Origin of the sequence: Paracidobacterium acidisoli (assembly GCF_003428625.2) — a bacterium.
Taxonomy (GTDB): Bacteria; Acidobacteriota; Terriglobia; order Terriglobales; family Acidobacteriaceae; genus Paracidobacterium; species Paracidobacterium acidisoli.
Genome location: NZ_QVQT02000004.1, coordinates 343,404 through 401,074, shown reverse-complemented (window position 1 = coordinate 401,074; position 57,671 = coordinate 343,404). Strand labels below are relative to the sequence as shown.

The window sequence follows — 57,671 nt, the reverse complement described above, 5'->3', positions numbered from 1 at the left end:
GTCGCTCGATCTGGCGGCGGATCTGCCCAAAGGCGCGGTGCACGTAGCGGAGAGCGGCATTCATACTGCCGACCACCTGAACCGGCTGCGCGCCGCTGGATTCCACGCTTTCCTGATCGGCGAGTCGTTCATGAGACAGCCCGATCCGGGCGCAGCGCTGACTTCGCTGCTGCAGTCGGCTGCGGAAGCGGTTCCGCAACAGGCGTGAGGAGCGGCTATGTGGATCAAGCTTTGCGGCAACACCAGTCTTGACGATGCGCAGCTCGCCGCTCACGCCGGGGCGCATGCGATTGGGTTTATCTTTGCGGCCAGCCGGAGGCAGGTGACAGCGGAGCAGGTATGCCGCATTGTGCCGCACCTGCCGGAAAGTCTTGAAAAAATCGGTGTCTTTGTCGATGCGGGCTTCGAGGAGATGGTTCACACCATGGTCGAGTGCGGGCTGACCGGCGTGCAGCTTCACCAGAACGGCGACCCGGCTCTGGCGGTGCGCCTGCGCGATCATCTGACGGCGCGAGGGATACAACCGCGGATTCTGCAGGTGCTGCACTACGGCGACGATCTTGCAGAGCAGATTCAGGCAGTGCAGACGAATCCGGCGATCGATGCGGTTCTGGTCGATTCGCGCACGGCGACGGCGGTGGGCGGGACCGGCATTGCCTTTGACTGGCAGGCGGCGCGAAGCGCATTTGCCGGGGCTTCCAAACATCTGGTGGCTGCGGGCGGGCTGAATCCGCAGAACGTGGCCGAGGCGATTCGCACGCTGCGTCCCTGGGGGGTGGATGTGGTGACGGGGGTCGAGTCCGCGCCGGGAAAGAAAGATCCGGAGAAGGTGAAAGCCTTTGTGGCCGCTGCCCGTGGGGCTTTCGCAAAAATACAGGTCCTTCCTGAACCGGCCCACACATATACCGGGGGTTGCCATTCCCCGCGAAATCGCTGACCCTTAAAAACAGAGGCATTTATGGCCACTACAGTTCCTGGTACATCCACAGGTCGCTTCGGCATCTACGGCGGACGCTATGTTCCCGAAACGCTGGTTGCGGCGCTCGATGAGCTGGAGCACGCTTACGCCGAGGCGCAGGCCGATCCGGACTTTCACGCGAAGCTCGATGGGCTGCTGCGCGACTATGTTGGCCGTCCCACGCCGCTGTACTTTGCCTCGCGCCTGACCGAGCAGCTGGGCGGCGCAAAGATTTATCTCAAGCGCGAAGACCTGCTGCACACCGGCGCGCACAAAATCAACAACTGCATCGGTCAGGGGCTGCTGGCGCTGCGCATGGGCAAGAAGCGCATCATCGCCGAGACGGGCGCGGGGCAGCACGGCGTGGCGACGGCGACGGTCTGCGCGTTGTTTGGGCTGGAATGCGTGGTCTACATGGGCGAAGAGGACATGCGGCGGCAGGAGCTGAATGTCTACCGCATGCGGCTGCTCGGTGCGGAGGTGCGCGGCGTCGATTCGGGCTCGAAGACGCTCAAGGACGCGATCAACGAAGCGATGCGGGACTGGGTCACGAACGTCCGGACCACGCATTATCTTCTGGGCAGCGTGCTCGGGGCGCATCCCTATCCGGCGATGGTGCGCGACTTTCATCGCGTGATCAGCCGCGAGGCGCGGGAGCAGTTTCTTGAAAAAGAAGGACGACTGCCGAACGCGGTGATCGCCTGCGTGGGCGGCGGATCGAACGCCATCGGCGCGTTCTATGAATTTATTCCCGATAAGGACGTTCGGCTGATTGGCGTCGAAGCAGGTGGACGCGGCACAGTACTGGGAGAACATGCGGCGCGCTTTCAGGGCGGAGCGCCCGGCGTGCTGCAGGGGGCATTCTCTTACGTGCTGCAGGACGATGCGGGGCAGATTGCGCTGACGCATTCGGTTTCGGCGGGGCTGGATTATGCCTCGATCGGTCCGGAGCATGCGCAGCTGCACGATTCAGGACGCGCGGAATATGTATCGGCGACGGATACGCAAGCGCTGGAAGCAACCGTAACGCTGGCGCGCACCGAAGGGATTCTGCCCGCGCTCGAAAGCGCGCATGCTGTGGCAGAGTGCATCCGGCTTGCGCCGACCCTCTCGCGGCGTGACATACTGATGGTGAATATTTCAGGGCGCGGCGATAAGGATATGGGTATTCTGTCGCGCGAGCTGAACCTGAAGGGCGCATAAGATTTTCAGCAAAAGTTTTTAGAAAGACTGATGCCGATTCGCTTCACATCCCGACCCGGTCTCGTGGCCTATCTCACCGCGGGCGATCCCGATCTGGCAGCCTCGCGCGAAATTGCACTGGCAGCGATCGATGCGGGAGCCGATGTGATCGAGCTGGGCGTGCCCTTCAGCGATCCGCTGGCGGATGGTCCGGTGATTCAGCGGGCGAGCGAGCGTGCCGTAAAGAACGGGACGACGCTCGGCAATGTGCTGGCGCTGGCCGGTGAGCTGCGCCGCGAGCGTCCGGATGCCGGGCTGATCATCTTTTCTTATTACAATCCAATTCTGCGCTACGGACTGGAGCGCTTCTGCACAGCCGCCGAGGAGGCAGGCGTGGACGGCGTGCTGGCCACCGACATGATCGTCGACGAAGCGGGTGAGTATCTGAAATACCTGCACCAGCATCATCTTGCGCCGGTCTTTCTGGCTGCGCCGACGAGTCCCGATGAGCGGCTGGAGAAGATCGCCGCGGCGTCGCAGGGCTTTGTCTATGCCATTTCGCGTGTGGGCATTACGGGCACGCAGAAGGCGCTGGCGTCGGACGCGGAAAATCTGGTGAAGCGGCTGCGCCGTTATACCGATCTGCCTATTGCCGTCGGTTTTGGCGTCTCGAATGCCGAGCACTTTGCCGCAGTGGGCGAGTTTGCCGATGCGGCTGTTGTCGGCAGCGCGCTGGTGGCCACGATCGAGCAGGCGGGACGCGAGGAAGCACCCAGCTCCATTGCGCGATTTATCAGGGGCCTGCGCCAGCCCGAGCTGCAGGCCCGCTAAAATCCTCTTTTTCGTATACGGTGAATTGTTTAAGAACCTGTCGGCGCACCCGCGTGCGCTTTGAGGAATGAATATGGACATTGCAGAGTGGCGACTGAAGATCGACGAGCTGGACCGGCAGATCGTGGCCCTGATCAGCGAGCGCGCAGCGGCGGCGCAACAGATCGGCAGGTTGAAGCGGACCACGTCACTGCCCGTATACGAACCGAACCGCGAGCGCCTGGTTTTCGAGAATGTGAGAGCCTTCAATCCCGGGCCATTGCCCGATATCGAACTGGTGCACATCTACGAACGCATCATCGACGTAATGCGGGCGCTGCAGCGGAATGAACTGGCGTCACAGAAGAACGGCGCGGAGGAACCGCGCGAGGAACGGGAAAAATGATCGTAGCGATGCAGGACCGAGCGACGGAAGAAGAGATTCAGGCCGTTGTGGAACGAATGATCGAAGTGGGATTCAACGTGCACCGCACCACGGGAACGGTGCAGACGATTCTTGCAGGGGTGGGAACGCCGGGACCGTTCGATCATAAAGATTTTGAGGTCTTTTCCGGTGTGGCGGAAGTGATCCGCATCTCGTCGCCCTACAAGCTGGCAGGACGCAGCTTTCGCCCGGAAGGCACGATTGTGCGTTTTCCGAATGGCGTAACCGTCGGAGGAAATGAAGTTGCGGTGATGGCTGGGCCATGTTCAGTCGAAAGCCGCGAACAGATCTTTGCCGCTGCCCATTTCGTTAAAGCGGGTGGCGCGAAATTTCTGCGCGGGGGAGCGTTCAAACCGCGCAGCTCGCCGTACTCGTTCCAGGGCATGGGGCTGGCCGGGCTGGAGCTGCTGCGCGAAGTGGGCGACGCGACCGGGCTGCTGATCATCAGCGAAGTGATGGAGATTTCGCAGATCGAGCTGATGATGCCGTACGTCGATGTCTTTCAGGTCGGCGCACGCAACATGCAGAACTTCAACCTGCTGCGCGAGATCGGGCAGGTGCGCAAACCGGTGCTGCTGAAGCGCGGCATCGCAGCCACCATCGAAGAACTTCTGCTGTCGGCGGAGTACATTCTCTCTGGCGGCAACTATGACGTGATGCTTTGCGAGCGCGGCATCCGCACCTTTGAGACCTATACCCGTAACACGATGGACATCTCGGCGATCCCGGTCGTGAAGAAGTTGTCGCACCTGCCGATTCTCGGCGATCCATCCCACGGTGTGGGCCTGCGCGATAAGGTTCCGGCGATGGCGCGGGCCACGGTGGCTGCCGGCGGCGACGGGCTGCTGATGGAGGTGCATCCTAACCCGGACAAGGCGCTCTCCGACGGTGCGCAGTCGCTCTTTCCGGAGCAGTTTGCAAAGCTGATGGATGAGCTGCGCGTGATTGCTTCAGCCGTGGGCCGCAGCATCCGTTAGCCGTAAGTAAGGACTGGGCAGAAGCCGTTCGGGGAAAGCGCACCCCGGGCGGCTTTGCCGCATTGAGCACTATTTTGGTCAGATTGCACCTATTTTATCACCAAATGGTGATAAAATAGGTGATTAGGTGAACCATGCGAGCTTCCGTAGCGCTTGACGATGATCTGGTACGCAGGGCCCAGGAGTTTACGGGGCTGACAGAAAGAACGGCTCTGCTGCGGGAGGCGCTGAAGGCGCTGATCCATGCAGAGGCGTCGCGCAGGCTGGCAGCCGCGGGGGGGACCGAGCCCGATCTGGAGGATATTCCGCGCAGAAAGGCTGACGGACTGTGATCCTGGCCGACACTTCCGTCTGGATCGATCATCTGCGCAATGCGAATCCGGAAATGCAGAAGCGGCTCAGCCGCGATCAGATCGTAATGCACCCGTTCATCGCTGCTGAGATTGCCCTGGGCTCGCTGCGAAATCGGCAGGCGAGACTCTATGAGCTTGATTCGCTGCGGCAGGTAACGGTCGCGCAGACCGGCGAAGTGCGGCACATGATCGAGACGCGCTCCCTTTACGCAAAAGGCATTGGTCTGATCGATGCGCATCTGATCCTGTCCTGCCTGCTGACACCAGGAACGCGGTTATGGACGCGTGATACCGCTCTGCGGGATAGCGCAAAAGCCGTGGGCGTGCTTGCCGATCTGTCCTGACCGCTCATCGGATACACCCTTGTCTGAAATGCTTTAAGCTCGAAACCATGCCCATCGAGCGCATCGCCATTCTCGGCACGGGGCTCATCGGAGCCTCCGTGGGACTTGCGCTGCGCTCGCATGGCTTTCACGGCACGATTTTTGGTTGGGACCCGAACCCTTCGCAGTCGGCTGCCGCACTGAGCATCGGCGCCGTTACCGTTACGGTCGAAGAGCCGTTCACGGCAGCCGAGCAAAGCGATGTGATCCTTCTGGCCGGTCCGGTTTTTACCATTCTTGAGTGGCTGGAAAAGCTGGCCCCGGTGCTTCGCGAGCATCAGCTTGTCACCGACGCAGGCAGCGTGAAAGGTGCGCTCTGCGAGCATGCCACGCAGCGCTATAACGGTCAGGGGCAGCCTGGATTTTTGCCGGGACATCCGATGGCGGGCAAAGAAGTGGGCGGTGCGCAAAACGCCGACGCGGCGCTCTTTCAGGATGCCGTCTGGCTATTTACGGAGTGCGCTCGTTCTGAGCAGATGAATCCGACCGCGCGACTCCTGGCCGACGAATGGCGTGCATGGATTGCAAAGATCGGCAGCCGCGTGATCGACATGGACGCGGCGCGTCACGATGTGCTGTGCGCATGGATCAGTCATCTGCCGCAGTTCGTCTCAACCGCGCTCAGCGCCCTTCTGGAAGACGAGTTCAGCGCTGACGATACGCTGCTCCCGATCGGTGGCCGGGCCCTGCGCGAGATGACACGCCTCGGCTCAAGCCCATTTTCCATGTGGCGTGACGTCGCCTATACCAATACCGAAGCCATCACCCACTCCCTGCTCGCACTCGAACAGCGCCTTGCACACATCCGCGAAAACCTGAAGACTCCGGAGCTGCGCAGCGAATTCGACCGCGCCAATCAGTTCCGCCTCTCCGAACGCTTTCGCAAGCCATAATCAGCGTCGGCCGTTTTCATCCTTCAATACTCTTTTATCCGGCAGCAGAGCATTCCGGTCATGTTCGCGTGATTCTCTTCACAAGACTCGGAGAATTTTTGAACCCAATAGAATGATCGTTCGATCTATTCGTATAGCTGGCTCGCATCTCTCCTGATGGGTAGATGAAAGTGCTGCGAACAGCAGAATCTCCCGACAATAACCCTCGATCGGAAAGGAATCAGAACTCATGAGTACAGGCAAATCACGCGTGTGGTTTATCACCGGGGCCTCCACCGGCTTTGGCCGCCGTCTTGCCGAGGCCGCGCTGGCCAAGGGCGACCGCGTTGTCGCGACCGCCCGCAAACCGGAGTCCGTCACGGACCTGCAACAGCAATATCCTGAGCACGCCCGCGCCGTGCGCCTCGACGTGACAGATCAGGCACAGGTGAAAGCTGCCGTGCAGGCTGCTGTTGACGCATTCGGGCGAATTGACGTGCTGGTTAACAACGCTGGTTACGGCCTTCTTGGCGCTCTTGAGGAAGTGAGCGACGCACAGATTCGTGACCAGTTCGAGACCAACCTCTTTGGCCTGCTTCATGTCACCCGGGCTGTGCTTCCTTTGCTGCGCGAGCAGAAATCGGGTCACATCCTCAACGTTACGTCTGTGGGCGGCCAGGTAAGCTTTCCTGGTTTCGGCCTGTATCACGGCACCAAATATGCCATTGAAGGCATCTCCGAAGCCCTGGCCAAAGAGGTCGCGGGGTTGGGCATTAAGGTCACCATCGTCGAACCAGGCGGATTCAAGACCGACTTTGCCACCCGCTCTCTGGCGAGCGCCGAACGGATCCCAGCCTATAGCCCCGTCTATGAGGCGCTGCTTAAGGCTTTTGAGAACGCCGTATTTGGCGATCCTGCCCGCGCCGCTGAGGCTATGATCCAGGCTGTGGATTCCGAAGAGCCACCGCTTCGCCTCGCCCTTGGAGCCGATGCGCTTCACCTCATCCGCGCCAAGTTCCAGTCCGAACTGGAGGAGTATCAACGCTGGGAGCCGGTGACCGTAGCCACCGCCTATGAAAACCCGTCCGAAGGCGCTATGGATTTTAAGTCCCTCCTCGGATAACCTGTCGCCCATCCTTTGCGCGCCACAAACGCAGAGGATGGGCCTGACGTGAATCGACAAGGCGATAAGAGCAGGCTTTGCCTTCGCCAGATACGGGTACCCCTGTCTCCCCACACAGTCTTTGGCTCCATTTAACGCTCATCGCATCTCCGAACTTCTCCCATGGCAATCCCCACAGGACCATGTACACTGACCAGCACATCTCTGCTTGCCAGTCTGGCTTTTCGGAGGCACTGTGAGCCGTCTCATTCGTACCGGCCTGTTCGCGTTGTTGCTCCTGCCCGTCGCCGCCATGGCCGAACCACTGCTTCTGCTCAACCCCTCGCTTAGCCGCGACCAGATCGCCTTTCGACATGCTGACGATATCTGGACGGTCTCCCGCAACGGGGGCGAAGCGGAGCGGCTGACCTCGAGCGCATCCGTCATTGCCGGACCATTCTTTTCGCCCGACGGCTACACGCTGGCATACTCGGCGCGCGTAAACGGCAATATCGATGTCTACACTATCCCTGCAAACGGCGGCGTGCCGCATCGCATTACATACCATCCCGGACCCGACATCATCGCCGGATGGACGCCTGACGGGAGGGAGCTTCTTTTCCTCAGCGGACGCACGAGCTGGAACGATTTCGACAAGCTCTACCATATCCGCGCAGACGGCAGCGGTCTGCCGACGGAGTACGCGCTCCCTTCCGCTGACAGCGGCTCGCTCTCGCCGGACGGCAAGCAGATCGCCTACACCCCCTTCAATCAGTGGCAGAAGGCGTGGAAGCGCTATCGCGGCGGGCAGACGGAGCCGGTGTGGATTGTCGATCTGGCCTCACTCGATCTGACGAAAGTGCCGCGCGAAAATTCCAATGACTCGAATCCCATGTGGATGGGCGACAAGGTATATTTCCTCTCCGATCGCAATGGCCCTGTCACTCTCTTTTCCTATGACACGAAGTCGAAGCAGGTACAGCAGCTGGTGGAGAACAAGGGCTTCGATCTGAAATCGGCCAGCGCCGGACCGGGCGGCATCGTGTATGAGCAATTCGGCAGCATTCATCTCTATGACATCGCAGCCAATGCCGAACACGTCGTAGACATCACACTCCGCGGCGAACTACCCGCACTCGAGCCGCATCTTGCCATCATCGATCCTCACGCCATCCTGAATGCGGAGATTTCGCCGACCGGCCAGCGTGCTGTCTTTGAAGCGCGTGGGGATATCTTCACCGTCCCCGCCGAAAAGGGCGATACACGTAATCTCACCAATACCTCGAATGCTGCCGAACGCGACCCCTCCTGGTCACCCGACGGTAAAACCATTGCTTATTTCAGCGATGCATCCGGCGAGTACCAGCTCTTTCTTCGCGCGCAGAACGGCCTCGCCGCGCCGAAGGTGATCGATCTCGGCCCGGGCGCGAGCTTCTTCTACTCGCCCCGCTGGTCACCTGACTCGAAGCGTCTTCTCTATGGCGACAAGAAACTCAACCTCTGGTATGTCGATATCGAAAGCGGGCATCCGGTCAAAATTGACACCGACAACTATGAAGGCTTTGGCAATGCAGCTAACGCTCACTGGTCACCCGACGGCAAATGGGTCGCCTACCTCAAAACGCTGCATAACTTCATGCATGCCATTTATCTTTATTCCCTCGACACGCAAAAAAGCACACAGATTACCGATGGCATGAGCGACGTCGGCGATCTCGCCTTTGACCGCAACGGCAAATACCTCTATTTCATCGCCAGCACCAATATCGGCCCTTCTGTTGATGGCTTCGATCTGTCCAGCCTCGATCGTGCCGCTACCAGCAGCGCTTACGTCGTTGTTCTTTCGAAGGATCTGCCTTCACCGATCCCGCCGGAGAGCGACGACGAAAACGCCAAAAAGGACGAAGCGAAGGATAAAGACAAGGACAAAGATAAAGACCAGAAGCCCGCAGCCGGCGATGAAGCGAAGAAACCCGACGAGAAGTCCGGCAGCAAGGACGAGGCAAAGAAGGAGGAGCCGAAGCTGCCCACGGTGAAGATCGACTTCGACGGCATCGATCAGCGCATTCTTGCTCTGCCCATTCCTCCGCGCAACTACATTGCCATCGCAACCGGCAAAGAGGGCGTGCTCTATCTTGCAGAAGGCTCACCGTTCGCCAATCCATCGCATGGAGACGGTGCGGGCATCCGCTCGCTGTGGCGCTTCAACCTGGAAAAACGCGACACGGACGAAGTGCTGCGCAACGTCGACGCTTTCACTGTTTCCTTCAACGGCGAAAAGCTTCTTTATAAAAAGGGAGAGGCGTGGCTCATCGCCGGGGCCGATGAGCTTAAACCTGGCGCGACAGATGCTTCGGCCGGCAAACCACTTAATCTCGGCGGGATGCAGGCCACCGAAGATCCCCGGGCGGAATGGCGCCAGATGTATCACGAAACCTGGCGCATCGAGCGCGACTTCTTCTACGACCCCGGCCACCACGGTCTCGACCTTGCCAAGGCGGAAGCGCGTTACCGGCCCTGGCTCGATGGCATTGGTTCGCGCGATGAGCTCGACTATCTTTTCGAAGAAATGCTGGGTGAGATCACCGTTGGGCACATGTTTGTGCGCGGCCCGAATGAACCTGACCACTCTCCGCACACCGGCCTGCTCGGCGCCGATTACTCCCTTGAAAACGGCCGCTATCGCTTCGCCCGTATCTACAACGGAGAGAACTGGAATCCCTCGCTGCACGCGCCGCTTACCCAGCCTGGCGTGAATGTAAAAGAGGGCGAATATCTTCTCGCCGTGAATGGACGGGATCTGCGCGCCACCGATAACCTTTACAGTTTCTTCGAAGGCACCGCCGGAAAACAGGTTGTTCTGCATGTTGGCCAGAATGCCGATGGCTCCGGTGGGCGCGACGTCACCGTTGTTACTGTCGAATCTGAACACGGGCTGCGCAATCTTGCCTTCATCGAAGCCAACCGCCGCAAAGTGGATGCGATGACCCACAGTCAGGTCGCTTATGTCTACATGCCCAATACGGGCGGCGGCGGTTTTATCAGCTTCAACCGCTATTTCTATGCCCAGGTCGATAAAAAAGCGGTCATTATCGATGAACGATACAACGAAGGCGGCCAGATCGCCGACTCTGTCATCGATACCCTTCGCCGCGTTCCGATGAGCAACTACGAGACCCGCGAAGGCGATCCGGTTACCGATCCGGCGGGAGCCATCTTTGGGCCCAAGGCCATGCTCATCAATCAGTCGGCCGGCTCAGGCGGAGATCTCATGCCGTGGTATTTCCGCAAAGCGGGGCTGGGGCCACTCATCGGCGAGCGCACCTGGGGCGGTCTGGTCGGCATCGGTGGCTATCCCGTTCTGCTCGATGGGGGACGTATTACGGCTCCACGCACTGCTCTTTACGGACTGACCGGCTCTTTTGAGGTTGAGAATCACGGCATCACGCCCGATATCGAGGTCGAATACGATCCCAAATCGGTAGCCGCCGGCCACGACCCGCAGCTGGACCGCGCCGTCGAGTACGTCACCGGGCAGCTCAAAGAGCATCCATTGCCCATTTATCCAAAGCCGCCTTATCCGGACTACCATCAGCACGATGGTCTCGGCACGCACTGAGTCTTGTTCGCACTGGAGGGCCCTGTCTGCATGGGGCCTTTTCTTTTTGACTCAGCTCAAACCGCAGATCCATCCTCGCAACCGCCTCCCCCTACCCAAACGAACTACGGCTCTATTTTCCACGCAGCCTTGCCTGGGTGGCGCATAATGTTCGCCGGGCTGGACCGGACCTACCTCCCGGGATCTTCAGGCCGCGATCCAGACCGAAAGTGAGGGCTGGTATGAAAAATCTGGTATTCACAGGATTGCTGCTGGGCTTGCTGATGCCCATTCCTGCAACAGCGCAGAGCGTGCTCGATGGAACATGGAAGATCGATCTGAGCAAAGTACAGATGCCGAAAAAGCCTGACGTCTTTCTGCTGCAGAATGGCCAATACGAATGTAAGACCTGCGCACCTCCGATTCGTGTTCAGGCAGATGGACAGGATCACGCGGTGACCGGTCATCCTTACTTCGACACCGTCGCTGTTGAGGTGATCGATGATCATACCGTTCAGGAGACTGATAAAAAAGCGGGAAAAGTTGTGGCTACGTCAAAAGTGATGGTAGCGCCTGACGGAAAGACAGCTACCTTCGAATTTACCGACAGCAGCAACACGAACAGCGATCCGGTGACCGGCAAAGGAACGGCAACGCTGTTAGCCAAAGGGCCATCCGGCTCGCATGCTATCTCGGGCTCCTGGCATACATCGAGCTTCGAAAATATGTCCGATAACGGCCTGCTCTTCACCTATAAGGTCGACGGCGAGAACCTGACTATGACCACTCCCACCGGACAAAACTATACGGCAAAGCTGGATGGCACAGAGGCACCCTACAAAGGTGATCCGGGAACAACCAGCGTTTCGGTTACGAAGAGGGGCGACCATTCCATCGAAGAGACGGACAGGCGCGATGGAAAGGTGATCAGTGTCTCACTCAATACCGTGCAGTCAGATGGGAACACCATGCACATTACTGTGCAGGACAAACTGCATGGAACGACAGTATCTTTTGTCGCAGTGAAGCAGTAGAAAACGACGAACACATTGCAGCGCAGAAGTGCATCGCACCAAACGTGCGATGCGCTTTCTGATTCTCTAGAACGGCTTCAGCGTCTGCAGATACGCGCGAACGCCAGTGGCGACGATCTGCACGCCGATGCAGAGCAGGATGAACGAAGACAGGCGCATCATAACCGTTGTTCCCGATGAACCCAGCAACCGCTCCGCCGCTGCTGCATATCGGTAGCAGATGTAGATAATCATGCAGACAAGCACGATGCCCACAACAGCAGAAATGAAAACAGCGGGAGAGAGGATCGAGTGTGCGCCCAGCTCTGTGGGAAGATGCGCACCGAGTGTCACTGCAACCGAAATGGACCCCGGACCAACTGTGATCGGCAGCGTATAGGGATAAAAGGCATTTGCCAGAATGTCTGCCTCTGTTGCCGGACGCGCGGAGGCTCCACTGCCACTCTGGTTGAGCAGCGCCCATCCTGTTGCCGTCACAATCAGACCGCCACCGATTTGCACGGCATAGAGTGATACACCGAAGAACAGGAGCACTTTTGCTCCGAAGAGCAACGATCCCAGCAGGAGCAGAAAGCTGAAACCTGCAATTTTTCGTGAGAGGACGCGCTGCGTCTGCGGGCTGATTCCGCCGACCATGTTGAGAAAAATCGCCGCGCTTCCCAGCGGATTGACGATCGGAAATAGTGCCGCAACAACCAGCACCACCGCCTTTGCAGCGGAGATAACCTCAGATCGAATGTCGATCATGCGCCCAGCCGCCCCAGGCCGATTCCGATTACATAAGTGACCACGCCTTCCACCGCGCCGACCAGTGTCATTTCCATACCGCTGGCCCACCACGAGCGTACTGTGATCAGTGACTTGGCAGCACCTACTGCGAAATGTGCCAGCAGCGAAACAACTGCTGAGGCGATCACTCCCGGATAGCCACTCAGGAAAAAGAAGGGAACGATCGGAATAAATGCTCCCACAGCTGTCGAAAGCGCGCCCGATAAGGCTGAGGTAAGCGGATCGCGCAGCGCCTCCTCGGTGGAGTTCAGCCGCTCTGTCGTCAGAGCGCGTAGAAATTGCTCCGGATCGCGCACCAGATGATCGACCACGCGATCGGCATCCTCGGCCGGGAGACCCTTGACCTGGTAGTAGAGCGACATCAGCTCCCGTGCCTCGGGCCCGTTCATCTGAATCGCGTTGCGTTCCCGGGCTACTTCTGCCTCGTAGATTTCACGCTCGCTCTTCGCCGCCAGGTATGCACCCGATCCCATCGACAATGCGCTGGCGATCATGCCTGCGATGCCGGCCAGCAGCACATAATGGCTGTTGCCCAGCGTAGCGCCCGAAACACCGGAGACAATGCCGAAGATCGCTCCCAGTCCGTCGTTCACTCCATAGATTGCGTCACCAATCCACCCAGCAGTCTGGCGTCCGGTGTCCTTCCGCTTAGCGAGCAGCTCCTCAAGCTGGGCCTTTGCCGCCAGAGGGGTCTCTGCAGCCACGGTCTTTGGATATCGGCGCCGGATCAGGTCGCTCAGCTCACAATAATGCTCTTTCTCCTCCTCGATCACTTTGCGGAGAATGGCCACGCTCGGCTCGTCGCCCAGCTCCTGCAGTTGCCTTCCGTAGTGAGCAATCGCGCGACTCTCATCGATCTCGAGCCTGCGCAACGCCATCTGCGAGCCGCCAATGCGGTTCACCATCGAATCTGCATCACCTGTCGGCCTGCCCCGATATTTTGGCGCCGTGCCGCCCAGCTCCGCAATCCGCTTTGCCCACAGCTCCGCGTGCTCCAGCTCGGCTTTTGCCAGATGGTGCAGGGTTTTACTCCTCAGCGGATCTGACTCACGCGAAGCGAGTGTGTTGTACGTGTAATAGCCGCTCATCTCCGCCTGCCAGTTTTCGGCAAGCGCAGCAAGCAGTTTGCGTTGTCGGGCAGACGTCTCTTTTTCTGCGGCCATTCTGTATCCCGAATTATTCTCCAGGCTGATAACTGAACGTGAATCGGCCAATCTGAATCACGGAGCGGTCCGCGGGCGGCCAGATGCGAAACGATTCTACACGGGTGATTGATGGATTCAGCGTTGCATCTACTTCGCCCAAAGGCTTGCCGGTGGCCGCTTCATAAAAGCGTACTTCCAGCACATCGCCACGGTGGTCATAACCAAGTACGTATTCACCCGGCTCAAGCTGAATTGATCCTACTTTCATCGGCGCCTGCACCAGAAAGAAGTGCGAGTACTTCCCATCAGCAGAATAGCCCGCCGTGATCATGACGACGCCCGCTATGTATTTGCCGTGACCATCCGTAATGCCGGATGCCGTGCGCATTTCCGTTTCAATCCGCTCCTGACGCACAGGGACGCGCGCCGGCAGAACCGATTTCAGCTCAACGTCTGTCGCTGTGCGCCACTCCGAAGCTTTTGCGTCGCGAGCCGCCGCCGCGCATGCGCTTCCGGCGAGCATCAGAAACAGAACTATCCATCTGCAGATCAGTACACGATCCATCGCCGGACGGCGCATCGGAAGCCCCTCTTCATGAATCAAGATGTACGATCCCCCGCTGCAGCGCCGTTGTCGCGGCCTGTGTGCGATCGGTTACGCCCAGCTTGCTCAGCAGACTATTGATGTGTGTCTTCACTGTGGCCTCTGAGATGAACAGTTCGCCTGCGATCTCCTTGTTGCTGCGTCCGCCTACAATCAGTCTCAGCACCTCAAGCTCGCGCGTTGTCAGCGCAGGACCGCTCATACGCTCCGCCAGCTTCTCTGCCACCACCGCCGGAATACGCGATTTTCCTGCATACACGGAGCGGATCGCCTCTGTCAGCTCATCGGTATCCATGCCTTTCAGCAGGTAGCCTTTCGCTCCCGCCTGCAAAGCGCGAAAGATATCCTCATCGCCGTCAAAGGTTGTAAGAACGATAATGCGCGCCCCGGGATTCTTTTCCCTGATCCGCGCAATCGCATCCACACCGCCCAGCTTCGGAAGACGCAGATCCATCAGAGTGACATCCGGGTGATGTTTTGCATACAGGTCCACTGCTTCTGCGCCGTCGGATGCTTCGGCCATCACTGTAAAGCCCGGAACGGTCTTCAACAGCGCCACAAGGCCCTGCCGGACGATGTGGTGATCATCGACTACCAAAATCGTAATTGTATCCATCTCTGTTACCATTTTCGATTCACCGCTCCTGCCCCATTCGTGTTGCCGATTGAAGCCGTCAGCCGCACTCTTGTCCCTTCACCCGGATGGCTATCCACTGTCAGCGTTCCACCGATCTTTTCCGCTCGCTCACGCATACCTGTCAGGCCGAAGTGGCCGCTGCCTCCATTCGGAGGAGGCCCGGCAAAACCTTTACCGTTGTCGCTGACCGACAGTTCCACCCTCTGCTCCTCAAATCGTAACCGAAGCTGTATCTCTGATGGCTCCGCATGTCGCACTGCGTTCACTACCGCCTCCTGAGCAATGCGCAGCAGCTCCGCTTCGACGGCGGGATCGAGCGCACGATATGTCCCGCTCACCTGCATCTGCGTACGAATCGATGCCGGCTGCGTCACCTGCTGCAGCATCTTCTTCATCCGCGCTGCCAGATCTTCCTGCGCGGCGCCCTGCGACCGCAGCTCCCAGATCGAGGTGCGTGCATCTTCCAGACTGCTGCGCACCAGAGAACGCGCACTCTCCAGATGCGCCTTCGCAGTCTCCGCAGAGGACTGAAGCAGTCGCGAAACGATCTCGAGCTGCACCGAGACGGCGACAAATCCCTGCGCCAGCGTGTCATGAATCTCTCGCGCGATGCGGGTGCGCTCGCGCAGCACGGCCTGAAACTCCGACTCTACCCGCCGGATGCGCCAGCGCCAGGCCTCATAGCCCAGCACGATGCACCCCAGCGCGGCCAACAGCTCAAACCATAACGTCTGATAGAAGTGCGGCTCAATTGTGAATGCAACGGCCGCCGCCTGTTCGCTCCACACACCATCGTTATTGCGTGCCATCACGCGAAACACATACTGCCCATGTGGAAGATTGGTGTAATACGCCGCGCGCCGTCCATTCGCATCCACCCATCCGTGATCGAAGCCGTCGAGTCTATAACGGTAACGGACCTTCTGCGGTGAGACGAAGCTTAGCCCCGCATAGCGAAACTCATAGCGAATATGCCCGGGCGCTATCCTGAGCGCCTCGTCTGCAGTATTCACCGGGGCATCATCCACGCTTACCTGCTCAATTGCCACCAGGGGAGCTATGTGGTTTATTGCCATATGCGCCGGATCAACCATCGCCACGCCCCGCAGCGTCGCAAACCAAAGCGACCCGTCCGCTATGCGCCAGCCTGCCGGATGGCCGCCGCTGCTGCACTCGCTGATGCGCATTCCTTCTGCCACGCCATAATGGTCCACGGTCACTGACTTACTTTCGTGATCGGCAAATCGATTCAGCTCCGCCTTCGCCACACGATAGATGCCATCAGTCGAACTCAGCCACAGGTAACCTTTAGTGTCCTCCAGAATGCTCAGAATGCGCTTCGGCAAGCCTGTCGTCTGTGGGGAGAGGCTTGCAAATTTTCCGTCCCGCCAGCGATTCAGTCCTCCGTCGTTGGTCCCTATCCAGAGCACTCCGTCGGCATCCTCGTGCAATGCCGTCACCACGTCGTCTGAAAGACCATTCTGCCGCGTGAAATTCTGAAAGTGACCGTTCTGCAACCGCGTAAGCCCACCCAGCGTGCCAATCCATAAATCACCAGCCCGATCTTCCAGAATGGCCCCGACCATATCCGCACCAAGTCCGTCGAGCGAGGTGTAGGTCGTGAATTTTCCCTGTGCATAACGTGAGAGCCCACGTCGCGTGCCAATCCACAATGCGCCATGCGAGTCGCTGTAAAGCGAGCGCACAAAATCGTCGGCCAGTCCGTCCGCTGAAGTGAAAATGTGCACGTCATGATCATGAATTCGATTCAGACCATCCGGCGTTCCGGCCCACATATCGCCGTCCGGCGTCCCGCCCAGAGCCAGTACCACATTGCTGGAAAGTCCCTGCGCACTGGTCAGTGTAGTCACTTGCCCATCTTCAAAACGGCTGATCCCGCCTGCATTGGTTCCGACCCATACCGGCGCGCTGCTGTCAGGCGCGGCCTGCAGCTTTTTCGGCTGGTATATCGCTCGCACATAATCATCAGAGAGTCCATCCTGCGACGTCAGTGCGGTAAACTTCCGGTCGCGTAGTACGCTCAGCCCGCCTGACTCCGTGCCCAGCCACAGATCTCCCTCCCGATCCTCATACGCTGTCAGCAATTCTCCCGGTCCGGACAGTTCTTCGATTTTTCCATTCATCACCCGCGCCAGGCCACGCGAGGTTCCGGCCCATAGTGTGCCTTCGCGGTCGCGAAACAGAAGGTTCACGTGATCGGCCGGCAGTCCATCCTGCACGGTATATATATGAGGGTGCCCGCCACTTTCGCGTATCAATCCCACATCCGTGCCGACCCACATTTCTCCCTGCGCGCCGACGATCAGGGCATTTACCGATGGTCCGCCTCCACCACCCGATGCCTGTACTGGCCGGCATCCGTCTGCCGAACATAGTTCGAGCCCCCCACGCAGGCCCACCCATAGCTGTCCGCGGGCATCGAGTGCCAGCGCCTGCACCTCGCCGGAAATTCCCACTGGCTGAAATTTCGCCGGGGCAGCCGCCGATCCACGCATCAATCCCTGCGGCGTGCCGAGCCACAGCGTGCCGCCCGGCGACTCCACCATCGCGCTTGCTGCTGTCAACGTCTGCACTCCCGCAGCTGCTTTAAATCGCTGCCCGTCAAAACGGGCAGGTCCAGCCGCTGTCAATGCCCAGATCGCGCCCCGGCTATCCTGAAACGTGGACCAGACCTCTCCTGGCGGCAACCCGTCTGACTGACCGAAGCTGCGAAGCTGTCCATTCTGCCAGCGAGCCAGCCCGCCCGCCGTGCTGATCCACAGCGCGCCGGAATGGTCCTCCATCAGGTGATAGATCAGGTCACCCGGCAGCTGTGGTGTGGTCTGTCTCGTCCAGGTAACAAATTGTTCGCCGTCGAAGCGCACCAGACCAGCCTCAGTCGCAATCCAGAGATAACCGTCGTGACCCTGCACAATGCAGTGAATCGTGTTCTGTGGCAGACCTGTGTCGGTTTGCCATGACTGATACCCATACTGGCGCAGGGGGGTATGCGGATCGAGCGCTGCTGCCGAAGGCGCGGCGAGCGCAAGGATGATTCCGCACAGAAAACAAAGGATTCGACGCAGTTCGGCCATCAGAAGAGTGCTTCAGGAATACTAAACTCCTGCCAGGAGGAGGACGCCATCCATCAAAAGATGGAGACGCCGCGCCTTCCATCCCTGATCCGGCCGTGTGTCTTCCCGCTGACTTCAGAAAAACACCCTGATCGTACCCTGTTGCAGAAACCTGTTTACAATCGGAAGCAACAGTCGACAGCGCGATCCTCCGCACCGTTCCTTATCGGTAATGAAGCGAGGCCGGTGGCTTGCGCATCCAAAGACTGTTCATCGCTGCAGGCCGGATTTCCACCTCGCTCATACTTAGACTCTGTTTTTCGGAAACCTTTCCAACCGAGGAGATTTACATGACCCAATCACAGGGATGGGCCGCTCAGAACGCCACCACGCCTCTGGCGCCTTACAGCTTCACCCGCCGCGACCCACAGGCACACGACGTTGTGGTCGACATCGACTACTGCGGCGTCTGTCACTCCGACATCCACTCCACACGCAATGAGTGGAAGAACGCCATCTATCCCATGGTCCCTGGTCATGAGATTATCGGTCACGTCACCGCCATCGGATCAGCGGTCACAAAATTTAAGGTGGGTGATCTCGTCGGCGTTGGTGTCATCGTCGACTCCTGCCGCACATGTTCCAGCTGCAAAGCCGGTGAAGAACAGTACTGCGAAGTCGGCATGACAACGGGTGGTATCACGCTTACGTATGGCGCCTATGACAAGTACGGTGAGCTGACTCAGGGCGGCTATTCCACGAACATCGTTGCCGACGAGCACTTCGTTCATCGTGTCTCGCCGAAGCTCAATCCGGCCGGTGTGGCCCCTCTGCTCTGCGCCGGCATCACGACCTACTCGCCGCTGCGCCACTGGAATGTGGGTCCGAACATGAAGGTCGGCGTCGTAGGACTCGGCGGGCTTGGCCACATGGCCCTCAAGTTCGCACATTCCTTCGGAGCGCACGTCGTCCAGTTCACCACTTCGGAGTCGAAGATCGCGGACGCGAAGCGTCTCGGCGCCGACGAAGTGGTCATCTCAAAGGATACTGATGCGATGAAGAAGCAGGAAAACACCTTCGACTTCATTCTCGATACTGTCTCCGCACCGCATCCCATCGATCCGCTTATCACCGCTCTGAAACGTGACGCCACTTATACTCAGGTCGGTCTGCCTGATACTCCTCCGGTCATCTTCACCGGCAATCTGCTCTTTAAACGCCGCAACATGTCAGGATCGATTATTGGGGGCATGGCAGAAACCCAGGAAATGCTCGACTATTGCGCTGAGAAGGGCATCACGTCTGACATCGAGATGATCGGCATCGGCCAAATCAACGAAGCCTTCGAACGTGTCGTCAAAGCTGACGTCAAGTATCGCTTTGTCATCGATATGAAAGCCGGAAAATAATCACACAGCACGTAACAGCCCACCCCTTTAAAAACAAAGCCCGCCTTCTCAGGCGGGCTTTTCATTCTTCCTAATCTTTCTTTGTGCGCAAGCGGCCCAGGTGTACCTCCATTCCCTTCAACCTGCTGCGCTGAGCCCGTAGACCTCTTCTGCCGTTCCGCCCGAAAAGCGCTCTCGCTCCGCGTTGCTCATCGAGGAGCTCCACGCGTCGAGCATCGCAAACCAACTCGTATACTCCGTCCCCAGCAGACACACGGGCCAATCCGAGCCCATCATCAGCCGCCGCGCACTAAATGCCTCCAGCACCGTATCGAAATACGGCCGCAGTTCCTCTTCGGTCCAGCTTTGCTGGTCTGCCTCAGTCACCATGCCGGAAACTTTGCAATACACATTCTCGCGCCGCGCCAGCTCGCGCATTCGTTCACGCCACGGCGACAGAAGCCCTTCCCGGATGCGAGGCTTACCGATGTGATCCAGCACAAAAATCTGGTTCGGATGCCGATCGACGAATGCGATCGTTTGCGGAAGATGCCTTTCGTAAATCAGAATCTCGTACACCAGGCCGGTCGGCAGCAGAGCGCGAATGCCGCGATTAAACGCTTCACCCAGGATGAAATTCTCGTCCGGCTCATCCTGAATCACATGACGCAGCCCGCGCAGCTTCGGATGCCCGGTCAGATCTTCAAGTACTGACGGAAGGCCTTCACTCGCAATCGGCGACCATCCCACCACTGCACTTATAAAATTGTGAGCCTCGGACAATGCCAGCAGTTCGCGGGTTTCGGCGATCGTTTGCTGCGCCTGCACCACAATGGCTCCATCGATTCCTGCCGCATCCATCTCCCGCTTCAGATCGGCTGGGCCGAAATCCTGTCGGAGCCTGCGCATCGACTCGCTGATCCAGCCATATTCCGCGGTGCTGTAGCGCCACAGGTGATGATGCGCGTCTATTCGCTTCGCCATAAATCCTCATGCTGCCTTCTCAGGCAACTCGATGATATCTTCGTCTCTGCCTTATAACACCGCCCGCATTTACTCCGCCTTAAGATCGATCCCGAGCTGCTGGCATTTCTTGTAAAGATGGCTCCGCTCCAGCCCCAGCGCTTTCGCCGTGTTGGTCACATGACGGTGATGCCTCTCCAGCTCAGCGAGTACTGTCGACCGTTCAAACACAGCGACACGCTCCGCCAGCGGACTGTTGGAATCTTCCCCAGCTGCTCTATCCGGCGATGTCTTTGCGGCTGGCAGGGCCAGATTCACCGCCGCCGCATCGACCACTCCATCGGCCAGCAGCAGGAGCCGTTCAACTACATTACGCAGCTCCCGAATATTTCCGGGCCAGCCATACCGTGCGAGAGTCTCTGTTGCTTCCGCAGCAAACTCCACCGGTTTCCATCCGTTCTGCGCGCACACCTGACACACGAAATGCTCCACCAGCACAGGAATGTCTTCTTTGCGCTGCCGGAGCGCCGGAAGCTGCACGGGAAAAACCACGACTCGGTGGTACAGATCTCTGCGAAAAACTCCCGCTTCCACCAGCTCATCGAGGTTGCGATGCGTCGCCACCAACACACGCACGTCCACGTGGATCGACTTATCAGCGCCGATGCGTTCCACCTCACAATCTTCGAGCACACGCAGCAGCTTAGCCTGCATGGCCGCCGGCATATCACCGATTTCATCCAGAAACAGGGTGCCGTGATGCGCCTGTTCAAAACGGCCCACGTGGCGTTGCGCTGCGCCCGTAAACGATCCCTTCTCATGTCCGAATAATTCCGACTCGATCAATTCCGCGGGAACCGCCCCGCAGTTCAGCGTTACGAAGGGTCCACCAGCGCGTGAACTCCTGTCATGCACCGTTCTTGCCACAAGCTCTTTGCCCGTTCCCGTCTCACCATAAATGCATAGCCGCGTCTCGCTCGCCGCCACACGTTCGATCTGTGACATCACACGGCGCATCGTTTCACCCGTCCAGACCATTTCATGCCTGCCCACGCGGCGCCGCAGATCTTTGTTTTCTGTCTCCAGGCGCTTCAGCTTCAGCGCATTTTCCACGGTCAGCAGCAGCTTGTCGGTCGAGAGCGGTTTTTCCAGAAAGTCCAGTGCGCCCAGCCGCGTCGCTTTGACGGCCATCTCAATGTGCGCCTGACCTGACATCATCACTACCGGCGCGGCAATGCCACTCGACTTAAGATCGTCCAGCAATGCCAGCCCATCTCTCCGCGGCATCACCACATCCGACAAAATCAGATCGAAAGGCCGCGCCAATGCAAGCTCCAGGGCTCGAGCTGCGTTATCGCACACTGTCGCTTCGTGCCCCGCCAGGCGAAAGGCACGCGCCAACGTCGCCAGCGTGTTCGCCTCATCGTCCACAATCAGAATCTCTGCCTTATTGCTCATGGTTTCTCTCTGCGTCAGCACCCGTGCTGAAAGCATCTTTATCCGGATGGTCAATCCCCGGCAGGTCGATTACAAACGTGGCGCCAGCTCCGGGCATGCTCTCGACCGAGATCGTTCCCCCGTGATCTGCTACCACTGACTGCACAATCGCCAGGCCCAGCCCTGTTCCATACTCCTTTGTTGTGTAGTACGGCGTAAACAGCCGCCCGCACTCTTCGGGAGTCAGGCCTTTGCCTGTGTCCGATATCCGAATCCGCACCATACTGTCGCGTCGCAATGCCGATACGTTCAGTGTCCCTCCCTCCGGCATCGCATCGATCGCGTTCAGGACCAGGTTCGACAAGGCCCGGTGCAACAGATCTGCATCACCGGAAATGGTCAGTGGCTCCCTATCGATCTCCTCGCGCAGTGCGATCGGATGATCGCGCTCTTTCAGTACCGGTTCATAGAGCGCGAGCACTCGCCGAATGACTTCACGAGCATCTATCTCCACTTCCTGAGGCTTCGGCATCTTCGAGAAATCGCTGAAGCGTCCGATGATCGCCTTCAGGTTCGCAATCTCCGCCTTCAGCGTCTCCGTACTCTCCTGAAAGACCTCATCGAACTGCTCCGGAGCAAACTGGCGCGCGCGCACCATATTTTCCACCGTGAGCTGGAGCGGAAACAACGGATTCTTCAGCTCGTGCGCCAGCCTTCGCGCCAGTTCGCGCCATGCGGCTACGCGTTCGCTCTGCACCAACCGTTCACGCTGCTCAACCAGCTGCGATGTCATGCGGTTAAAGCTCTCGGCCAGCGCACCTACCTCGTCATGCGCCTGTACCTCTACCTGCGTATCCCACCGGCCTTCGGCCACCTCAGCTGCGGCCTGTGCCAATCGCTCAACAGGCCGTGAAATGCGCGCTGCAATCCATAGACTCGCCGCAATCGCAAACAGAATTCCGCCACCGGCGACGCCATAAGCGATTGCCCGAATGTGCTGCTGTACCTCCACCATGCCGCGGCGGGAATTCGCGATCACCAGTACGGCCATCACGCTGCCGTCTTCAGCCTTCAGCGGAATAGCCGTCGCATTTACGCTGTCTTCGCGGCGGCTCGTCAGATAGACCGGACCGCTCGCATCGTTCCCCGTCGAACGGGCCCGGTCGATTAGGATCTCGTACTTTGCAGCGTCTGCCACTATGCCGCCCGCGCCAGTCAGGCTCCGAACATCGAATGCACTGCCGGCATTGCGGTAGATATAAACCTCCGTTCCTGCCGGCACCGGCAGATCCGCCAGAAACTCCTGGTCCAGCTTTGTGCCGCCAACAACGAATACTCCGCTGTTCGCAGCAGCACTTCCGGCCCCAGCCTCGCGTACTGCACGCACTGCAAACAGACCTGTTTCCGATGTTCCATCCGGCAGGTTCTCCTGTTTCAGAAAGGGAGGCCGTCCCGCTGCCGCAATGGCAGATTCTCTGTATCCGAATCGCGCCGGCCACTGCGCCGAGGAGACGATCTCGCCATTCGGTCCGATAATCTCCAGAAAATCCAGCCGGTACTCCTGTGCCAGCGTTCCTGCCTCGGTCAAATATTGCGCCGCGTCACCACCCTGGCTCAGATCGAAGGCAATCCGTGTCATGCGGTCACTCGCCGCCATGCGATCGAGCGCCGCAGTCACATCTTCGGCACGATGCTGAAACTCGCGCCGGAACTGGCTCACAAAGACCTGCGTCTGCTCCTGATCGAGCCGCTCGAAAACCTTTCGCACCCGCACTGACACTGTCCATCCGACAGCGGCCACTGCCAGCGCCACGGTAAATGAAAACATCAGCAGCAGCTTTTGCCGAAGGCTCACTTCGTGTCCTCAGACGCCGCGTCGGAGAGCTGCGGGCTACCGTCCGCCGCCAAACGCAGATCGCGTACCCGTTCGCTCACAGCCCAGGCACGCGGCAGCCACAACAGCGGCACCACGGTGTGCCCGGCCAGAAAATCCCGTTCAGCGCGGTAGAGTGCTGCGGTATCTGTACCGGATGCGGTTCCATGTTGCCCGAAGCTTTCGAGCATTTCGTTCAGAGCCGCCCCAGCCTGCGTCTCTTCGAGAGAAACACGCCGCAGCAGAATATCCGGCTGCCCCTGGCCGCTTTGCGCCGCAGGCATCACCTGTGCGCGAAAACCAGCCTCCCGCAGATTCAGTGCAATCCGCTCGATTGCAAGCTGCAGCTCTGCGCCGCCATCCTCGGCTGCCAGCGTCAGCACAGAGGACGTCGCTCCTCCACGCAACGCTACCGCCCGGTTCAGGTCACGGTCGGGCGCGAACAAAAATGCATAGCCGCTCAGCGCCTCCGGCAGCAGGCTGGCTGTGATCTCGCCCTGCTTCTGAAAGATCACGTTGTACAGCGCGCTCCGGTCTACTGCCAGCGCAACTGCTTCCCGCAGTTTTGGATTCGCCAGCGCGCCCGTCGCGGAGAGCTGCAACGCTACCAGTTCCACGGGCTCCGAAACCGTCACCGCCATATGCTGCTGTTGCGCCTGATGCAGCATCTGCGGAGGCACCTGCACTAAATCGGCTCGCCCGATGCTCAGATCCAGCCACTGATCGCGAATGCTGCGTCTCGGCCGCAGCTCGACTGCATCGACAAACGGCCGTCCATTCCAGTAATCGTCGTTCGCGGCAAAGGCCATCACGCCGTTGGCAAAGCCCGTTACCTGAAATACCCCGGTCCCGTCCGGAGCGCCCTGCGTATCGGAATGTGCTATCAGAAACTCTGCGCGCGCCAACTGTGCAGGCAGATCCGGCATCGGCGAATCGCTCGTAAGCACTACCGTTTGTCCCACGGCCTGCACTGCTGTCCATGGACATGCGCCGCTACGGCATGACTGCGTCAGAGACGCCGCCACTGTCTCCGCCGTCAGCGCGGTACCGTCATGAAAATGAACATTGGGGCGAATCCGGAACTCCCAGCGATGCTCTCCATTCTGCGACGACCATCCCGTCGCCAGCGCCGCCCTTACCTGTCCTGCCGTGTCCAGACGCGTCAACCCATCCATAGTCAGTCTGCGCGCCATGCCGTCCGCCGTCTGCCAGGGATCTTCCTGCGTCTCCACGCGGAGTGTTCCACCATAGTGCGGACGGGTCCTCGCACTCGCAACCAAAGTACAACACAGCATCAGCCCGCTAATTGCACAGCGCCGTAACACGATACACCTCGTATCCCGTGGCCGCATGCACCACCACCGTCGCACCGCCTTCGTTTCCCGCGCCCTCACCCGCAGGCCACATCGCCGTCACCGGACCTTCCATCGCCAGCGGCGCGCTCACCGGCTCTGCCTCGCGTCCAGGAATCTCATAGGCCCGCACACTGTCCGTCGCTTCCGCGCCGGACCCTGAGACCAGTATCTGTGCGCCCGACCCGCAGCCTGTATGCACCGTTGCCAGATCGCTTCCCCAGTCGTTCGCTCCCGTCACTGGTACCAGCCGGCGATTTTCCATCATCTGCACTCTGCCATCCATTCCATCGAACAGCAGAGCAGCCCCACCCGGCCGCGCAATTGCGGCTGCCTCGTAAAACGGAGGCAGCTCCATACCGAATCCAGGCGCCAGCAGGCCCGTAAAATAATTCCGCGTCTCGTTATAAAAAGCTTTCTGCTGCAGGCCCTGATCTGTATTCGCGCCCAAACCACTGCCTGAGCTTTCTACTAGAGGCCAAGGATCATCGCTGTCGCTGCAGACGACCTCCAGCCTCCTGTTGCTCTCCTGGCCTGCACACGCCACGCCAGGCAAATAAGCGTCGAACAGATTTCCGTCGCCCAGCTGCTGCCCCGCCATCAGCCGTCCACGCATATCCCGCGGAAAAGGCCGCGTATGCCCGATGACGAACTCTTGATCTCTCACCCAGGTACCCGCCGTCAGCACGTAGGACACAATTCTTTCCGGCTCGAGGACGATCAAGCGTGAGCTATCGCCCGCCGGAGTTATTACCAGAACATCCAATACCGGCTCTGCATTATGCACCAGCAGCAGCGTTCTGCGCAGCGAAATGGCTGCCGCTACGGGTATTGCCTGCACCGCTCCCGCGTCGGCTGAGACCATGGTCACGCGTACTTCTGTGCCCTCCTGCACCTCTGCCACCCAAAGACCGCCAGTGTTGTTCTCCGAAAGCGTCACCCGAACTGCCGTCGCACTGTCTGATCCGGAAGGCGTGACGCCGAAGCCCCGCAGATCGCGGTCGAGCAGCTGGCGAATCGCCGTCACCGCATCTGCCGTCAGCAAAGACCGGCTCCGGATCGTCAGCTTTACCAGCCCTGGCCCGGTCAGTGCGGCAATCTGTCTCGCCAGATCAGAAGTGGACTGCTCACGGGTAACCGGCGCATGCGTCTGGCCTGCGGCGGCGGCCGCCGGCAACCATCCTACCGTCATCCCTACTACTGCCAGCACTACGGCCAGAACTTTCGTCGGCGAAATCATCTGTTTTCGCGGATTATAACGTCTGACTGCCATGGTCCCTGCCTCATCCACTGCAGAGAGCCCGCTCAAAACCAAATCGAAGCGGGCTCGCCTAAACCAGCTCTACCGATTCCCCGCGTCCTGCTCCGGCATGGGTATTGCTGCTCCGGAGGGCGCTCCCGACCCTGCCGGAACACCATTCTGGTCCATCTCCTGCTTCATTGCTGCACCCGTCATGCCTCGAAAGACATCGTTCGCGAAGAAGAATTTTCCGTCTGACGGAACCATCACCACCTGGATCTTGTCCGACAGCCGTTCCGCGATGATCTTGTTGATGAGCAGCGGCGATTCGTTCAGCAGCTTCGCCTCGCCCTGCATCCTCACCTGGTCGGCTGAAGCCGTCACACGGATCCGGTTCGCCTCAGCCTCAGCCAGTAGTTCGCGGCGCTGCAGCTCTGCCTTGCTGTCTATTACCTTGGCCTGCGCCTCCGCATCCGCATTCTCGATCGTGGCTTCTTTGCGCGCCTCTGCCTCAAGCTTCGACTGCTCGATCTGCTTTTGCTTCAGCGGCAACGTAAACTGCATGGCGTCCGACTCACCCTTTGCTTCAACCACTTTCGCCTTCGCCTCGCCCTCGGCTTCCTTCACCTTCTGCGCGGCCTCCGCTTCGGCCTGCAGCTCAGCGATCTTCACCTGCTTCTGCTGGATATCCGTCTGCACATTGAGCTGATCATCCTCCTGTTCTTTCAGCAGCAGATTTTCCAGACCCTGTGCATACTGCGGCGGCAGCTGAATATCCCGCAGCATCACTTCTTCCACGAGAATTCCGTCTCCGGCCAGGTTCTTCGTAATCGTGCCCGCTGCCAGCTCCCGCACCTCTTCGCGCTTTGAGCTGAAGATTTCCCGCACCGTGTAATGCGGCGCAAGCTCTCTCCACGCGCTCGCCACCACCGCCGGCACCAGCTGCTCGTCCACAGGCTGCGGCAGGTGTGACTGGATGTAATCCAGCCGCCGCGGGTCGAGCCGATAGCGTACCGTCACTCCCAACCCCAGATTTAGCCCTTCCTTCGACTGCACATCGAGCGTCTGCGCCGCTTGTATTGGTTCACCGCTCTTGCCCAATGCTGTTTGCGCAGCAGAGGCCGGCCGGACACCGTCGTTCTCCATCGCTCCGGTCGTGAACAGCTTGTCCCGGAGACTGAAGGTCTGCACACTCTCTGTCAGCGGGGCAATGATGTGAACCCCTGAATACAGCGTGCCCGGCAGCGTACCTCTCATCTGGCTGACGCGCACGCCACCCATTCCGCTGGGAACCACCACAATACTCACGGCCATGAGCAGCGGCACGCAGCCCACTACCGCCAGCGCCACCGAACTGCGCCAGCGAACTTCCTCCGGCGGAGCCAGCCTGTTCAACTCCACCTGTTCCTGCTCCGTTCTTCCTTCTGCTCCGCGCACCATCTTTCTCCGGTGCGCGAAGATCCTCCATGTGTCATACAACGTGATACCGCATGCGAAAGCCAGCAGCAGCACTCCCGCGACCATCAGCAGTTCCTTCAGTGCAAGCATTTCTCCTCCTCCACGTTTTTCCGCTCCTGCTCCCTGCCCGTTTCCGGACTTCCTGTCTTCGGCTGTTGAGCGAAAAACAACCGGGCCAGGCCTCCAAACACCAGCTCCTCCACCAGCAGCCCGCACGACACACTCAGCAGCAGGGCTCCTACTACGCTCACCACTTCTGCAAACGTCTCCATCGCATCCCTCGTCATCTGATCTGTGCAGTAATCCGTTTACCGGCCTATCGGCATAGCGGCGGCAAGAGCCGCTACAGCGCTCGTTGCTCCGGCAGAAGGTGCCGGTTCCGGCGCAGCTTTCACCGCAACCTCAGTCGCAGAGCTCGCCACAGGCTCCGCCCCGCCGAAGAGGGCCACCGTCTCCGCATTACGCTCGCCGATGATTTCTACCTGATCGCCGGTTCGCACCTGCGCAAACAGCTCTTCCAGATCACGACGTCCCATCCGGATGCAGCCGTGCGAAGTAGCCCGGCCGATCGAACGTGGAGCATTCGTTCCGTGAATTCCATAGCCCTTCACGCTCAGTCCCATCCACCGCGTTCCCACCGGATTTCCCGGCCCCGGCGCCAGCACTTCGCCATCGTGGTAATACGTGGGGTTACTCACCCGAGTCACGATCGTAAAGGTGCCCACTGGGCTCGGCGTCGATGCTGTCCCTATCGCCACCACATACACCTTCTTCACTTCACCGTTTTCAACCAGTGCCAGCCTGCGGTCCTGCAGGCTCACCACGAGTACCCGCTTTACCTCAGCTGTCTGAGCCTGCTTTCCGTCCTGCGCCTGTACTGTCTGATCGGGATAAATCACCAGAAAGAGAACCATCAGCAACCATGCCTTCCCCATCCGTCTGCTCATTTGCCACCTCGCCGCAATCGCGAACAGCGAGACAGATTGCACAGTCCGGACCACTCTCTGGACTGCTGAAAATAAATGAATTATGGGATGAAAGGCGGAAGATGAACGTGTCAGCGCACACACGCCGTGTCAGGGGTGACACGAAGAAAACACGGGCAGATGCCCTGGCTTTTGCTCGGAGATAAAGCAGAAAGAGATGGGAGCGAGAAAGGAACTTCAGCCCGGCGCAGTTCAACTATTATCTGGAAAAACGAAACGCGAGTGAGCGTTTTCGCGCGACAGAAGCTTAGAGTGAAAAGAAAGTCAGCCCTGCACCAATGGGAAGCCGGGATGCTCTCACCCAAACCGCGCGCGGCCCACCGTGCGGCGGAAATCCTCGCCCCGCATTTCCACCACCACGCACATCTCTGCCAGCCGCGACCGCATGCGCTCACCGATGCGGTCACCCAGCGTCTCCTCGCGGACCGCAGCGCGCACCGTCCGGCTCGCTGCATTTCCGCCGTCGGTACTGCCCGGTTGCTGATCGGCGTAGTTCGTCGTAATAATCGTCGTCCGCTTGTCGTTGTAGCGTGTGTTCAGAATGTGCGCGACCGTGTCCCACACCCACTCCGTCGGCTTGGCCGCGCCCAACTCGTCCAGCACCAGGACCTCGGCATCGAAGACGGGCCGCAGAATTTCCAGCTCCGTTGTTGCCACCTGCGGGTTATACGAGTTCTGAATCTCTTTCAGCAACTCCCGATAATCGCAGAACAGCCCCTGTACGGCCTTCTCTACCACCAGGGCCTGCAGAATCCCCACCGCGAGATGTGTCTTCCCGATGCCGATCGATCCTGTCAGCAGCAGACCATGCCCTTCGGTTACCGCCGGATAACCGTCCACGAACCGCCGGGCCATCAGATGAGCCGCACGCAATGACCGATCCGAGCCCGGAAAATTCGCCTCGTAGCTCTCAAGCGAGCAATGCTCATATCGTTTTGGAATTCGCGCCCGGGAAAGTGCCCGTGCGATGCGCTGCTCCTGACGGCATTCGCACCGCTCAGCCACACGGCTGCCGTCGGGACGCTGGACAATCAACATCCCTATGCCATCACATCTGGAACAGACTTCGGTCATTCGGATCGATCCCTGTGTCACAGTATCTCAGGCTTCCGGGTTCGGAACGCTGCGGAAAAGACGACGGCGGTGTGTAGAATCGGTTTGCATCCGGGTGCCGGCTGGCAGGACTCTCCGTCATTCTGACCTGTACACTGTCTCTTTCAGAAGACAGCCATGAACTTTTCTCTCCGCATGCTTTCGATGGTGGGTGCTACGGCGCTACTGCTTTCCGCCAGCACATTACAGGCAGCAGAATCACACACTTTTGCGGTCTCACAGGGTGGGTTTCAGCTTGACGGAAAGCCCTTCCGCATCGTCTCCGGCGAAATACATTACGCGCGGGTTCCACGAGCATACTGGCGAACGCGTCTGCGCATGGCAAAAGCCATGGGGTTGAACGCCATCACCACTTACGTCTTCTGGAACATTCATGAGCCGTCACCGGGCGTTTACGACTTCTCCGGGGATGCCGATGTGGCCGAGTTCATTCGCGAGGCGCAGCAGGAAGGTCTTTATGTCATTCTGCGTCCCGGACCCTATGCCTGCGCCGAATGGGAGTTCGGCGGTTTTCCCGCCTGGCTGCTGAAAGATCACAGCATGGTCGTCCGGTCGAGCGATCCGAAGTTTCTCGCTGCCTCTCGCGCCTGGCTGCTTCGTCTGGGCAAAGAGCTGGCGCCGCTGCAGATCGGCAACGGCGGACCTATCATCATGGTCCAGGTGGAAAACGAATATGGCTCCTATGGCAGCGATCACGGCTACATGGAAGCGATCCACCACGACCTCGTCGATGCCGGCTTCACCAAAGCGCAGTTCTATACCGCCGATGGTCCCGAACAGGTTCCCAATGGCAGTTTGCCCGAGCTTCCGGCAGCAATCAACTTCGGTCCCGGTGACGCACAAAAGGGGTTTGCGACCTTCAGGAAGCTTCGTCCTGGCGGTCCCTTCATGGTTGGCGAATACTGGGACGGCTGGTTCGATCACTGGGGCGCTCCGCATGCTTCGACCGATGCGAAGCAGCAGGCTGATGAGCTCGACTGGGTTCTCAAGCAGGGCTATTCGATCAGCATCTACATGTTTCATGGCGGCACCAGCTTCGGCTGGATGAATGGTGCCAATTCAAATGGGAAGAACTACGAGCCCGACGTCACCAGCTACGATTACGACGCTGCGCTGGATGAGAGTGGCCACCCCACGCCGAAGTACTATCTCTTCCGCGATGTCATAGCAAAGGACACGGGCATCACTCCTCCACCAGTGCCCGCCGCTCCTCCGGTGATCGCCGTGCCTTCCTTTACCCTGCTGCAGAGCGCATCGCTGTGGCAGACGCTTCCAGCGCCCGTACACTCAGCAGATCCTCTTTCGATGGAAGATCTGGACCAGGCATACGGATACATCCTTTACCGCACACGAATAGCTGCCCCGGTAAGCGGTGAGCTCGCCCTTGATACGCTGCATGATTACGCACAGGTTTATGTAAACGGAAAGCTCGCCGGTACTATAGACCGCAGGCTGGATCAAAAGACCCTCCCACTTCAGATTACTTCTGCGGATGCACAACTCGACATCCTCGTCGAGAACACAGGCCGCGTGAATTACGGACATGCTTTGCCAGGCGAACGCACCGGCATCCTGGGAGGTGTGACACTGGCGGGAAGGCCTGTAACCGGATGGGATATCTATCCGCTGCCGATGCGTACGCCGGGCAAGCTGCCCTACACGGAGAAGCCGTGCGCCGGGGCATGCTTCTATCGCGCAACATTTGCGGTAACGAAACCCGGAGATACCTTCCTCGATACCAGCGCCCTCGGTAAAGGCGAAGTCTGGCTGAATGGAAGGCCTCTGGGGCGCTTTTGGGATATTGGTCCGCAAAAAGCTCTTTATGTGCCGAAGTCGTGGCTGCATGAGGGTTTAAACGAGGTCATCGTCTTCGATCTGAATGGCGAGCCCGGACGCAATCTGCAGGGCCTCGATTATTCCGTGCTGAATGCGGCGGTTAAAAAGGGGTCATGAGTCTGAAAGACACGGAACTCCATCTCGCTGATCTCCCTACGGAGGCACGCAACCCCGCCTCTGCGCATCTCGATGAGCTTTCGACTCCCGATCTGCTGCAGGTTATGAGCACGGCTGACCGCGAGGCGGTTGCTGCCGTCGAACAACAGCTGACTGAAATCGCTGCGACCGTCGACGCTGTGGTCGCCAGGCTTGAAGCAGGAGGGCGGCTGTTCTATCTTGGCGCCGGGACATCCGGGCGTCTCGGAGTACTGGATGCTTCGGAGTGTCCGCCAACCTATAACACGCCGCCGGAACTGGTGCAGGGAATCATTGCAGGAGGCGACGTGGCACTGCGGAGCTCGGTGGAGCGCGCGGAGGATGATCCCATACAGGGGCGCCAAGACCTTGAATCTCATGGTTTCGCGGCAAACGATGTTCTGGTTGGCATTGCGGCCAGTGGACGTACTCCTTATGTACTTGGTGGAATCGGCTGGGCGCGCAACCTGGGCGCACTTACCATCGGCTTAAGCTGTGTGCCGGGCTCGGAACTGGCACAGGCAGCAGAGCTGGCCATTACTCCCGCCACCGGGCCGGAAGTCGTCACCGGATCCACGCGGATGAAGGCCGGTACCGCAACCAAACTAGTGCTGAATATGATTTCCACGGCGACGATGGTGCGGCGCGGCTATGTGTATGGCAACCTGATGGTGAATGTACAACCCACAAACGGCAAGCTGGCCGATCGTGCCACCCGCATCATCGCAACCATCACGGGGCTTAGTCACGCTCAGGCTGCAGCTCTGCTGGAGAAGGCTGGTTCCGTACGAACAGCTGTCATCATGCATCGGCTGGGAGTGGATCGGGATCATGCCGAGGCACGTCTGGCGGCTGCCGGTGGACGACTACAAGAGGCTTTGCAATGAAGGCCAGTTCATTTGAGTTCCGCTTTCGTATGCTGATTGGAATTCTGCTTTATGTCATGGGATTCCGGGCTCCGTGGCAGCGCTATACGTCTGTATCAGCCCTGCCGACTGCCTGGATCGAAACAGCCAGCCTGCTGGCGCGCACGCACTGGATTGGCCTTAATCAGAGCACGCAGCTTATAACCTCTCTGGCCATTCTCTTTGCTCTGGGCGGGGCGGCCCTGCGGGTCTGGGGCACTGCGTTTCTCGGCGGAGCCATCGTCACATCCGGCTCGTTGCATGCGGAAAAGGTTCTGTCTGCGGGACCGTACCGTTTTGTCCGCAATCCACTGTATCTGGGAAGCTGGATTTTTTCAGCCGGAGTTGCGATTCTGATGCCGCCGCAGGGCGCAGTTTTTTTTCTGGTGGCGCAGGCAGTCTTTTACTTTCGGCTCATCCTCCGCGAAGAGGATTTTCTGACAGTGCGCCTTGGAACGCCGTACATCGAATACCATCGGCGAGTACCGCGTCTGCTTCCAACTCTTTTTCCGCAGGTTCCTGCCTCGGCAAATCGGCCAGACTGGGGCCGGAGTGTTCTTGCGGAGGTTTATCCAGCAGGAATGTCGCTCTGTCTTGCCGCGCTGGCGTGGCGATATAACGTACAACTGCTGATTCAGTGCGTGATGATCTGTTTTGGCCTGTCGCTGGTCATCCGGGCGCTTGCATCGAAAGAATCAAGGAGCAGCACGGAGCCGGCCTGAACACTGAGGAAGGTTACACAACGCCACTTCCTCAGTGCCGGATTGCTGCGAGTTACTTCTTCGGCGGCGCGATGGTGTCCTTGGCCGACTTGGCTACGCGGAACTTCACGACCGTCTTTGCCTTGATTTTGATCTGCTCACCGGTCTGCGGATTGCGGCCGATGCGCGCTTTACGCTCCGCCTTGACCAGACGGCCGAGGCCGGGGATTACAAATACGCCGTTCTTCTTCGTTTCCTTGATTGCGGTCTCGGCGAGGAGATCAAGGAAAGCTGCGGACTGCTTGTTGGTCAGTTCCAGCTTCTCCGCCAATTGCCGCACGAGCGCGGTCTTCGTCATTGTTGCCATCGAGTAAATTCCTCCTGATTTCCTTGTCTGCGCCGCCAGGAAACGCTTCGCGCTCTGACCTGGTAGCGGGTGACTGCGGGTTCGTTCATCACCATATCTCACTGACGAATCGCCAGTATCCATGCGGGTCTGAGAGAACCTACCGCCGTTTACCTTGCGGCTTTCAGCAGCGTTTGTCAATGGCAAAAGGTCCGTTTCCACAGGTTTTTTGCGGCTTTTCCGGGTTTTTACGTGAAATGTGCCCGATTAAGAACAGGAAAACGCCCGATAATATGCGGGAAAGGTCGAGTCAGAGCGCCTTACAGCTCATGCTCGTCATCGGAATGCATCCGGGTGCGAACCGGCGCATAGAGGCCGAACAAGGGCTTTTTCTTCTTTTGCAGCGCAGCGGTGAGTGGCTCATTCAGGAAGTTCACGATCGGTGCTGTAAGCCGAAGGTATTTGGTAACGTTTGCTGCAAGTGCCGGCTTCAGAGCTTCGGCTGCAGGCAGATGCGCGATAACGCCCCACTGCCGCCAGCAAATCCATGAAATCGCGGGGTGGTCGGCGGGAAAGCCTTTCGGGGGGCGAGTGAGCGCCATGGGATCATGCAGATCCATGAACCTGCGCAGTTTTTTATCTTCGATCAGCCGCTTCCATTCGAGATGGTTTTCCAGCAGATGCCTGCGGATGGCCAGCAGTTGCTCCTTCTGCGGCATATAGACACCCGCGGCGATCACAAGCTCATCGTGACCGATGTGGAGGTAATAACCACCCCCGGAGGTCTTCTCAAGACCACTGCGTGTCCACCAGGCAGCAACATGGTGCTTGTAGGGTGATTTATCTGCTGAGAAGCGCGTGTCACGATAAATACGCAGCATGCATTTGGCGGCCGGACGTATGTGCTCCGGGGCATACTCCTCCATCCCCTGCATGATCCGCTCAATCAGTGCGAGCATCGGCAGCTTCAGCTCACGCTCATAAACTGCTCGGCGCGCCTCGAACCACTCGCGGTTATTGTTTCGCTTCAGCCCTCGAAGAAATTTCAGGGCATCCTCACGGAACCACGGCTGAATTGTCGAGGAAGCGGAGGAAGAAGTCTTCGCTCCAGGGGATAGTCGTTGCTTTTCGCGGCTCACTGAGCCATTTTAAGCAGGAATGCTGCCTGGACTGGTGACTTTCTCTCTTCTGTAAGCTCAAATGGATATGCGTATTCTGCCCTTGTCGAGCTTGCTTCTTTTTGGACTTGCTGCGGCCGCACCCCCAGTGCAGCCTCCGCATCGGCTTACTTCCGATCAGGCTCGCCGGCTGGCTCTGCTTGTTGCCGGCCATGACCACATTGACACCGCCGATACACATATCGAGTTCAACAGTATGGACATGAATGCAGCGTTCATTCGCGGCTTTTCAAGTTTCATTGTCATCCGCGAAAGTGCATCACAGGAACCGGACGAGACGCTGCGCCGCTATGCCGTCAGCCAGCGCACAGGGAGTGTCTGGGAGATGACCTTATGCACCCGGTACAGATTTCCGGAACTTGTCCATCTGCAGCATGAGCTTCTCGGAAAGAACGCCGACGCGAGCGATGATGAGATTGCTATGGAAAAGAGACGGCTGGGATGCGATGTAAACAACCCTCGGCCTGCCATGTAAGACATCTCGTTTTCAGCGGATGACTTTTAGCGAAGCACGAAATAATCCGTCAAAGTCTTCACCGACGGCTTTTTCTTTCTCGACGGCTGCCTCAATCGCTTTTTGAGCAGCCGGACGCTGATAACCAAGATTTACCAGTGCGGACAGCACATCTTCGGCTGCCGGACCTGCAGAAATTATCGCGGGGGCCGCAGCCATATCTTCCAGCTTGTCTTTCAGCTCCACCACCAGGCGCTCGGCCAGCTTTTTTCCGACGCCAGGGATGCGAGTGAGCGTGGCATGGTCCTGTGAGCGGATGGCCGCTACCGTCCGCTCTGGATTCAGGCCGCTGAGAATCGTAACAGCCAGTTTTGGGCCTACGCCGGAAACAGTGATAAGCCGCTCAAAGAGATTTTTTTCGTTACGATCGAGGAATCCAAAGAGCGCCAGAGTATCTTCACGAACCTGGGTATAGATAAAGAGCGAAACCTCCGTTCCCTCGTGCGGCAGCGCCGTGAAGACTGGCACGCTGATTGTGACGTCGTAGCCGACGCCACCTGCTTCAACAATGACCTGACCGGGCTGTTTAGAGAAGAGGCGTCCGCGCAGATGGGCAATCATGCGGTCTTGTCCTATGCGTTCCGACGACGATAACGAATCTCGAAATCGTAGCCTGGGTTCGGCGGGAATAACCCAGCCACATGACGCAGCCGCTCCGCCAGAGCGGGCGCAGCGAGCAATGGGTATTCGCGCTCACGAAGGTCCATGTAATCGAAATCAATCGTCAGCGAGAGCATGTAGATGGCGACAGCATCGGAAAAGACAGATTCCAGATACGTGGTTTTCGCTTTTTCATCCACCTGATCGCTGCGGCTTTTATCCAGTGCTCGACGACGGCTTTCCCAGGCATCCTGACTGGTCTCACCGCGCACGTCTGCAGAAGCCTGCGACCAAACCAGCTCGGAGAAGCTTTCAGGCACGCCTGCGGCATCGACGAAATGGTGGCCAGCGTTGATGAAGAATTCAAACGCGAGAGCAAAACGGTCCTGCATGAGACGCGTTGAAATAAAAATACACTCAGCGGTTCCGAAGGTCACATTACGGTGGCAAACTGCACGGTCACTGAGCTCTACGGTGTATTCGGCCGCGACAACCGTCTCCTCGTTTTCGTGAATGGCAAGTGGGACGAAGTAATATGCCCGGTGTTTCAATGCATGAGCAACAGATGCCGGAACAGCCTGCACAATGTGCTGCAGTTCTTCAGCCGTTAAATGAATATCGCCATAACTGGCGAAACAAACACCGTTTTCGGCCTGTTGTACGGGTGCCTCCTGCGCAATCTTTGACGCAGGCAGGAGCGGAATTTGCGCGACCTCAGCCATAAACAGGTATTCTAGCTGAGGTGCGGGGAACTGAGTTTCCCTGCTGTGATTACCATGACTCCTCAGGGATTCAGCGCTCCGTCAGCTCCTGCACGACTGCTCGGTATTCCGCTTGGCGACTTCGGATTTTTCAGGAGCTTGCTGCTGGCTGCGGCCACAGGCTTTCTTACCTTTTTTGCGGTTTGTTTTCTGGCCATCTTTGGCCTGCTTTTCTACAACATTTTGGGACACCACCAGATCAATTACGCGGATAGCTATCGCTATGTGGCTTTTCCAGCGGGCGTGATTGTGTTATTCGTGAGCCTGATTTTCTTTGTCGGTGTGTGGCTGCGCCGGCGAATTACCGCTAAATAAGGCATTTATGGGACTGCTCACTATCCCGCTCAGCGAAATACCTGATGGCAGGCCTACAACTGATCAAAAAGCACGGGAATGGTGTGCTCGGCTTGAAGCCGGGGAGATTCTCTTCTTTCCTGAAACCCCGGTACCACTGGCGGAAGATGACATTCACTTTTTGCTGGGACAGCAACAAACCGATAGCTCCCTGCATAAAAACATTGCCTATAAACCGAACATCGACCGTCTGAGCGGTGTCGATACGAAGACGGCTGACGCGACGGCAGTGACACGTTTGCGGAGCGTTATGCGAATGTATTCGCAGGCCGTTGCGACATTTCTGACAGCATTTCTAACCCCTTACAACGGTAACTGGACGCTCGACTATGCCAGTTTCCGCCCACAGGAGGAGGAAAGCCGGAATTTGCCCCTGCGGCGCCGGAATGACCTGCTGCACACGGACGCATTTCCGACGCGGCCCACTCATGGAGCGCGGATTCTTCGCTTCTTCAATAACATTCATCCAACACGAACGCGAGACTGGATGGTGAGCGCACCCTTTGCCGACACGGTCAGACAATTTGCTCCGAAACAGATTGCCCCACGCCCCGACAGCTCTTTGACTCGTACTGGCAAATTTCTGGGTCGTGCAATAGGGCTGGGAGGAGCGATTCCATCACTGAAACGAAGCCCGTATGACGATTTCATGATGCGCTTCCATAATTTTCTGAAGGAAAATTCGGCATGGCAAACCGAATGCCCGAAGTATTCGTGGAAGTTCCCATCGGGATCGAGCTGGATGGTTTACACAGACACCGTGCCGCATGCGGTTCTGGCAGGGCAGCATGCTCTGGAGCAGACGTTTCTGGTACGGCCGGAAGCGATGGTAAACCCTGGAGTATCTCCATTGAAGGTGCTGGAAAGAATAGCCAGCACTACTCTGGTATAAATCGCGCTCACTTCCTGCGATTGATGTAGAACATGTTGAAGTGATTCAGACTCTTCGGATACCACTTTTGGTTTGCCCGACTCATCCGAGACATCCCTTATCCTCCAGGAGCAAAGCGCTGGAGACTTGCATGTTTTGCGTGCATTGCGATTGCTTCATTGATTTCAATGGCCAGTGCAAGCGCGCGACGGCCATCCTCGCCTGAAACACGCGGTGCAGTACGGGTCTTAACAGCATTGAGAAATGACTCAATCTCAAGACGAAGAGGTTCGCCTGAATGAACAACAGGACGCCTCAAAGACAAACCTGGGGGTAAATGGCTTTCCCGGCCTCCGAAAGCAACAGGATCGGCCGGATTATTTTCTCCAGTCTGCCTGATAGCCTTTCCGTCTCTTGTCTCTACATCAATTACGAAGAGATCCTGACGGGCATAGTCGACCGAAACGTACTGATGAGGCTGGAAGAACCGCATCTTGCGAACCCGTTCTGTACTGACACGACTGGCCGTAAAGTTCGCTACGCATCCTGATTCAAATTCGATACGAACACTGGCAATATCCACTTTGCCTGAAACGACCGGCAATCCTACTGCATGAAGATGCCGTATTGGAGATTGTGTAAAGGTAAGCACAATGTCCAGATCGTGAATCATCAGGTCAAGCACAACGTCGACATCAAGGGAACGCGGACTGAATACACTGAGCCGATGCACCTCGAAGAACATTGGATTATCAAGATATGGCTCGATCGCTGTAATGGCCGGATTGAAACGCTCAAGCTGTCCAACCTGCAAAATCCGGCCATGCTGCTGTGCAAGTTCAATCAGGCGATTTGCCTCATTCACCGTCGCAGCAATCGGCTTTTCCACCAGTACATCGAGGCCCGCCGCAAGCAACTCCGCAGCTATGGAAAAATGCGCCGAAGTTGGTGCGCATACAGAAGCGACATCAATGGCTATCCTACCCATATCACGAGCAGCCATGCACTCACGTAGATCTGAAAATATGGAAATCTGCTGCGAATGATCTTTGGCGTCAGTTTCGAGGGCTTGGGCGCGCCCCGAATCCGGCTCTACAACAGCTGAGAGATGAACAGGATATCCCTGCAGCTCCAGCTCGCGATAAACACGAAGGTGGTTGCGGCCAAATGCCCCGGCACCGCAAAGAACAGCGTTCACGCTATCGGACAGCTCCCTTGCCTTCGATGACAGCGAGGCAGCGCGCATAGAGTTCAAGAAGATGCTCCACCTGATCTTCTGATTTTGCAGAGCCTGCTGCAACAAAACCCGTCGATGTAGAACTGGTACGCGTAACTCCCGCAGTCGTGGCAACAAACTTCAACAAATCGAGAGCGATGTCCTCATTACGGCGAGCGCTGCTGGCAGAACCGGGCACCTGATCCATAGGAATTCCTCAGAGCCGATGCTATCAAACTTTATTGTCTGCCGGTGGCAGGTTCAGTCAACGGATGACACAGCCAGCCTAAACCTCCGAAATGCATATGCACACTCTGCCCACTATCGGCCCAGAAGGAGCTTCGTCGTCGTTTAGCTCCAGGAGCTCAACGGCATAATCCAGATTGCGAGGGCGCAGGATGAGCCGTCCAGCTTCAAAAGTGACGTAGCGGAAGACAATATCAGCCCCTACCTGAATGGCATACATATTTGGACGGGGCGGATTCCAGAGAGCAAAAGAATTGTAGTGCCGGTCTATGACAGCAACAGTGTTTGAAAGAAGCAGAGGAGCCATAGGCAATGCCTGATTCGCTGGCACTCGAATGGCGACAAACCTTTCCCAGTTGCGACGTGTCAAAGTACGGCGAGGCGCAAAAACTTCAAAGTAATCTTCCGGGAGCTGAATCGTTTCCTGAACCAGCTGAGGAAGCACAGCGGGGACTGACATTGCGACTTTGACTGACACGACTGGGACACTGGTCTTTCGCAACATAAGAACAGTGGAATCTGTACTGCCGATGTGTTCCGGAAGCAGGTCTTCAACATCAAGCATCTGCGCCGCCAATACGCGATCAAGAGCTGGCAGACTAAGACGTCTCTTATGGTGCAGAAAATTTGAAATGTGAGACGCACGCAATCCGGTTTGGCGCGCCAGCAGTGAACCTGAGAGCAAGCCACTATCGATGCGGCGCCAAATTTCAAGGCGAAGACGCTCATGTAGCTGCTGAAAATTCATTTGTGGAAAGTTTTCATTGAGCTATACACCGATTACTTTGAGCTTTGCAGAAAGAAATGCTCAGGGCTCCTGTTCACCGGATATTTTGGTAATCCAGTCGCGGCGATAGTGTGACTGTGAGCTGGCGGCTCGACGACTATTGCAGCACCAGACACCCACAGATAGCGTTGATCACACTTCTACCAGCCATAGTCGCTTGACACGTGTGCCCACTTTAGCGTGGCGCTGATACGCGTGGAGTTTTTCTGCGAGAAGCAGTTCCCTCTCTCAAGCCGTGGCTGGTAAGGGTTTCAATACTCTCCCAGAGGTGAGCCATTGCTCATGGTCTGCGCGCTCATCCATTCCATCCCACAACAAGGAAGGCCCTCTCTGTGCAGCGACATCCTGAGAATGTTGCAACCGTAAGAGCTTCCTCCACTGCGGAAACAGAAATCAGAGTAGACGACCGCAGATGTTGATTTCGTCCTGGAGAAAACATGACGTATTTGCGCGTATCAATAAAAGTATGCCAAGGATGCGGAGGCCTCTGGCTCCACACTAATGATCATCCTGGCGTTTATTGCTCACCCTGTGTAGCGAAGCTCGGCATTTTCCCGCATGCGCGCAACCGACGCAGAATCGGTCGGCCCAGACATCACGCCGTAGTATCAGGAGGCGTCCAGTGAGTGCTGCCCTTTTGCTACCTGTCGTTGTTGCGGCTGCCAGTCCATCGGTTTCGTCAAAACTGCCGATTCATTCCACGGATGGAATGGCCTTTTTTCGAAAACATACAGAGGCCCTGTTGCGGCGCTACATGGTGCTTTCAGTGGAAATGGGCAGAGCGCCCTCCATATTAGGGAATGTCGTCTTTCGCGGAAGGACATCGAGTTATCGCATGTCCAGTTTCGAAGACAGTCTTATTTTTATCTTTGATGTAGAAAAATGCCTGGGGATTCTCGACTCTGATACTCAGACACTCATTGCTCACATCGGGCTACAGGAATTTACCTATAGTGAAACAGCGACTCTGCTGGATCAAAGCGTGCGCTCGGTGATTCGTATCTATAACCATGGCTTAGATCGTCTCACAAGAAGCCTGCTTGATGCCGACCTCCTGAAGCCCGACGACTCATCAGGCCTGTCAAGGAAAGCACCTGTGAGGCATGCACGTATCTATCGCACACATCTGTAGTTATGAATTAAAAATAAGTTGGCACACAATTATCTCTGATTCGCTATCCTGAATTTAAAGATAACCACACAGATAGACGGGCATCGGCGCACGGTGCCCTTTTTATTTTGCTCGCAATCATACGATTTCAATCGGCGTCGAGAATCCTCTTTCACTATTCCGGTGGCCGACGATGGATTGCTCAGGCGCTTTTAGTGGGAAGTGCCGAAGGCTCAATCGAATACTTTGGCACATAAGCAGCAGGTCCACGCCGACCGATGGCAACCAAAACAAGGGATATATTAATGATGCACCGCGTTAATCAGAATTCTAAACCTGTAGGCAGATTTGGGTTATACCTGGCGCTTATTCTGATTGTATTTACCTCGCACCATGCCCTGGCTCAGGTATCAGTTACCACAGTGCAGGGAACGGTTTACAGAGCGGACGGAACGCCCGCAAGCGGCACGCTCATTATCAGCTGGCCAGCGTTTACCACTGCAGCCAATAATGCCGTCGCCGCCGGAAGCTTAAATACACAGATTGGAACGGACGGATTCGTAAGCGTTAATCTGGCTCCCAATGAAGGAGGTTTGCCGGGTGGAAGCTACTACACGGCAACCTACCACCTTACTGATGGAACTGTTAATAAGGAATACTGGGTTGTGCCGGCTGCAGGAACGGCAACGATTTCTTCTGTGCGGGCTGAACTAGCCCCTTCTACCGTTGCGATTCAGACGGTGACCAAGTCGTATGTAGACAGTTCCGTTGCGGCTGCCACGAATAATTATGTCCCCTTAACTGGCGCGACGATGAGCGGGCCTCTTCTTCTGAGTAGTGATCCCACTTCGCAGAACCAGGCAGCAACCAAGCATTACGCCGATCAGATCGGTTTATCCGCGCTGCCTCTTGCTGGCGGATCCATGCTCGGTACGCTATCAACACCCAATGCAATCAATAAACTGCCGCGTATCGATGTGCGACATCCGGATTTTGGTGCGACTGCAGGATGTGCCAATGCTGCAGATCCTACTGGTCTGATGGACTCGACATGTGCAATCAACGCGGCAATAGCCTACGCATATTCAACAGGCGTCAGAGATGCGAATTATCCTGCTGTATATATTCCCGAAGGCATATACAAAATAAGCTCACCTATTCGGGTATCCTGCGACATTGATGTTGTGGGAGATGGTGAATCGGCAACACTTCTGAAACAAACAAACGACTCCGCCGACGGTCTGGTTTTTTCGAATGTAAATAATCCGGTAGTTGTACTGGCAGCAGCACAATGCTATGGTGGCATCTCTAATCTGACGATTTATGCTGCTGATGGACATAACTATACTGCTACATTACTCGAGATCGCTAATGCTGCAGGTGTTCATATTGAACATGTAAGGCTATTGAATAGTGGCGGTCGCGGCCTGGTTGCTTATGCAGCAGAACGAGTATATGCCAATGATTTACAAATTGATTCGACGCGATGGCCATTGATAGGGCCGGGGAACGAAGGGCATTTTTACAAATTAAATATAGCATCTGCCGGGTCGACAGATGACGGTTTTTGCTGGGGCGCCAACTGTAACGCCAGCGGTCAATATCCAAACTCTCAATGGACGGGTTCGATGACGCTGCAATCGGCCGAAGGTGACGGGAAAACTGCAACTTTTGTCATTAGCTGTTCGCCGGCATCGGCTTGTGTAAACGGGGATAGTGGCACATCTCCAATTTATTCGGGGCATTGGTTTAATGTATCTGGCATAACAGGAGTAACTGCTTTAAACGGATATTTTCAGGCACTTAACGTCACAAATGACTCCCCCTCCGGATCGTTTACCATCACGGCCGCGTCAAATGCCAACGGCACCGGTGTAACAGCTGATGCTACCTGGCAGCCGACTATCTTGCCGGAGACACATGCAGCTGTGACAATCGGAGGAGTCAATGTAGAGTTCAATGGCGGCTCAATTAAAGCTAACTGGTACGCAGGATGCTTTAATGTTGAGGGATCACAGGCAGTCAGCATCCAGAATTTTTACTGTGAAGGAGCTCCAGTTAACGGACAGCCCCATCTTGGGGCGGACCTCACAATCAATGGACTGCAACCATATACATTCCTGTCGTCGGCACTATCAGGGAATAGCTGTAGTTTGAATACTCCATGCGCGGCGACCGTATCCGGAGGAAGTGCAAATGGAACAATGTGGATGCCTAACACAGCGGGGGATGTACAGGATGTGTCAGGCTACGGAGCAACATTAAATATATACCCAGCTGATTATAGCCCGTCCATTTCTTCCGCCAGCGCATACGTGCCGGGAGTAAATCGGAACCAATACGAAACAGTTGTAGGAGCTTTCTCCAACAACACACTTTACGTTTTTACTCGAAACGGAATAGCAGGTGCTTATCCGTCGTGGCCGGCTAATTCATACATACAGTACTTTAATACAAACACTTTTGGCCCACAGGTAACTGCGCTTTCTAATCATTTTGAAAGTATTGATCCCCCGGGTTCGAACTGGACGGTATACTGTAACGATAATACCGATATCATAGGGAACACAGAAAGCGGCGCCGACACCTGCGGCTCTGTAATAGCAGGGACCATTCCAGATGGATTGCTGGCCTTTCCTCCCGGAACCAGTGGCGCACTGAATCAATCGCAGGTAAATCTCGCACTTATCAATGATGAATTGACGGGCTCTGGCGGCTCAGTCAATGAGCCGATTGGCGCAGGCTGGGTGAAAGTTCATTATGCAGGATCTATAGCAATCGAGCACAGCGATTTTGGCGGACAAGCTCAGACCGGCGAGAATAGTGAGGTAACTACCGGCCAGGTGGAAAATGCCGCGACCCCGCCCTTGATTGCCGTTCAGTATAGCAATGGGGTAAGTGCGGCGTTAAATTATGTCAACTCGACATACGATGCGGTGCTGACGAACCTGCCCTCCATAGGCCTGAACTGGTATGAGTCCCGGCTCTTCAAGTTTCGCTCTCCGGACCCGGCCCTGGGAGCCAATCCTGGGCTTGCTGTTCCAGCGGGGCATCAGTTTACTACTTCAGACTGTTGGTACGATGTGGGGGCTTCATCAGGCTCAGGGCATGCACAGAATCGTTTTTGCCTGAAGGGCAGTCCCGGATTTGGATCTAATAGCGGGGGATGGGAATACGACACCTGGAACGGATCTTCCTGGGTGAATGCATTCTCGATCAGTGATCAGGGAGGGGTCGGTAATCTAGCTCTGACCGGATCAACTACGGTACAGGGCGGATTGACTGCATCCCGAATTAATGGCGAGATCACTGTTGATGGAACGACGTATACAACACTGAATGCAGCATGGACCGCAGCAGTAGCTCTGGCAAACTCGACTGGTCTGAATCAAACGATAAAATTGGGCCCTGGCACCTTTAATGTCACGACGACGATGGCCGAGCCGTTGAATGGCTCATGCGTGAATGTTCTGGGATCTGCAGGTTCAACATTAAATGCTGACAGTTCTCAGCCGGCTACGACGCTAAAGATAACTACTCCTTTGAGTGGCGATGTTTTTTATCTTGGAAATACCTCACAGGCGCAAGGGTGCACGTTCAGAGATCTGAATATTCTGGCTGCTGCGAATGCAACTCACGGATTTGAATTGCAGTGGTTTCGTGGGCTGCTGATCGATAATGTGACGGTGAATGATACGGCCGCTGACGGCATAGTTCTCGGTGAAGAGAGTACAACAAATGGACATCAGTCGAACTTTCTGCTCCGTAATGTGACGGTAAGCTATAACGCAGGCACGTTTACGCCTGCGAGCCGGCCTGCATACGGAATACATATTCAGCAGACAGCAATCGACAGCCATCTGGATTTCATTACCGTTCGAAATGCACTTACAGCCGCTATCTATAACGAGGGAACAGGAAATACCGGCTATCTGATACACGGTTTTGGATACCCCTACACATGTTCGACGGCGCCATGCGCAAATAACACGACGTCGGGGTCGGCGCCGACTGCCTCCTATGCGACAAATTATGTTGTTTACGATACGGGCGGATCAGGCAGCGTATGGACAGATACCTATGTCGACAGCCCGGCTGTTGCCGGGTTTTATGTAGGCGCAAAGGGGATAGAGATTCATGGAGGCCACATCCAGTGGCCTGATACAACCAGTTTTCCTGCCGCCAATCTTGCTTATGTTGCCCCATCTGTTACGAACAACCTGCTGATTGCCGACGTGGACTGCCTGAATATGGCCTCCGGAGTGAACTGGATCACCTACGGACTGACATCGGGAAATCCGCCAAGCTTTGCAAGTGTGCACCATTTGACCGGATGCGGTAACTACTACCAATCGCTTGAGCCAGCAAACACCTCCGGCTTTTCAAGCGGAGGAGCAAATGTCAGCGATACATCGGGGGCTGTACCGAGGATCTGGTCAACACCTATTGCGGCGGCAGGATCTTATCCGGCCTATGCTGCACAGATGTACACCGGCTACCAGGGTGATGCGTATCAGGCGCATTTTGCCGGGCTCGGCCCGTTTTTTAATATCACTTACCAGGGGACGGTACGAGCTGCCGGCGGATTGGCGACTTCGACCGTGCTCAATACTGTGTCGGCGTTAACTCTGACTACAGGAAACAGGAACGTGGTTGCAAATGCGACCAGTGGGCCGCAAACCATTACGCTGCCCAGTTGCTACACTGCGATGGCCGATGGGGTAACTCCGACCGGACTGGAGCTCATCATTATTAAGTCCGATGCCACCTCGAACGCAGTAACTATGCAAACCGCCAGCTCGCAGACGATCAATTATCAGGGAGCTTCAGCAACTACTCTTGTGATTGGTTCAGCGGGAAAGAGAACGCTGGTGTGCGGGCCTGATTACAACTGGTATGCCTATTAACGAGAGTAATGATCGGCAAGGATGTTATTCTGCTTGACGATTTAATTCGAACCGGGATCGTGCTTGACCATGCTGATGTGAAGGGCGGACTTACCTATTTGTCTCTTGCCGAACAGATATTGCGTGTCAGAGACAGAACAGGTCGAAATGCTCCGCTGGCCGGCAACAGAGTACAGTACGAATTCGAAAAGAAAAAGGCCCGACAAAATATCGTTCTCAAGGCTCGGCAGATGGGCATGAGCACGTGGGTTGCCGGAAGGTTTTTTCTCAGGACTATCACTCATCCTGGAACACTGACCGTTCAGGTAGCTCATACCCAAAAAGCTGCAGAAGGTATTTTTCGCATCGTACGCCGATTCCTGTACTGCCTGCCCCACGAATGGAGAACCGGAGCCCTTAGCGAGTTCAGGGAGAATGGGCAGCAGATTGTTTTCCCGACTATTGACAGTGAATATCGTGTGGAGACGGCCGGAGATAAGAATGCCGGACGCGGATTGACGATTACGAACCTGCATTGTTCGGAGCTGGCACGATGGCCCGGAGAGGCTGCAGAAATATTGCAGGGACTGAGAGCAGGCATGTCTCCAGAAGGTGAACTGGTGCTGGAGTCGACCCCAATGGGCGCTGCGGGATGTTTCTGGCGGGAGTGGCAGGATGCAGAACTAACCGGCGTAGCACGACATTTTTTTCCCTGGTGGTGGGAAGAACAATATGCCCGCGATCCGGTTGAAGAGCATTCTCTGACGGCCGATGAGCGCGCATTGATGGTACGTCATGGACTGAGCCTGGGGCAGATCGCTTATCGGCGACAGCTTCAGACAAATTTTCGCGGTCTGACGAAGCAGGAATATGCAGAGGATGCGAACGAGTGCTTTCTAAGCAGCGGAGATTGCGTATTTGACACCTATGCCATTGATGGCCGGCTGCGTGCGATATGCGCGCCGGCGCAGACACGGCTGAAGGGGCAACTGCAAATCTGGTATCCACCCATACCGGGCAGAAAATATCTCGTCGCTGCTGATCCCGCGGGTGGCGGGACAGAAGGGGATTTTTCGGCGGCACAGGTGATGGACCTCGGAACAGGTCTGCAGTGCGCAGAGCTGCAGGCGAAGATGGAGGCTCTGGAGTTTGCACAGGAACTGACACGTCTGGGGCGTGAGTATAACGATGCTCTGATGGTCGTGGAACGAAATAATCACGGTTCGGGAGTTCTGGCTTATCTGCACGGCATATGCAGGTATCCGTCGATTTATACAGAGGGCGGAAAGGACGGATGGCTGACAAATGCGGTAACTCGACCTCAGGTGCTGGCAGGGCTGGGAGCAGCGCTGGTAGAAAGCCCGGAAATATTTTCGAGCGAGCGGCTGCTGAAGGAGTGCAGATGTTTTGTCCGCCAACAGAATGGCCGAACAGAGGCTCAGGCCGGCGAGCATGACGACTGTGTGATGGCAATGGCGATTGCGCTGGCGGCGCGCAGAGAACAGCTCGAGCTGCGGCGCGTGTCGTAGGATGGAGCATCAGAAAAATAAGCCGCGGAGGACGATTGGCGGTCGAGGGCGTACAGCAGATTCGCAGGATGCGGGGCGGAGCACAGAGCCACCTGATGCTGGGCACGGATGGACATGCGTATGTGGTGAAGTTTCAGAATAATCCGCAGCATCCGCGCGTGCTGGTGAATGAGCTGCTGGCGACACGGCTGGCAAAGGCCGTGGGGCTGACGGTACCGACGTGCGAGGTGGTTGAAGTCAGCGAATGGCTGATTAAAAAGACAGCAGATCTGGATCTGGATTTCGGAAATTATCGTGAGCGCTGCAAACCAGGTCTGCATTTTGGATCGCAACTGGTTGGCGGGCTGATGCCGGGGCAGACAGCAGATTATCTTCCGGAGGAACGGCTTGAGGAAGTTCGCAACCTCGAAGAGTTTGCCGGGATGCTGGCCTTTGATAAATGGACATGCAATGCCAATGGGCGGCAGGCCGTCTTCCATAAAAGGACTCGCGAAAAGCGATACGCTGCCACGTTTATCGATCATGGGCACTGTTTCGATGCGGGTGAGTGGCGGTTTGTGGATGCGCCGCTGCGCGGGGTATATGCGAGAAATATCGTTTACCGGCAAATTACGGGATGGAAGGATTTTGAGCCCTGGTTGAGCAGAATTGAAGCACTGGCAGCAGACAAACTCTGGGAGATCATGGATACAATCCCCCCGGAATGGTATGACGGTAATGCAGAAGAACTGGAATTGCTGGGAGAGCGGTTGCTGGAGCGACGTGGGCGTGTGCGCGAGCTGATTACAGACTTTCGGGAATCATCACGCGAGCCTTTTCCAAACTGGGAGCGGCCGCTGGAAGAAAGAGGCACAGGACGTTTTGCTGAACCAGAATGGGCCGATACGCTGCATGAGGGAAAGTTTCGGGGAAGGTTAATGTGAACGAGCGGCGGCAGTGTGAATTCTTTCTGGTAAGGTATGTGCCGGACCCAGTAAAGAACGAATTTGTGAACATTGGGGTGCTGCTGCGGGAGGCAGCGCGACCGGAGAGCACGATCGTGCGCTTTACTCGAGACTGGGCGCGGGTGCGTTGCGTTGATCCGGATGCGGATACAGAGATGCTTGAAGCGCTGGAGTCAGAGATGCGGCGAAGATTCACAGAACGTGGTTCTGACTTGCCGCCGATGATGAAGACGCTAGAAGATTCGTTCTCGAACCTGTTACAGATCACTGAGGCGAAGGCTTGCCTGGCGGAGACGATTCCGGCCGAAATTGAACAACTTATGCAACTGTACGTCGAACCACGCAAACGCGCAGGGGCAAAGCGATGGACAGGGCGGCAGGCAATTCAACGAACGATGCGAACACAATTTGAGCACGCGGGAGTCTGGGATCTGATGCAAAAGCGGATTGCCGCGGCACCGTATACGAGAGCCGGCGATCCTCTGAAGCTGGACTGTGGATACAGACCGAATGGGGTGATACGCATGTTTCACGCTGTATCGCTCGACGGGGATTCAGAGCTGGCGAAGTCGCTGGCATTCAGCGCGCCGGCGCTGCGTGATGGGGTGGCACGAGTGGAAAGAGCACTGCTGGAACTGACTGCAATTGTTGAGCCGATCGCGACGCTGCAGGAGGATGAGGATCGCATAGTACAGTACCGATTCGGCGTGGAAGCTATGGAGGCGCAGGAGATTCGGGTCCTGACGACGGAAAGGCTTCCATACATTGCAGAGACAGCACAACGAGAGCTGCGAGTGTAAAAGTGCGGGTAACTGGGATCGGGGAATAGAAAGGGGTTCTGCGCAGGCATATCAGCGGAGCCGGAATGGTTATGGAAATGGAAGGCATGGCATAACGCCGTGCCTTTTCTTTTTGGATTGAAGAAGGAAAAGAAGGAGCGGGGCGAGTGAATATCCGAGATTCATGGAAGCAGGCGCTGACTCTGATAGGGCGAGGCCGAGAGGATACGGAGGAAGCAGCGACGGTGCAGCGAAAGACGACAGCACTGCCCTCGATTCTGACTCCCTATCATTTTCCAGCCAAGGCGCTGCCGAAGCCGACTCCGGCGAATCTGCGCAGATTTGCGGAGACGCCGGTGGTACGACGTGCGATCAACCTGATTAAAGATCGCGTAGCCAGCATGGACTGGCAGGTAAGGCTGAAACGCGACGCGGTACCGGAAAGGGTCGCGTTTCTTAAGCGCAGGCTGACAACGCTGCGCAGGGCACTTGAGTATCCGAATGCGTCGGATTCGTTCCGAACACTGATGGAGCAGGTGATCGAGGACGTGCTGGTGGGCGGGTTTGGCGCAATCGAGATGGAGCTGACGGGCGATAACGATAACCCGTTTGAGTTATGGCCTGTCGATGGAGCGACGATCCGGATCGATCCGAAGTGGGACGGACAGCCAGACTCGGTACGGTTTGCACAGGCAACAGGCATTGCCGGCTCAGAAGGGCTGATTCCACTGAAGGACAATGAGCTGATCTATGTGCGCATGAATGCCCGCAGCTATACGCCCTTTGGTCTTGGAGCTCTCGAAGTTGCCTTTGAAACAGTGAATGCCTTTCTGAGTGCCCACCGCTTTGCAGGCAAACTGGCGAGCAATGCAGTTGTGCAGTATGCGTTATGGCTGAACGAGACGACCCCGGCGCAGCATGAGCGGTTGATTCGCTGGTGGCAGGACGAGATCGAAGGGACGGGACGGGTTCCACTTCTGAGCTCGGAGCAGAAGCCGGAGGTGCTGCGCTTTGCGACAGGCACCGATGCGGATCTGCGGATGACCTGGCAGGAGTTTCTGATTCGCATGATCGCGAATGCATTCTCTCTGCCGCCGGTGCTGCTGGGACTGGAGCAGGATGTGAACCGATCGACAGCAGGGGCTCTCCTGGACGAGGCATTTCATAGCGCGATCGTCCCGCTGGCGCGGCTGATCGCTGAACATGTGACACGTGATCTTTTCAGTAAACGGCTGGGATGGCATGAGTTCGAATTTGTCTTTAATGAGCTGGACTCAACCGATGAGATGGAGGAGATGCAAATGCAGACGGCGCTGCTGGCGGCGGGCGTTCTGACAGTAAACGAAGTGCGGGCGATGCGCGGACTGGCTCCGCTGACGGGTGGCGATGTAGTGAAGGCCGATCCGGCGGTGGAGGAAAGAGAGGTGGAAGAAGCGGTATCGATGCAGCAGGATGAATAACGATGATCGGAGAGGGAATGAGACTGGAAGCAATGGCGATGACTTTGCCGGAGGTGTCCGGGCATCCAAACCGCATTCCTTTTGAAGGTGTGCTGACGCTGGTAGATGAGGCAAGCAATCGTCCGCCGGCCGGCGCGCGCGGGCACCGCGTGATTCTGACGCGGGCTGCGGCTTTGGCGGCACTACCGTCGCTGCTGGGAATGGCGGTAGATTACACACCGGGATGGGATGGCCATGACGCCCGCAGAAAATGCGGCGTAATCACAGAAGCAGACCTGGACGGGAAGCGGCTGCGTGTAAGCGGATATCTGTATGCGAAGGATTTTCCTGAGGTTGAGCAGCACATGAAACGCAGTGCGCCGGGCTCTATGGGAATGTCGTATGAGCTGGCGGATGCACATGTGGAAGATATGCGCACCGAAGTCTGGACGCTGACAAAAGCGACTTTCACGGGTGCGGCGATTCTGCTGCGGGAAAAGGCTGCATACCGCGGCACATCATTCGCGCTCGCGGCAAAACGCTGCAGAACAGTGCGGCTGCATGGAAGTGCACGAACAGAGCACTTCCGGCTACAAAATGGCGTGCAACAGATGGAGAGAAGAAAGGGAACGCGATGGAACTGAACGCAAATGAATTCATGAGTGCAGTGAGCGAGAGTCTGGAGCGGCTGAGCGTTGCGGCCACGCTGCTGGAGCGCACGGTGTCATGGCTGGAGCAGCGTGAATCAGCAATGAGCGGAGACGTTCAGAAAATTGTGGCCGCAGTGGAAGGCAGTCCGGAGATGACGCGCCGCGAGCAGGAACTGGCAAAGAAACTGGAAGCAGCGGAGCAGCAGATCGCCGAACTGAAGGCACAGGCAGCCCATGCGCCGGCACGCAGTGGCGAGCGCAAAACCCTGCCAGCAACAACGACACAGCTGCTGGCGAAGCAGGGGATCACAACGCTCGAGTCGATCGAAGCGGGCACGCTTGACGCAGCTCTTACCGGGCTGAGCCTCGAGCAACGGATTGCGGTAAAGGCACAACTGATCCGCGCGGGATCGCTGGCCTAGAGCAGGGCTTTTCCGCGGAGACGATGGCCGGCTGATGCCGGTCTTTTTTATTTCATGGAACGATCAGGCCCGCATGGGCAGAGGAAACGTATGAAAGCAAATTTTCTGGATATTCATTCGACGGCGGATTACATCGGGCCTGGAGCGATCGAGGTTCCATTTTATCAGACGGAGATCACGGATATTGTCCGCCGCAACAGTATTTTCGGGCAGCGCATCAAGCAGGTTCCGGCTACCGGACATCCTTCGAGATATTTCGAGGAGACGGCGATTCCAAACCCGGGCACGGCGGGCTTTGTCAATCCACGCAGCATCGCCGCACCCGTGGTAACTCCGACACGCATTGAGCGCAGCGTCCCGCTGAAAGCTGTGGTCGCACAGATGAACTACAACCTGTTCGATATGGAGCTGGGCACACAGCAGAAGCAGTTTGCCTATCTGCAGGCGAAGGATCTGGTAGACACAGTGCAGGGTGTGATGGTGACGCACGATGTCGCATTGTGGAATGGCAATGATACGTCGCTGACCACACCGACCACGCTCCAGTACTTCGGTGTGGCTGGTCAGATTGCTGCGGGTGGCAATACCACGACGATTTCGACGACATCGAGCATTGTGGACGGTCTGAAGTCCACCGTGGCACAGATGGTCGCCAGCACCGGATTCGCTGTACGGCCGACGGCGATTTACGCCAACCCTGTTCTGCTCGATCTGATCGATCGCGAGATGAAGACGGACTTCAACGTTGTTCTTTCGACGCGTGAGATTGAAGCGGGCTTTACGGTAAAAACGCTCTCGACGCAGGCGGGCGATCTGCCACTGATCCCTGACTGGTCGCTGGCTTATACCGGTACCCCTGGATCGGGATCGGCAGTACTGCCGGCATACATCGTGACCGAAGATCTGATCGAGTATCACTGGCTGAGCGATCCCAATCCGCGGGTCTTCCAGCTCGGTCTGCCGGGCACACTGGCTTCGCAGTATGTAGTGGTGAAGTTTGGCGCGCCTGTGGTGAAGGGTGCGGGCTATGCGCACTATCAGGTGCTGGTTGACCGGTAGAACTTAACAGGGCTCAGAGCCCGGAGCATGGGCTTCGCCCCACATCTGCCAGGGCCGGGAGATGTGGGGCCCCTGCTTTCATTTTGAGGAGAACGGAATGGGATATCTGCTGCCTGCGGAGTATGAGAGCTATGGGCTCGGCTCAGATGTGACAGACGACTGGATTACGGTGGCGTCGGCGATGATTGATGCGCATTGCCGGCGGGAGAGCCTGAATCCCACACAGTATACAGAGCGGCTGCGACTGGTGGAGGGATCGCAGACGGTACGACTGAGTCATCTGCCGCTGACTCCGATTCCCCCGGCAACGCTGCCTTTGGTGAGCATCCAAGCGCGCTATGCGAAGCCACGACGCGGAGAGGTGATTTATCCGCTGCAGGAGGAAGTATTGTGGGCGTTTTCACTGCCGGGAGCGTGGACCGCGGTGGATCCGACGACGGTGGACTTTGTTGACGATACGGGAGAGCTCACCTTTCCGCTGAATATTATCGGGCTTCCCTACAACGAAGTAGCGGTAACTTATACGGCGGGACTGAGCGTGATTCCGGACAAGGTGAAATCGGCCTGCGCACTCATTGTGAAGAATGCGCAGGCAACTCCCGGACTGAATGTGAAGTCGAGCAAGCTGGACACAATGCAGATGCAGTATTTTGCGAACACGCTGATTGATGGCGCCGTGGAAGTGCTGCTGCAACCCTGGGTGTCGACGAGGCTTGGATAAGCGATGGCCGATCTGAGTGTACAAAACCCGAGCGGCAGGGCGCTGCGGCTGGCCGCCGCCCTGTTGCGTGCAAGTGGAGGGACCACGGCTTCACTGCAGATGCCCCCTCTGGTGGGCGATGCGAATGATACCGGACAGGTTGGTCTGGACCAGCCGGGCTTTTTGCAGTTGCCTCTTTCGCCGGCGGTATTTCGGCGAGTCCGCATTGCAATGAAAGACGGGCAGCTTTGCGAATACGAACTGATGGTCTCAGCGGAAGCGGTTGCAACGCAGGTAAGCCAGCTTCAGCTCAGCTCTGCGCAGACTTTATTCACGATGGCAAATGGTGTGATCGTTGCCGGAAAGTTGTTCCTGATTGAAGCCGTTTCGACCTCGGAGACACAGGGAATCGTGTGTCTGTATCGCCTGCTGTTACGGGAAGCAGCAGGCGAGTGGCAATTGTAGCCAGACAGGTAATGAACATGCAGAATGCCAAGGATACATTTTACATCGCCCTTCGGAACAGACTGGCGTCAACAAATCCAGCAAGAGTAATGACACTGCGGTCAGTAACGCGGCCGGGAATTTTTGTGGAAGAAGCTGAAGCTGCGGTCGCGCAACAGCCGCTGGACATCTTCATACTGCGATGGACAGAGATGAAGGCAGACACACAGCTTCCATCCGTATTAACGCAGATGACATGCGAGATTCTTTATGCCACGGCGGGAACACAGAATAACGCGGGTCTGGATCGCGGCCGGGCGCTCGAAGAGATGGATTACGAAGTGATGCAGATGATCTATCCGTACTGCACGCGAAAGATGAATTATGCGGTAACTCCGGCGGCCTCTATGGAAACGCTGGTGTTCTGGACGGAAGCTGTGTTTGGTCCGGTGACGACGCTGCGCGACAGATTGAGCCGGATAGCGACGGTGAATGTTTTTGCTTTTCAGGAACAGGGGGAGGCATGAGCACAACAACATTCGTGCCGCTAAGCGCTCAGCCCGCAATAACGCGTCGCGTGCGCGCATATTTTGCTCCAGTGGATCGCGTGAACAAGGTGCCATCGATCTTTGATCCCTCGGTGAACGGCCAGTTTTCTCTCTCTGCGCCTCCTGCACCGTGGGTCGATTTGGGATGGATCGAGAATTTTGGACGGAAGTCGGAAAGCAAGTTCACAGAACTGGTCACCGGCAGCCCGGGGATAACACAATTTCAGGCGCGCGAGACAATCGATGCGGTGGTGTCGTTTCGCTTTAAGGTATGGAGCAAGCTGACGATGGCCTTGTCGGCCGGCTCGCAGCATATGAATCTGCTGACTCCGGCCGCGGGCTCGACGGCAAACGGGTCAGGAAGCAAAGGTATTACAGCAGTAAGTCTGGCCGTGAGCTCGACGGCGACATTTCTTTCCCTGGCTGCAACAGATGCGGCAAAGTTCCCGGCAGGTTCCATGGTGGCTGTGGATGTGGACTATGCTGCACAGACAGGCTTCGTGGGCAGCGGGGTCTATGCGGCATATGTCAGCAGCGCAAGCGCCGTAAACAGCGATCCGGATTACATCCGCAGGGTAACGTTCAATGTCGCACGGGTACTGTCGGTGACAACCACAGGTACAGCGACGGGCCTGCAACTGGCGCAGCCGCTGCTGGCAGGTGTTCCAGCGAGCGGCATGAAGGTACAGCCGCTGCTGGGATTTGTCGATCGCGAGGGAGGGAGTTTTTTCCAGGAGTGGTCGGCACTCTTTGTCATGCCTGGCGAGCAGGGCGATCGGATTCTCTTTCATTATCCTCGGCTTCAGGCGCTGGCCGGAGCCGCGGAGACGGGCACAGCTCTGGCTGCTCCGCTTGAGCGCATTGCTCTGAATACAAACTTTCGCGCGCTGCCGGTGACCGATGCGAATGATGGCGAACGGGTGGTCTGCTTCCGCAGTTACCTGCCTGGAACGATCACGCTGATTTGAGAAACGTGAGGAAGAGCGTTGAAGCTGACGATTGATAATCTGGACGGCAAAGGCGCAGTCGATTATTCGGCTACGGTTGTGGCAGCTAAACCATTTCGCGTGGAGCGGAAGCTGAATGAACCGAGTCTATGCGGCTTCACGCTGCTTCCCGCGGTTGGCAATCTGCCGGTGCCGGCGCGCAATGGGCGTGTGGTGCTGAGTGATAATAACGGGGTTCTGTTGTTTACCGGATATGTCGCCGTGGAGCCAGGGATGGAGCTTACGGGCGAGAGCTCCACAGGGCAGGTGTATCAGGCAGTAGTATCCGCAGTCAGCGACGAAGTGCTGCTCGACCAGTTGAGCGTTCCGCAGACACGACCGAGTTACGCACAGTCTGCCGGCCAGATGCTGCAGACTATGCTGACGCGCGCCGGTCTTGCGGGCATTACGTCAACGCTGACACTGGCTGCGCAAATAGTGAGCCAGTTTCAGCCGGATGCAGGATATAGCTGGTCGAAGAATGCCGGGGCGCTGGCTTCGATGGTAAGAAACACATATCGAACACTGAATGGAGCCGTGAGCATGGAACCGGTGGGGACGACGGTTCATGTACTGAGTGAGACGGATGGAACGTTTTCGCTGAAGGCTCTGCAGGCCACGATGATCAAAGCGCTGGCGAATGACATCACGGTTTGTGGGGAGGAAGAGCCGGGCGCATATGTGACTGAATTTTTTGCCGGCGATGGGACGACCGTACTCTTCGACCTGACAGAAAAACCCTGGTTTCCCTCTGCCTCCAAAGAGAAGCCTTTGGTTGATTTGTTTCAGGAACCGGCTGTGGACCAGCAGATATGGCAGCTGGCAGATGCTGCGGCGAATATCTCCATTACGTCGGCAGGGCTTACGTGTGCCGGAGGTGATGGTATTGACGGAGATACGCTTGTCGCATCGGCGACCGCACTGGAGCTGGGCGGATCACTGGTGCTGGAAATGGGAGGCGTACTGTTCGGCTCGGTAACAGTCGGCGTGCTGAATGGGCTCTATCTGGGGACGATAAAGACCTCCAACTGCGTTGCCGGATTTCAGATAAGCCAGTCTGGCGGAGTGACAACTATTTCGCCGCTGATCAACGGTGTAATTGCGGGAAGCAGCTTTACGCCTGTATCCGGGCATTTGTATACATTACGGTTGCGAATCGCGAGCAATGAAATGCAGAGACTCCTGCAGTCCTACTACTACCTGAGTGGAAGCGGGGTTGAGAGCTTCGGCGGCCAGTCCGTAAGCGCGACGGCAAATGTGATGCTGGAAGTGCAGGATATGACGGGCGGGGTTGCGAGCGCTCCGATCGCGATTTATTCGGGAGTCATCACCAATGCACCGGCGGTCTGTACTTATGGGTTGATCGACAGCAGCAATCTGCAGTGCAGCATCGGCAGTATCACGATGGAGCAGCAAGGGCCGGTGTGGGTGACGAGCACGCCTCCAGGCGGCAGCCAGATCATACGCCGTATGGGAACAATAGCGCAGGGCGCGGATTGCCAGCTGGAACGGACGGGCAGGATCAGGTTTTATCCGGCGAGTACTCCGGCATCCGGAGAGCTGATCTCTGTTTCATATCGGATAGGTCACAGAGCTGTGGCACGTCTGGCAAGCGCGGCGAGCATTTCTGTCGAAGCGAAAGGCTTAGTGCCGGGTACGGCTTTCTGGATTGGGAGTGTGACGAATCCAGCCCCCAGAAGCTCAGCGGACTGCGAGAACGCGGCATCTGCTTTGCTTGCGCTCGCGACAAGCCGTGCTGCGGCATGGTCCGGCACCTATACAGGCTGGAATATAGAGCAGCAGGGTGATGTATGGCCAGGTGATGTGCTTTCCGTGGTATCAGCCTCATCGGGCATGACCGCAGACCTCGTGGTGCGCAATGTACAGATCGATATGTCGCTCACTGTGCCGGAGATAACGAAATACACCATTGGCTTTGCCAACGACTGGG

The 57,671-nt window shown here is 57.1% G+C and carries 54 protein-coding genes (2 of these 54 cut by a window edge); 33 read left to right on the top strand and 21 right to left on the bottom strand.

The features are described from left to right. The 12 genes from trpC to D0Y96_RS12720 all read left to right on the top strand — a co-directional run. Window positions 1–208 carry the 3' end of an indole-3-glycerol phosphate synthase TrpC gene (gene trpC, locus D0Y96_RS12775; RefSeq protein WP_252263738.1) on the top strand. 599 nt of this gene lie to the left of the window's left edge, so 208 of the gene's 807 nt are visible here — the last part of the coding sequence; its start codon lies beyond the left edge, outside the window; its stop codon occupies window positions 206–208. Between the two features lie 9 nt (window positions 209–217). Continuing rightward, window positions 218–937, top strand: a complete 720-nt coding sequence (locus D0Y96_RS12770) for a phosphoribosylanthranilate isomerase (RefSeq protein ID WP_117300443.1) — start codon at window positions 218–220, stop codon at window positions 935–937. Between the two features lie 21 nt (window positions 938–958). Then, the gene (gene trpB / locus D0Y96_RS12765) at window positions 959–2,161 is read left to right on the top strand and encodes a tryptophan synthase subunit beta (protein ID WP_117300441.1); all 1,203 of its coding nucleotides are present in this window, start codon (window positions 959–961) and stop codon (window positions 2,159–2,161) included. A gap of 30 nt (window positions 2,162–2,191) precedes the next feature. Then, a complete protein-coding gene (trpA, locus tag D0Y96_RS12760; protein WP_117300439.1) occupies window positions 2,192–2,971 on the top strand; it encodes a tryptophan synthase subunit alpha in 780 nt (259 codons plus the stop codon). Window positions 2,972–3,044: 73 nt separating this feature from the next. Next, window positions 3,045–3,356, top strand: a complete 312-nt coding sequence (locus tag D0Y96_RS12755; protein ID WP_117300437.1) for a chorismate mutase — start codon at window positions 3,045–3,047, stop codon at window positions 3,354–3,356. Further along, window positions 3,353–4,372 carry a 3-deoxy-7-phosphoheptulonate synthase gene (aroF, locus tag D0Y96_RS12750; RefSeq protein ID WP_117300435.1) on the top strand — a complete coding sequence of 340 codons (1,020 nt, stop codon included), beginning with the start codon at window positions 3,353–3,355 and terminating at the stop codon, window positions 4,370–4,372. The genes D0Y96_RS12755 and aroF overlap by 4 nt, the downstream gene beginning before the upstream one ends. 134 nt (window positions 4,373–4,506) lie before the next feature. Then, window positions 4,507–4,704, top strand: coding sequence for a type II toxin-antitoxin system VapB family antitoxin (locus tag D0Y96_RS12745; RefSeq protein WP_117300433.1), 198 nt, complete (start codon window positions 4,507–4,509; stop codon window positions 4,702–4,704). Further along, window positions 4,701–5,069, top strand: a complete 369-nt coding sequence (locus tag D0Y96_RS12740) for a type II toxin-antitoxin system VapC family toxin (protein WP_117300431.1) — start codon at window positions 4,701–4,703, stop codon at window positions 5,067–5,069. Before D0Y96_RS12745 ends, D0Y96_RS12740 begins: the two co-directional genes overlap by 4 nt. 47 nt (window positions 5,070–5,116) lie before the next feature. Beyond that, the gene (locus D0Y96_RS12735) at window positions 5,117–6,001 is read left to right on the top strand and encodes a prephenate dehydrogenase (RefSeq protein WP_117300429.1); all 885 of its coding nucleotides are present in this window, start codon (window positions 5,117–5,119) and stop codon (window positions 5,999–6,001) included. A gap of 229 nt (window positions 6,002–6,230) precedes the next feature. Next, a complete protein-coding gene (locus D0Y96_RS12730) occupies window positions 6,231–7,103 on the top strand; it encodes an SDR family oxidoreductase (protein WP_117300427.1) in 873 nt (290 codons plus the stop codon). 235 nt (window positions 7,104–7,338) lie between these two features. Then, window positions 7,339–10,701, top strand: coding sequence for a S41 family peptidase (locus D0Y96_RS12725; RefSeq protein ID WP_350449057.1), 3,363 nt, complete (start codon window positions 7,339–7,341; stop codon window positions 10,699–10,701). Between the two features lie 221 nt (window positions 10,702–10,922). After that, the gene (locus D0Y96_RS12720; protein ID WP_199480272.1) at window positions 10,923–11,714 is read left to right on the top strand and encodes a hypothetical protein; all 792 of its coding nucleotides are present in this window, start codon (window positions 10,923–10,925) and stop codon (window positions 11,712–11,714) included. A 66-nt stretch (window positions 11,715–11,780) separates the two neighbouring features. On the opposite strand, the gene D0Y96_RS12715 is transcribed toward D0Y96_RS12720, so the two are convergent. From D0Y96_RS12715 to D0Y96_RS12695, 5 genes are all read right to left on the bottom strand, one after another. Beyond that, on the bottom strand, window positions 11,781–12,461 hold the full coding sequence (locus tag D0Y96_RS12715) for a MarC family protein (protein WP_117300425.1): 681 nt from the start codon (window positions 12,459–12,461) through the stop codon (window positions 11,781–11,783). Beyond that, window positions 12,458–13,666 (bottom strand): VIT1/CCC1 transporter family protein, encoded by a 1,209-nt coding sequence (locus D0Y96_RS12710; RefSeq protein ID WP_117300423.1) that lies wholly within the window; start codon window positions 13,664–13,666, stop codon window positions 12,458–12,460. The genes D0Y96_RS12715 and D0Y96_RS12710 overlap by 4 nt, the downstream gene beginning before the upstream one ends. A 13-nt stretch (window positions 13,667–13,679) precedes the next feature. After that, the gene (locus D0Y96_RS12705) at window positions 13,680–14,063 is read right to left on the bottom strand and encodes a hypothetical protein (RefSeq protein WP_252263737.1); all 384 of its coding nucleotides are present in this window, start codon (window positions 14,061–14,063) and stop codon (window positions 13,680–13,682) included. A gap of 178 nt (window positions 14,064–14,241) precedes the next feature. Beyond that, window positions 14,242–14,868 (bottom strand): response regulator, encoded by a 627-nt coding sequence (locus tag D0Y96_RS12700; protein WP_252263736.1) that lies wholly within the window; start codon window positions 14,866–14,868, stop codon window positions 14,242–14,244. A gap of 5 nt (window positions 14,869–14,873) precedes the next feature. After that, window positions 14,874–17,984, bottom strand: a complete 3,111-nt coding sequence (locus D0Y96_RS12695; protein ID WP_117300419.1) for a sensor histidine kinase — start codon at window positions 17,982–17,984, stop codon at window positions 14,874–14,876. A 329-nt stretch (window positions 17,985–18,313) separates the two neighbouring features. On the opposite strand from D0Y96_RS12695, the gene D0Y96_RS12690 reads away from it, so the two are divergent. Continuing rightward, the gene (locus tag D0Y96_RS12690; protein WP_117300417.1) at window positions 18,314–19,372 is read left to right on the top strand and encodes an NAD(P)-dependent alcohol dehydrogenase; all 1,059 of its coding nucleotides are present in this window, start codon (window positions 18,314–18,316) and stop codon (window positions 19,370–19,372) included. A gap of 117 nt (window positions 19,373–19,489) precedes the next feature. Here the strand turns inward: D0Y96_RS12690 and D0Y96_RS12685 are convergent, their stop codons facing one another. From D0Y96_RS12685 to D0Y96_RS12645, 9 genes are all read right to left on the bottom strand, one after another. Beyond that, entirely contained in the window at window positions 19,490–20,335 is an 846-nt protein-coding gene (locus tag D0Y96_RS12685; RefSeq protein ID WP_117300415.1) for an amidohydrolase family protein, read from the bottom strand. Window positions 20,336–20,404: 69 nt separating this feature from the next. Continuing rightward, window positions 20,405–21,772 (bottom strand): sigma-54-dependent transcriptional regulator, encoded by a 1,368-nt coding sequence (locus D0Y96_RS12680; protein WP_117300413.1) that lies wholly within the window; start codon window positions 21,770–21,772, stop codon window positions 20,405–20,407. After that, window positions 21,762–23,606 (bottom strand): sensor histidine kinase, encoded by a 1,845-nt coding sequence (locus D0Y96_RS20745; protein ID WP_117300411.1) that lies wholly within the window; start codon window positions 23,604–23,606, stop codon window positions 21,762–21,764. The genes D0Y96_RS12680 and D0Y96_RS20745 overlap by 11 nt, the downstream gene beginning before the upstream one ends. Continuing rightward, window positions 23,603–24,856 (bottom strand): ABC transporter substrate-binding protein, encoded by a 1,254-nt coding sequence (locus D0Y96_RS12670; RefSeq protein WP_158562370.1) that lies wholly within the window; start codon window positions 24,854–24,856, stop codon window positions 23,603–23,605. The genes D0Y96_RS20745 and D0Y96_RS12670 overlap by 4 nt, the downstream gene beginning before the upstream one ends. A 70-nt stretch (window positions 24,857–24,926) precedes the next feature. Beyond that, window positions 24,927–26,216: a hypothetical protein gene (locus D0Y96_RS12665; protein ID WP_117300408.1), complete on the bottom strand. Its 1,290-nt coding sequence runs from the start codon at window positions 26,214–26,216 to the stop codon at window positions 24,927–24,929. A gap of 102 nt (window positions 26,217–26,318) precedes the next feature. Next, window positions 26,319–27,764 (bottom strand): SPFH domain-containing protein, encoded by a 1,446-nt coding sequence (locus D0Y96_RS12660; RefSeq protein ID WP_117300405.1) that lies wholly within the window; start codon window positions 27,762–27,764, stop codon window positions 26,319–26,321. Next, complete coding sequence (locus D0Y96_RS12655) at window positions 27,752–27,946, bottom strand: hypothetical protein (protein WP_147325049.1); 195 nt, start codon at window positions 27,944–27,946, stop codon at window positions 27,752–27,754. The genes D0Y96_RS12660 and D0Y96_RS12655 overlap by 13 nt, the downstream gene beginning before the upstream one ends. A gap of 36 nt (window positions 27,947–27,982) precedes the next feature. Continuing rightward, complete coding sequence (locus D0Y96_RS12650; RefSeq protein WP_117300401.1) at window positions 27,983–28,621, bottom strand: L,D-transpeptidase; 639 nt, start codon at window positions 28,619–28,621, stop codon at window positions 27,983–27,985. A gap of 336 nt (window positions 28,622–28,957) precedes the next feature. Continuing rightward, complete coding sequence (locus tag D0Y96_RS12645) at window positions 28,958–29,698, bottom strand: ATP-binding protein (RefSeq protein WP_252263735.1); 741 nt, start codon at window positions 29,696–29,698, stop codon at window positions 28,958–28,960. A 192-nt stretch (window positions 29,699–29,890) separates the two neighbouring features. Between D0Y96_RS12645 and D0Y96_RS12640 the strand changes: the two genes are divergently transcribed. From D0Y96_RS12640 to D0Y96_RS12630, 3 genes are read left to right on the top strand one after another with little or no spacing between them, the layout of a single operon-like run. Beyond that, complete coding sequence (locus D0Y96_RS12640) at window positions 29,891–31,726, top strand: glycoside hydrolase family 35 protein (protein ID WP_252263734.1); 1,836 nt, start codon at window positions 29,891–29,893, stop codon at window positions 31,724–31,726. Further along, entirely contained in the window at window positions 31,723–32,631 is a 909-nt protein-coding gene (gene murQ, locus D0Y96_RS12635; RefSeq protein ID WP_117300397.1) for an N-acetylmuramic acid 6-phosphate etherase, read from the top strand. Before D0Y96_RS12640 ends, murQ begins: the two co-directional genes overlap by 4 nt. Next, entirely contained in the window at window positions 32,628–33,371 is a 744-nt protein-coding gene (locus tag D0Y96_RS12630) for a methyltransferase family protein (RefSeq protein ID WP_117300395.1), read from the top strand. Before murQ ends, D0Y96_RS12630 begins: the two co-directional genes overlap by 4 nt. Window positions 33,372–33,423: 52 nt before the next feature. Here D0Y96_RS12630 and D0Y96_RS12625 read toward each other — a convergent pair whose 3' ends face one another. Next, a complete protein-coding gene (locus tag D0Y96_RS12625) occupies window positions 33,424–33,717 on the bottom strand; it encodes an HU family DNA-binding protein (RefSeq protein ID WP_117300393.1) in 294 nt (97 codons plus the stop codon). Between the two features lie 299 nt (window positions 33,718–34,016). Continuing rightward, complete coding sequence (locus D0Y96_RS12620; RefSeq protein ID WP_350449056.1) at window positions 34,017–34,835, bottom strand: DUF2461 domain-containing protein; 819 nt, start codon at window positions 34,833–34,835, stop codon at window positions 34,017–34,019. Between the two features lie 61 nt (window positions 34,836–34,896). On the opposite strand from D0Y96_RS12620, the gene D0Y96_RS12615 reads away from it, so the two are divergent. After that, window positions 34,897–35,349 (top strand): effector immunity protein Tgi2PP, encoded by a 453-nt coding sequence (locus D0Y96_RS12615; RefSeq protein WP_147325048.1) that lies wholly within the window; start codon window positions 34,897–34,899, stop codon window positions 35,347–35,349. Between the two features lie 12 nt (window positions 35,350–35,361). Here the strand turns inward: D0Y96_RS12615 and ruvA are convergent, their stop codons facing one another. Both ruvA and D0Y96_RS12605 read right to left on the bottom strand, forming a co-directional pair. Beyond that, entirely contained in the window at window positions 35,362–35,949 is a 588-nt protein-coding gene (gene ruvA / locus D0Y96_RS12610) for a Holliday junction branch migration protein RuvA (protein ID WP_117300389.1), read from the bottom strand. Window positions 35,950–35,960: 11 nt separating this feature from the next. Then, on the bottom strand, window positions 35,961–36,710 hold the full coding sequence (locus D0Y96_RS12605) for a hypothetical protein (RefSeq protein WP_117300387.1): 750 nt from the start codon (window positions 36,708–36,710) through the stop codon (window positions 35,961–35,963). A gap of 45 nt (window positions 36,711–36,755) precedes the next feature. On the opposite strand from D0Y96_RS12605, the gene D0Y96_RS12600 reads away from it, so the two are divergent. Together D0Y96_RS12600 and D0Y96_RS12595 are read left to right on the top strand one after the other, a co-directional pair. Further along, on the top strand, window positions 36,756–37,064 hold the full coding sequence (locus tag D0Y96_RS12600; RefSeq protein WP_434090777.1) for a hypothetical protein: 309 nt from the start codon (window positions 36,756–36,758) through the stop codon (window positions 37,062–37,064). 7 nt (window positions 37,065–37,071) lie between these two features. Further along, window positions 37,072–37,995, top strand: coding sequence for a Kdo hydroxylase family protein (locus tag D0Y96_RS12595; RefSeq protein WP_117300383.1), 924 nt, complete (start codon window positions 37,072–37,074; stop codon window positions 37,993–37,995). Window positions 37,996–38,092: 97 nt separating this feature from the next. Here the strand turns inward: D0Y96_RS12595 and D0Y96_RS12590 are convergent, their stop codons facing one another. From D0Y96_RS12590 to D0Y96_RS12580, 3 genes are all read right to left on the bottom strand, one after another. Next, the gene (locus D0Y96_RS12590; protein WP_350449055.1) at window positions 38,093–39,172 is read right to left on the bottom strand and encodes a Gfo/Idh/MocA family protein; all 1,080 of its coding nucleotides are present in this window, start codon (window positions 39,170–39,172) and stop codon (window positions 38,093–38,095) included. Between the two features lies 1 nt (window position 39,173). Beyond that, window positions 39,174–39,398 (bottom strand): hypothetical protein, encoded by a 225-nt coding sequence (locus tag D0Y96_RS12585; protein ID WP_117300380.1) that lies wholly within the window; start codon window positions 39,396–39,398, stop codon window positions 39,174–39,176. A 78-nt stretch (window positions 39,399–39,476) separates the two neighbouring features. Then, complete coding sequence (locus D0Y96_RS12580) at window positions 39,477–40,184, bottom strand: S24/S26 family peptidase (RefSeq protein ID WP_117300378.1); 708 nt, start codon at window positions 40,182–40,184, stop codon at window positions 39,477–39,479. Window positions 40,185–40,845: 661 nt separating this feature from the next. Here D0Y96_RS12580 and D0Y96_RS12575 point away from each other — a divergent pair. The 14 genes from D0Y96_RS12575 to D0Y96_RS12510 form a co-directional block, all read left to right on the top strand. Then, entirely contained in the window at window positions 40,846–41,355 is a 510-nt protein-coding gene (locus D0Y96_RS12575; protein WP_147325047.1) for a hypothetical protein, read from the top strand. Window positions 41,356–41,612: 257 nt separating this feature from the next. Then, the gene (locus D0Y96_RS12570; protein WP_117300374.1) at window positions 41,613–46,241 is read left to right on the top strand and encodes a glycosyl hydrolase family 28-related protein; all 4,629 of its coding nucleotides are present in this window, start codon (window positions 41,613–41,615) and stop codon (window positions 46,239–46,241) included. A gap of 8 nt (window positions 46,242–46,249) precedes the next feature. After that, window positions 46,250–47,749 carry a terminase large subunit gene (locus tag D0Y96_RS12565; protein ID WP_147325046.1) on the top strand — a complete coding sequence of 500 codons (1,500 nt, stop codon included), beginning with the start codon at window positions 46,250–46,252 and terminating at the stop codon, window positions 47,747–47,749. Between the two features lie 35 nt (window positions 47,750–47,784). Further along, window positions 47,785–48,672 (top strand): HipA family kinase, encoded by an 888-nt coding sequence (locus D0Y96_RS12560; RefSeq protein ID WP_215601621.1) that lies wholly within the window; start codon window positions 47,785–47,787, stop codon window positions 48,670–48,672. Next, the gene (locus D0Y96_RS12555; protein ID WP_117300368.1) at window positions 48,669–49,493 is read left to right on the top strand and encodes a DUF3037 domain-containing protein; all 825 of its coding nucleotides are present in this window, start codon (window positions 48,669–48,671) and stop codon (window positions 49,491–49,493) included. The genes D0Y96_RS12560 and D0Y96_RS12555 overlap by 4 nt, the downstream gene beginning before the upstream one ends. A 146-nt stretch (window positions 49,494–49,639) precedes the next feature. After that, entirely contained in the window at window positions 49,640–50,932 is a 1,293-nt protein-coding gene (locus D0Y96_RS12550) for a phage portal protein (RefSeq protein WP_350449054.1), read from the top strand. A 17-nt stretch (window positions 50,933–50,949) separates the two neighbouring features. Then, window positions 50,950–51,555 carry a hypothetical protein gene (locus tag D0Y96_RS12545; RefSeq protein WP_252263733.1) on the top strand — a complete coding sequence of 202 codons (606 nt, stop codon included), beginning with the start codon at window positions 50,950–50,952 and terminating at the stop codon, window positions 51,553–51,555. Continuing rightward, entirely contained in the window at window positions 51,546–51,983 is a 438-nt protein-coding gene (locus D0Y96_RS12540) for a hypothetical protein (protein WP_117300364.1), read from the top strand. The genes D0Y96_RS12545 and D0Y96_RS12540 overlap by 10 nt, the downstream gene beginning before the upstream one ends. 90 nt (window positions 51,984–52,073) lie before the next feature. Continuing rightward, entirely contained in the window at window positions 52,074–53,042 is a 969-nt protein-coding gene (locus tag D0Y96_RS12535; RefSeq protein ID WP_117300362.1) for a hypothetical protein, read from the top strand. A gap of 97 nt (window positions 53,043–53,139) precedes the next feature. After that, complete coding sequence (locus tag D0Y96_RS12530) at window positions 53,140–53,763, top strand: hypothetical protein (protein ID WP_117300360.1); 624 nt, start codon at window positions 53,140–53,142, stop codon at window positions 53,761–53,763. 3 nt (window positions 53,764–53,766) lie between these two features. Beyond that, on the top strand, window positions 53,767–54,207 hold the full coding sequence (locus tag D0Y96_RS12525) for a hypothetical protein (RefSeq protein ID WP_117300358.1): 441 nt from the start codon (window positions 53,767–53,769) through the stop codon (window positions 54,205–54,207). After that, window positions 54,195–54,713, top strand: coding sequence for a hypothetical protein (locus D0Y96_RS12520; RefSeq protein ID WP_350449053.1), 519 nt, complete (start codon window positions 54,195–54,197; stop codon window positions 54,711–54,713). Before D0Y96_RS12525 ends, D0Y96_RS12520 begins: the two co-directional genes overlap by 13 nt. Next, window positions 54,710–55,702: a hypothetical protein gene (locus D0Y96_RS12515; protein ID WP_117300356.1), complete on the top strand. Its 993-nt coding sequence runs from the start codon at window positions 54,710–54,712 to the stop codon at window positions 55,700–55,702. Before D0Y96_RS12520 ends, D0Y96_RS12515 begins: the two co-directional genes overlap by 4 nt. Before the next feature lie 18 nt (window positions 55,703–55,720). Then, on the top strand, window positions 55,721–57,671 hold the 5' portion of the coding sequence (locus D0Y96_RS12510; protein WP_117300354.1) for a hypothetical protein. It continues 365 nt past the right edge of the window; 1,951 of the gene's 2,316 nt are visible here — the first part of the coding sequence; it begins with the start codon at window positions 55,721–55,723; its stop codon lies beyond the right edge, outside the window.

Bases quoted from the DNA above. Each gene is read 5' to 3' on its own strand.
- D0Y96_RS12770 (WP_117300443.1), top strand. From the start codon at position 218: ATGTGGATCAAGCTTTGCGGCAACACCAGTCTTGACGATGCGCAGCTC.
- trpB (WP_117300441.1), top strand. From the start codon at position 959: ATGGCCACTACAGTTCCTGGTACATCCACAGGTCGCTTCGGCATCTAC.
- trpA (WP_117300439.1), top strand. From the start codon at position 2,192: ATGCCGATTCGCTTCACATCCCGACCCGGTCTCGTGGCCTATCTCACC.
- D0Y96_RS12755 (WP_117300437.1), top strand. From the start codon at position 3,045: ATGGACATTGCAGAGTGGCGACTGAAGATCGACGAGCTGGACCGGCAG.
- aroF (WP_117300435.1), top strand. From the start codon at position 3,353: ATGATCGTAGCGATGCAGGACCGAGCGACGGAAGAAGAGATTCAGGCC.
- D0Y96_RS12745 (WP_117300433.1), top strand. From the start codon at position 4,507: ATGCGAGCTTCCGTAGCGCTTGACGATGATCTGGTACGCAGGGCCCAG.
- D0Y96_RS12735 (WP_117300429.1), top strand. From the start codon at position 5,117: ATGCCCATCGAGCGCATCGCCATTCTCGGCACGGGGCTCATCGGAGCC.
- D0Y96_RS12730 (WP_117300427.1), top strand. From the start codon at position 6,231: ATGAGTACAGGCAAATCACGCGTGTGGTTTATCACCGGGGCCTCCACC.
- D0Y96_RS12720 (WP_199480272.1), top strand. From the start codon at position 10,923: ATGAAAAATCTGGTATTCACAGGATTGCTGCTGGGCTTGCTGATGCCC.
- D0Y96_RS12715 (WP_117300425.1), bottom strand. From the start codon at position 12,461: ATGATCGACATTCGATCTGAGGTTATCTCCGCTGCAAAGGCGGTGGTG.
- D0Y96_RS12710 (WP_117300423.1), bottom strand. From the start codon at position 13,666: ATGGCCGCAGAAAAAGAGACGTCTGCCCGACAACGCAAACTGCTTGCT.
- D0Y96_RS12700 (WP_252263736.1), bottom strand. From the start codon at position 14,868: ATGGATACAATTACGATTTTGGTAGTCGATGATCACCACATCGTCCGG.
- D0Y96_RS12695 (WP_117300419.1), bottom strand. From the start codon at position 17,984: ATGGCCGAACTGCGTCGAATCCTTTGTTTTCTGTGCGGAATCATCCTT.
- D0Y96_RS12690 (WP_117300417.1), top strand. From the start codon at position 18,314: ATGACCCAATCACAGGGATGGGCCGCTCAGAACGCCACCACGCCTCTG.
- D0Y96_RS12685 (WP_117300415.1), bottom strand. From the start codon at position 20,335: ATGGCGAAGCGAATAGACGCGCATCATCACCTGTGGCGCTACAGCACC.
- D0Y96_RS12680 (WP_117300413.1), bottom strand. From the start codon at position 21,772: ATGAGCAATAAGGCAGAGATTCTGATTGTGGACGATGAGGCGAACACG.
- D0Y96_RS12665 (WP_117300408.1), bottom strand. From the start codon at position 26,216: ATGATTTCGCCGACGAAAGTTCTGGCCGTAGTGCTGGCAGTAGTAGGG.
- D0Y96_RS12660 (WP_117300405.1), bottom strand. From the start codon at position 27,764: ATGCTTGCACTGAAGGAACTGCTGATGGTCGCGGGAGTGCTGCTGCTG.
- D0Y96_RS12655 (WP_147325049.1), bottom strand. From the start codon at position 27,946: ATGGAGACGTTTGCAGAAGTGGTGAGCGTAGTAGGAGCCCTGCTGCTG.
- D0Y96_RS12650 (WP_117300401.1), bottom strand. From the start codon at position 28,621: ATGAGCAGACGGATGGGGAAGGCATGGTTGCTGATGGTTCTCTTTCTG.
- D0Y96_RS12645 (WP_252263735.1), bottom strand. From the start codon at position 29,698: ATGTTGATTGTCCAGCGTCCCGACGGCAGCCGTGTGGCTGAGCGGTGC.
- D0Y96_RS12640 (WP_252263734.1), top strand. From the start codon at position 29,891: ATGAACTTTTCTCTCCGCATGCTTTCGATGGTGGGTGCTACGGCGCTA.
- murQ (WP_117300397.1), top strand. From the start codon at position 31,723: ATGAGTCTGAAAGACACGGAACTCCATCTCGCTGATCTCCCTACGGAG.
- D0Y96_RS12630 (WP_117300395.1), top strand. From the start codon at position 32,628: ATGAAGGCCAGTTCATTTGAGTTCCGCTTTCGTATGCTGATTGGAATT.
- D0Y96_RS12625 (WP_117300393.1), bottom strand. From the start codon at position 33,717: ATGGCAACAATGACGAAGACCGCGCTCGTGCGGCAATTGGCGGAGAAG.
- D0Y96_RS12615 (WP_147325048.1), top strand. From the start codon at position 34,897: ATGGATATGCGTATTCTGCCCTTGTCGAGCTTGCTTCTTTTTGGACTT.
- ruvA (WP_117300389.1), bottom strand. From the start codon at position 35,949: ATGATTGCCCATCTGCGCGGACGCCTCTTCTCTAAACAGCCCGGTCAG.
- D0Y96_RS12605 (WP_117300387.1), bottom strand. From the start codon at position 36,710: ATGGCTGAGGTCGCGCAAATTCCGCTCCTGCCTGCGTCAAAGATTGCG.
- D0Y96_RS12595 (WP_117300383.1), top strand. From the start codon at position 37,072: ATGGGACTGCTCACTATCCCGCTCAGCGAAATACCTGATGGCAGGCCT.
- D0Y96_RS12585 (WP_117300380.1), bottom strand. From the start codon at position 39,398: ATGGATCAGGTGCCCGGTTCTGCCAGCAGCGCTCGCCGTAATGAGGAC.
- D0Y96_RS12580 (WP_117300378.1), bottom strand. From the start codon at position 40,184: ATGAATTTTCAGCAGCTACATGAGCGTCTTCGCCTTGAAATTTGGCGC.
- D0Y96_RS12570 (WP_117300374.1), top strand. From the start codon at position 41,613: ATGGCAACCAAAACAAGGGATATATTAATGATGCACCGCGTTAATCAG.
- D0Y96_RS12565 (WP_147325046.1), top strand. From the start codon at position 46,250: ATGATCGGCAAGGATGTTATTCTGCTTGACGATTTAATTCGAACCGGG.
- D0Y96_RS12545 (WP_252263733.1), top strand. From the start codon at position 50,950: ATGAGACTGGAAGCAATGGCGATGACTTTGCCGGAGGTGTCCGGGCAT.
- D0Y96_RS12540 (WP_117300364.1), top strand. From the start codon at position 51,546: ATGGAACTGAACGCAAATGAATTCATGAGTGCAGTGAGCGAGAGTCTG.
- D0Y96_RS12535 (WP_117300362.1), top strand. From the start codon at position 52,074: ATGAAAGCAAATTTTCTGGATATTCATTCGACGGCGGATTACATCGGG.
- D0Y96_RS12530 (WP_117300360.1), top strand. From the start codon at position 53,140: ATGGGATATCTGCTGCCTGCGGAGTATGAGAGCTATGGGCTCGGCTCA.
- D0Y96_RS12525 (WP_117300358.1), top strand. From the start codon at position 53,767: ATGGCCGATCTGAGTGTACAAAACCCGAGCGGCAGGGCGCTGCGGCTG.
- D0Y96_RS12515 (WP_117300356.1), top strand. From the start codon at position 54,710: ATGAGCACAACAACATTCGTGCCGCTAAGCGCTCAGCCCGCAATAACG.